Genomic DNA, 56,680 nt, shown 5'->3' on the forward strand with positions numbered 1-56,680 from the left:
GGACGTCGCCCGGCAGCTAGGCGAGCGGGTTGCGCTGTGGGCGCCGTTGTTCGGGGATCTGCTCACCGTCCGGGTGGACGTCGACACCGCCCCGGCGTTCCTGGAGGAGGACCTCGTCCCCACGGTCCTCGACGTCCTGCTGGACAACGCGCTGAAGTACGCGGAGGGTCGGTCCGTCGACGTGGCGCTGGAGCAGGCCGACGACGCGTGGCGAGTGACGGTGCGCGATCACGGTGACGGCGTCAGTGCCGCCGAAGCCGCCGAGCTGGGGCGGCGCTTTCACCGACTCGACCGGCACGCCGGCGTCGAGGGCACCGGACTGGGTCTCGCGATCGTCGTCCTCCGCATCCGAGACGCCGACGGGGACGTGGTCTTCGAACCCGCCGATCCCGGCCTGCGGACGGTCATCTCACTTCCCGCGCGTCTCGATCGCGGAACCACCGCAGCGCCCCCGGATGCAGCGGGACCGGCTGTGTGAACATCCCGGCGGCGACGGTCGGCTGCCGGACGTCGGGCACGGTTCGTGCGATCGCGTCCTGACGGTCGAAGACGACGGACGTGAATCCGTAGGCCGTGTCCTCCCGGAGCGTCGGCGTCGCGATGAGGTACGTCTTCACGCTGACAGTCTGGACGGCGGCGGGCAGACGGTACGGCCCGGCCGGCAGCGGACCGGTGACGTACTGCGGACCCCACGTCGACACGAGTCCCTCGACCAGTCCACCGAGATCCAGCGCGCGGACCGGTGTGCGCGCGCCCAGCTCGACCAGTGCCCGCACCGGGAACCCGCTGACGAAGGCCAGGGCGTCGACGCGTCCGGAGCTCAGCGCCGCCGTCGCCTCGCCGAGCGGCTGCGCGACGAAGTCGACGTCCGCCGTGTCCACTCCCGCTGCGGCCAGGCACCTCTCGGTCACCGACCGGGTGCCCGAGTCGGTCTGGCCCGCGCTCAGGCGCACGCCCGCCAGATCCTGGATTCCCGTGACCGGGGAATCCACCGGGACGAGGATCTGCAGGAAGCTGTCGTAGAGCCGGGCCAGCGCGGTCAGGGGGACCGGGGAGTCGAAGGCTCCCTCGCCGCGCACCGCATCGAGCGCCGTGTCGCCGAGGCAGAACGCGACGTCCGCGGTGCCCGATGAGAGGTCGCGCACGTTTCCCACGGAGCCGCCGGTCACGACGACCTCCGAGCGCACACCCGGCAGCACCTGCGAGGCTTCTGTGCGCAGAGCCGCGCCGTACTCGTCGAACACCGCACCCACGTTGCCGGTGGCGATGCGCAGTCGGCCGGAAGCGTCGTGCCACCACGTATCTCGGGAACACCCGGCCAGGGCGGCGGCGGCCGCAGCCACGCCGGCCCCGCGGAGGAACTGCCGTCGGCCGAGCACGCGTTCAGCATAGGCCGGGGCCGGTCCGTCATGCGGCGGGTTACTTTCCGCTTGCCGCGTGCTCGGCCACCCTCTCGTCGAGCAGGCTCGTGAATGATGGATACAGCGGGTGCTGTCGGGACGTCGGGTACGGGTGGCTGTCCTCGATCTTCGCCGCGATCAGGTGCGGTGCGTAGTAGCGGAACTGCACTGGCTTCTCCGCCCACATCAGGTTGGTCAGAGCGTCCGCTTCCTTGTCCGGGTCCGCGCAGTTCAGCGGATTCCGCCACCTCTCCGGGTCGCTCCTGTGTACCTGGATCCGGGCTCGGTCCCGCTCCGCTTCCGCGCTCTCCTGGTCCGGCGGGTACGACTCCATGTCCTCCGGGAGCTGGTTGTAGATCTCCTCGTTGATCACGAAGTCCGTCGCCTGCGCCCACGCCTGATTGATCAGACCCACCTGCTCCAGGTGCGGAGCCGGGTGCCCGTTCTCCCGCACGTACCGGGTCAACACCTGCTCCTGCATGTGGACCTTCATGTTGTCGATCCGCTCCGCGATCCGCTCGCCCTCCCGCTCGAGGAACTCCTGCTGGTCCTCCGGGCTCAGCTCCGTCGGCAATCCCACGTGCTCCAGGTAGAGCTTCATCACGTCCTGCGTTGTCGGGTCGATCATAGGTGTCACTGTCCAATCCGTCGGCGAACAAATCGAGCTGGTTGTCATCTAAGTTCTTGGCCACGAGATCGCGCTCCTAGTCGGCGGTACGTCACCGGCCGCGGCCACCGCGCACGGTGGGGGCCGTTATCGTCGTCGTCGGCCGGAGCGCGATCTCCGGTCCGCTAAAGCCCTGGTGGGTCTAGCCGGGCCCACCAGGGCCCATGTGGTGCTTGTGTCAGGTATCGGGAACGGTCAGTCGAGACCGTCGAACCACCCCGGCGGCGGCGGGAGAAAGCTCGCCCGCAGCGTCCGGGTGTCGGTGTGTTTGTCCTTGCTGCACTGGTACATCGGCCCGTTCTCCGGATCGAGCAGCACCCGCAGGTGCGGGTCGGCGTCGTGCACCCACCACGCGGACGGCGCACCCGGGTTGTCGCTCGCCTCCGCCACTTCCCATGCCAGCCACAGATCGCGCAGTCGTCGGACGACCTCGTCGTGCCGCCACCACTGCGGGCAGAAGACGCGCCCACTCTTGCCGGCCGTCCCGGACAGGCGGCGGGCGATGGTGGGGGAGTACCAGCGGTCGAACCACTCGAACATGGACGCATACTTGCGTTCCGGCGCTTCCTCGGCGGGTGCGGCCTCGGCGGCGGCGGCGCCGACGCTCACAGGAACGCCTCCACACCGTCGGTCTTCTCGGTGCCCGCAGTCGCGGCGACGGCGTCGACGCTCACAGGAACGCCTCCACACCGTCGGTCTTCTCGGTGCCCGCAGTCGCGGCGACGGCGTCGGACTCGTCGTCCGCGTCGTCCAGGTCGGTGTCGGTGACGCCGTAGGTGGCCAGCGATACCCGGATGCCGTCGGCGTTGGGTCCGTCGGACCAGTAGACCTTCTCCACCAGCACCGGCCGGTTGCCCGAGATCTGTACCAGTGCACGCGTCTTGGGGATCGCGGCGAGGTCGTCGACGGTGAGGATCGGTTCCTTCGACCAGGACTGCGACCGGGAGGTCGATCCGGAGGCGAACATGCCGCCGTTGCGCGAGTTCGACCACCGTTCGACGTCGTGGTCACCGACCAGCGCGGACAGCTCGGAGAGAGTGTTCTTGTCCTTGAGGCCACCTCCGTACCAGAGGAAGTTGGCGGCATCGAGGAGCTGCTTGACGCCGTCCTGTCCCCACACCCGCTGCGCCTGGGAGAGGTTCTGCACCACCGTCATCACGCAGATGCCCTGCGATCCGAGGTGCGAGTACCAGGCGGGCAGCTCCGGGAGGCGGCACACGTTCGCGGCCTCGTCGAGGACGGCGAGCATCGGCACCCGCAGCCGCCCGAACGGGCTCAGTCGTGCGGTGCGTTGGGCGGCGTCGATGATCGACCCGATCAGCGCGGTCGTCAGCGCGGAGGACGAGTCGGGGCCTTCCTTCGACAGTGCGTAGAGGGTGTCGGTGCCGGCGACGAAGTCCTCGACGACGAACTCGTCGAGGCTGTGCGGGTAGCGCACGGTGCGGCCGATGGCGGTGTCGATGTAGCCCTCGTGGGAGAGGTCGACGCGGCTCGGTGGGAGCACGCTCATCGCGTAGGACTGCTCTTCCAGCAGTCCGATGAAGCGCCGGGCCATGTCGTACAGGCCGTCACGCTGGCGCGGGTTCAGCCCGCGGACCGATTCCAGGCGCATCGCCACGATCTGATGCCCGTGCCGCTCCAGCAGTCGTTGGGGGAGTTCGTTCTCCTCGTCGGAGAGCCACCCATAGACGTGCAGCAGGTCTCCGCCGCCCGAGGCGGCTGCGAACATCATCTGCGCGAGCAGCTCCTGTGCGCCGCCGTCGAAGTAGGCGTCGACCCGTGCGGAGTCGTCGCGGGACGCGGCGGCGAAGTAGGAGGCGAGCTTGCGGGCCTTGACGGTCGAGTCGACCGAGCGCAACGGATTCCACCAGAACCCGTCGTCGCCGGTGGCCGGCCCCTCGGCGATTGCCTGGAGGTCGTAACGCCACACCCGGCCCAGTTCCTCCCGGACTCCGCGGGTGTGGTCGTGGCCGTCGCGCTTGTTCGAGGTGAACAGTGCCGCCCCCGGTGCCCCGCAGAGCGCGTCGATCGCCAACGCTGCCGTCTTTCCCATACGAGGACCGGCGAGGGCGAACAGCATGTCCTCCCAGGACATGAACAACTTCTCCCGGCCGCGCACGGTGCGCCCCACCACCGCGCCGGTGTCCCTGTCGGACAGGGTCTTCACCGATGCGAGGTCGGGGCGGAGCTGTCGGGCGCGGGTGCGGGCCTGATTGCCGGTGACGCCGGTCAGCTCCGACGGTGACGCCATCAGCTTGGCCTTAGCGTCGACCGCTGTGGTCCCACGCCCGCGGCGCAGGACCGCGACACCCGTCAACGCTGCAACGGCAAGCATCGCGGCGGGGACCAGGACGACGGTGGACAGAGTCGGCCACGTCAGGGAACCGGCCGCGACCTCGATCAACGCCTGGACCGGATTGCCCGGCACAAGGGTGCCGGTGCCGGCGGCGGCGTGACCGGCCCACAGTGCCCCGTAGGACACCAGCAGCAGCGCAATCAAGGCCAGGATTCCGACCAGCGGGAGCATCGACGACTGTGTGCCTGCGCCGCGGGCGGTCGCGGCGTTCTTGGCCATCACAGGTCCACCCCGTCATCCAGGTTCCGAGACCAGGTGCGGTTCAGTTCCATGATCTCGGCGACGTCATCGCTGTTGTCGAGGTACTGACCCGTCGCGGCGAAACCTGTCGGCGGAGCCGCCAGCTCGGCGCGGGTCACCGGCTCCCAGGACGGTTCGACGACGGCGTCGAGAGCGTCCTCGGCGACGGTCTCGAGCTCCGCGGCGAGCAGCATCTCGAGTGCCTCGCTGCCCGCCTGCTCAGGTGCAGGGGCTGCGGTGCCGGAGTCGAAGTCCGCGCGCAGGTCGTCGACGTCGACACCGGAGTCGGCCAGGCGCTCGTACCAGGCCGATTCGTAGGCGTCGGCGCGCATCGACGCCATCAGCGCGTCCTCTGAGGGCGCGGTGTCCATCTCGGCGCGGGCGGTCGCGGCGACCACTGCGGCGCCGGCGTACGCGGCAAGCCTGCCGATCGAGGCGTCATTAGCCGCCGGGGCCAGCGCAGACGCACCCGTCCACTCGCGCCGCTGTGAGCGTTCGGTGCGGGTGGTGCGTTCGTCGAGACTGCGGCGGGTCACGGCCTGGACGGCGGCGGCGCGGGCACGGACGTACGCCTCGCGGGCGATCCGATTGTGGTCCGAGTTGCTACTGCGAATGTTCGACATGAGGGGCCTCACTGGGAGCGTCGGCCAGCTCACGACCCGGTCGTTCCGCGCGACGCGAACGCGCAGAAACCACGGTCGTGCTGGATGGACGCTCGACCGTGACCCTCATCGACGGTCGAACAGGGATAAGCATAGGGCACTCGACCCGGTGACGTGAAGTGTCGGTGCCCCGACACGTCAAGATGTGCGTTAGGTCAGTAGGAACCATCGAGGTTCGGGCAGCATCGCGCTATGCGCTGTCAGGACTCGTTACTTCTACCGCTTTCATCAACGTTGGATGTCAGGTCCTTGTAGATGTAACCATCCTCGTCCTCGGTGAATCCATACATTGCGCTGCGCTCTACGCGCAACGCTCTACCTTCTGGATCGGTGTCCAGCATCGCTTTGAGGCGGGTGGCGCCGCCCGCGCGCGCTAGATCGACGAAGCCGTCAAGAAGAGCCTTCCCCACACCGCGTCCTTTTGCCGACAACAGGCGTCCGAGGATTGCAACGACCGCGTTGTTTCCTAGCGGTCGTCCCGCGAGAAAACCAACGTACTTGCCGTTGTCGACCGCTACGAGCAGCTCATAGACATTGCTATTAACGCTGGGCACTGGCGTTTTTCTGGGATCGAGGAGCCGCCGATTCCGGTCGATAACTGCCTCGACGTTCTTCCAGGTTTTGTCTGTGAACTTGAGGTCTTCGAGCTCCAGATCAGCGTCGAGTGCAACGAGCAGCTCGGTGAGTGCATCTTGATCGATGTTGTCCATACCGATGACCGTCACGGGTTTGTCGGTTGTCATGGGGTCAAGGCGCGGGAACTCTTCTGATTGCGTGTCGTCTTCGTCCGACGTGGGGTGTTGGTTCTGCACAGAACGACGGTGCCACGCTAACTCTCGAAGAGGAAGTGGGAGCCCTACGACACGTTGGTCGGTGGGCCGGCCTGGCGTCGGTTCACGGTTGCTGTTCGTGTTGGTGCGTTCCGTCGTCGAGTTCGTCGATCAGCAACGGAAGACTCTCGTGGGATAGGCCGTGAGGGGTGAAACGGAGGAGGTGGGGCTTCGCGTTTCGGCCGTCGTATTCGGCTACGCGGCCGTCCGGGTACCTCAGGGTGTCGTCGACCACTTCCACGATCTGCAAGCGGGACAACAGGCGGTGGGCCTCGTATGTGTGCGGTCCGATTCCGTAGAGCTGGACGCGTCGAGCCCCCGTAATGCGGAACTGCGTCGCAGGGTCCGTAGGTTGCTCACGGAGTGTCATGAGAAGGAAAACAATCTCGGTGTCTTCGAGGGTGTGAATCCAGCCGTTTGTGAAGAGTTCGACTGGCACCGTGAAGTAGTCACCGTCGTCGCTCGGCACGGTATACGGGGCAGGTTTGGTGCCGTGCAGTCCGACGCCCCCTTCGTGGTTCAGCTTGAATCCCTCGTAGCTACCCGTGCTCTTGTGGCCGTTGGGGAGAAAGACCAGCCTGTTGTCGTCAGCAGCAAGGATCTTGACCGTCTCCCGCACCTGCCGCGCCCTCTTTTCTCGTTCTGTGTGGGTGGTGCGTCCCGACCCTGACGGTCCAGCGGTGGAGGCCAGGAGGTCGATCCAGGACGCTCCGAAGCGGCCCACCTCGCCGGAGATCGGACGCTTGTTGCTCGGTCGCTCACCTGGAGGTGTTCGCATCTGAGCTTCGAACAGCGCAATCAGCTCGAATCTCAGTGACGCTCCACGAGGGCTGATGAGGCGTGAGGCCGGGGGGCGGTCCTTCGAGTTCGGAAGTTTGCGATCCGACCCCACCAGCGGAGTGTCCTGGAAAACGAAGTCATGTCGTAACCGGATGTGGTCTGGTCCGATCTTGCTCTGCGTGTGCAGCTGTCGAAGCCACGAGGTAGCGGTATCAACACTTGATTGCATCGCCCGCAAGCGCGCCAACCGGCGTCCGAGTGCTACTTCCACCTTCGTTGCCGACGCCGGATCAGGCGACTTTGCGACAAATTTCGACCACTTGTTCTGAACGTCTTGACCCGTCATAAGCAAACTTTCCAAGTGTCCGTATCAGAGTTTCGCGATGACGGGTTAAGCCGTCGACCGAGTCTAGCAAACGCGGCTAGAAAACGGCGGATCGGTAGTGCACTCTGGTTGCAGAGCGGCTGGTCAGGCGCTCGGCAGTGCCGGTTAGGAAGCCGGCCAAAAACGCGACGACGGCCCCCGGTTGCCCCCGGAGGCCGTCATGTGTCGCACTCGAAATGGATGAATCGGAGGAACGACATGTTCAGAATACGTCGAAGGAAGCACGGAGCGGCAGCAGTATCCGCGACGCGAAGCGCCGATCAGGCGCTGCTGCCCCTGCGATGGGCCGTGATTGCAATCGTGACGGCCTTGGGGGCGGCAGCGGCAGCTTCTGCGGGAGGGCCGGTCGCGGCGCTACTGGTCGGATCCGCTTTTGCGGGTACCGCACATCGGCTGATCGGCTGACGTTTTGTTCATTCCGGTGCGTCAGGTCTCGGACGCACCGGAATGAACGTCAGGGTTCCGTACGCCTCATGCTTGTGATCCGCGAGGCCGGTTCGGCGTCGCAACCGGACATAATCTCAATTATCGGCAATGGTTATCAGTGTCAAGAGCGGGCCTGCGGCGCTCACACCCGAACAAATCCCGCAGAGTTGCCTGGCGCTTCCGGCGCCGCCGGTCGGCCGCAGTTGCTGGAGGTAGTCCTCGACCAGCGTGTCGAACATCGCTCCGTCGTAGTAATTGTTCCGTCCTCGCGCGTAGATTCGAACTCGGTATCGGTGTTCACCTGGCGGGGCCGGCGTTCCCCGTCAATGGTCAGCGAGAACTTAAAGGTGACTCGACCTTGTGGCGGCCGCGATCTGATAGTCGGTCTGAACCCCGTAACTCAACGCCCGGACTCACGTTTGTGCACGATGGTGCCCCGTTTCTCGGTGCTCGGGCACACCTGGATCAGGTATCGCTCGACTGGTGGTTCGTCGAAGAATGTCCCGTCGTAGTGAACAGCTCTACCCGTCGCGCTCACGCGCACGCGGTACAGCGCATCCACCCGTTCGGGGGTATCCGGTGGCCCGAGTGGGCAGACGGTCTCGAGATACATGCCTGCGGCCACCCGTAACCCCTCGTGTGGCGCTTCCAGATCCCCCTCGTCGATGTCCTCCCAGGTGTCGTCCACGTCTGGTAGTTGATCGAGGAACTGCACCTCGAGGTCGACGAGCCCGCTGGCGATCCCCGTGGCCACCATCCCTCCGGGGCCACCGAAATGAACGAACCCTGGTACCCCGGTTGGGGGCCATATCGCCTCGTCCTCGAGGAAGCGCGTGATCAACCACAGTTGGTGATCTGTGACCCGGACGTTGGCTTTGAACGGTTCCATCATCGAGTGCTGCTTTCGCTGACCGGGGTTGGATCGACCACTTCCACGCGCCACACACTCCATTGCGTGACGATATCGACGTCGCGGTCGTCGTTGTCGGTCCGTCGGAACTCGAGTGGCCCGTGCGGTTCGGGGACGGTCCACCCGGGGTGCGCTGTAGCGAGCCGTGTGACCTGCTGCACTACGTGGCCCGCGAGGTCGAGGACACGGACCCGTCCGGTCGGTGGTGTGCGGTAGTCCATCCACAGGTAGCGGTCCCACACCAGGCATCCCGTCAGAACTGTGGCCCCGGTTGGTGCATCCCCTGTGCCGACCAGAGTGGTGAATCCGTCCCCGAGGTGAGCGATGCGCTCGACACCCCGATCGGTGCCAACCGCGACGATCGAGGCGTCGATCTCGGACGCCACCTCCGGTGGCAGTCCGAATTCCGGTGGGCTCGCCCAATAGGTGGTGGGAGTGCACAGCACGCCCGGCGCCGGGTTGTCCGGCCACGGTTCCATGTCGTGCAGCATGAACAGTGCCGTCATCGCCAGGGCCCCTTCTTTCGTGTGATGACTCCGATGTCTTACGACAACACGACTTATGTGGGGTCGTGGTTCTCTCTTGATCGTGGGAACTCCCGCACCAGCTCGGGGTGCCGCCCTCGCATGTAGATCGACGCGAAGGTGTACCGGTTGTCGGCGTGCCAGTACCAGGACTCTCGGTCCTGACTGTGGGCTTCCACGATTGCGTCCCCGACTGTGACAACCGGGTTTCCGGGTCGACTGATGATCGCGGAGGAGTCGTCCCAGTCGATCGCGGCGGCCTCCTGATCGAGTGGCGCGTGCCGGGCGATGATGTCGAGGTCACCTGATTCGTCGAAGTCTCGGTATAGCACCCTGCGCTGGAAGTCGAAGTCGCTGATGCGTTCGTGGGTCAGCGCCGCGACGAACCAGTGTCGGCCGGTCGCGGACTGCACCTGCAGAGCGGTGACCGGAACCGGCGCCGGTACATGGGTGCCGGCGACCGTTCCGATGACCAGTGCCATCCCGTCGTCCATCATGACGACGGGTGCGGGGCCTGTGAGACCGGTGGACTCACCGATGCCGAGTGGGCCACCGAACAGGTCGTCGTGGACCCCGGACAAGAGGTCGTCGAGCAGGTCGCCGGTGGCCCGTCTCGCGATCGCCCACTTGTCACGGCGGGCGATCGCATCAACCAGAATGCTGACCAGTACGGCGATGCCTCCGCGTCCGGACGGCGCCGCCAACCGGTTCTTATCTGCACCGGATGCGGCCGCGGGGGGTGTCACTGCGACCACCCGAGTGTCTGAGCGGTGGAGACGATGCGGCGCTCGAGACTCGGTCGCTCCGCCGGCGTAGAGACCCATGCGGCACTCGCGTCGGCGATCGAGTCGAGGACGGTGATGTCGGGGCCGCTGTCGGAATGGCGGCGAGGAGCGGCTGGTGTATCGCTCCAGATGTGCGCACCGATTGCCGGGTGCACGAACCCGTCGGCGATCCGTGCCGCCAGCATTCTGCTGTGAATCCGAGCGCCCGCGGCGGAGAGGCCGTCTCCGAGATCGTCGCCAAGGCTGTAGTAAAGCTGTTCGGTCAGGTCCATCTGAGCCTTGTTGATACGACCTCGACCGGTGACGCGCTCGTCGTCCGCGCGGAACGGTTCGAATTCGGAGACCACGGACACGACCACTGCTGCGACGTCCGGCGGGATTAGGTGTGGAGTGCGGTGAAGGTCGTCGCCGACAGCAGACCGGTAGCCCAAGCAGGCGCGCCCGAACGCGGCGCCGTCCGCCTCTCCGACGGCCATCGCGGTGGCGGTGAAAATAAAATCGTCGAAGTACTCGCGGTGCATCGGCGGCAGCCGTCGCATCCCGTCAGCCTCGGCAAGGGAAACCCCGGCACGGATCAAGTAACCGTCGAGGACGTTGCGCTCGACGTCTTGTAGCCACATACACATTCCCGCGCAATAGGGGTACCGGCAGACGACGCCGCCGGGCGCGAGATCACCTGGGTACCAGTGGACCGCGTTCGCCGTCGGAACGCAAGACGCATGGTGGACTGAGTCAAGGTGCTGCAGCGGCGACGCAGGCTGCTATCAGCACGCCGAGAACGGCGCGTTGCGGCGCACTACGAGGCATGAATCGCATGTGAGCAACTTACGCCCTAGGCGGTGACGGCGATCGTGGACCGGACCCCGCTGATTTGTTAGCGTCGCCATCATGACCACACCGAAAGGCGCATGAGCGCCGCTGACCGCATCGGGGCCCGGCCCCGTAGGCGTCCGAGACCACCCGAGCCTGTCCGTTCGAAGTGCGTGCAATGACGGATGCACAGCAACCCCCGGTACACGGACCTGTCGAGGCCCTGGCGCAGGTCCGCGACTATGTCGCGGCGATTGTTGCGTCGACGGCATCGCCCGGATCGAGACAGAACCGCAGCAATTCTGCCGAGGTGCCCAGTGCGACTGTCGACGGCGCAACTGTCTGGTTGTCAGTCCGAGACGATGACCCTTCGTTTCTGGGCACGTTCGACCGAACATCCGACACCCGTCTGATCACCGTCACCCTCATGACGATGCTGGGTACCTCACCCGGTCACGACGACGGGTCGTCCCGTCAGATCGACATCCCCTACGACGAGCAGATCCACTGGGTGCGCGCCGTTCTGGGCGAGCTCACCGACTACGCCTACAAGGTCGTGTCCGACTCCGGGCGGTTCCGAGTCCGCCCGGCAATCTTCGTCGTGCTCGTTCAGGGTGATGGTCGACCCGCGCTGGCGCCGAGTGACTTCGAGTGGTTGATCGTCGTCGGCGGACGCAGGGCATACCCCGAAAAGGTCATCCCTCGTGACCCTGAGTTGCTCCGATACCTGCGATACAACGGCGATCTGGTGGCCGCGTCCTCGATTCAGCACCCGGATGCTGCTGCGCCCGCGACGTGGGCGCAGCAGTTCGTCTCTGCGCTCACCTCCGCCATGGCCGACGAACTCGGACGACTGGGCAATGATCGAGGGTTCACCGTCGAGGAGGTCAGCCTCCACGGCATAGACCGCGTCGTCGTGCGCTACATCTGGCATATGATCGCCGGCGACAAGTACTACGGATTCGACATCGACCTCGCCGGTGTTCGGGAGCAGCGACTGTCTGCCCTCGACGACCCACGTGCCTCGACAGCAGGCTTCCGCTTCGGGGCGCTGCCGTTCGGCCAACCCATCTTCCAGTCGGAACGAGTCGTCGACGGTCGCCATTGGATCGACTTTCCCACCTGAGCGTGTCGGTGGCCGTAAGCGGACCGCTCATTCGTCCGCTGTCCTCGACGACGACGACGACGCGGCCGCCGCCACCTAAGGTCGTCACGAAAGAGCGCACTCGATGACCTGGGGTGCCCGTTGAACTGAGACTCAGCTAATTGTTCACCGTCAGATACGTCGCGTTACCGGTAATTGTCAGTGTAGAAACCCGGTTCGACGACTCGCTGTCGCCGACCGATCTGTTGAGGGCCGAGCCGGACTCACGTGAAGTGACAGTCGACTGGCTACAGCGGTCGTTCCACTCCCTGCTCGTTGACCTGCCATCTTTTACATTTGCAGCAACGGTTGTCATTGGGCGTAGGTGCCCGCTGCGCTCTGAGAGACTTCACCGATGACGACACCAACTCCCGGCTGGTACTCGGATCCGGACCCCTCCAACGTTGGTGGGCAACGATTCTGGGACGGTGGCCAGTGGACCAATAAATCCGCTCCCGGAAAGCCGACGCCGACGCCGTCCGAGCCGACACCGGATTCGCCGGAAGGGCAGAACGGCGGCAATCGCGGACTCAAGGTTTTCCTGGCGATCGCCGCTGCGGTATTGCTCGTGGTCGGAGTCGGATCGGTATTCGGGTTGGGCGACGAGGAAAGGGATGAGAGCGACCAGGCGTCGGCCACATCGTCCGAGTCGCCGCCAAGTACCACGACGACGCGAGCTCGGGCTGCAGTCCCGTCTGCGGCCCCGCGCACGACCGCACCGTCCGTAACCACTAGCGCCGCGGCCGAGCCTCCACCCGCAGCGTTCGTTTCCGATCCCCGCTGCGCTCCGGCGAATCAGTCGCTGGTGGATCAGGTCGCGTCCGGCTTCTCCGAGTCGGGACTGACTCTGACGAACGGAACCGTGATCGACGCCGGCGACTACACGTACGTCGGCGGAACCACGATCGACTCCACCGGCCGGGTCGAGAACCGTTCGGACGTGTGGGTCGTCTCGGGCGGCACCGTGTACGCCTCCACAGGAGGGGCAAGGAATATGACGACATGGCCGAAGGCCACTTCATTGGGTGTTTCACCCGGCGATCCCGACGTCCAGGCCGTCGATACCTGCGTCGTCAACCTCACTCGCTGATCGTCTACCGACGACTCTGTTCGCAGCCTCCAATCGTTCTCGGCGAGCAACCTGCGCACCCCGTTGCCGAACGGCCACCCACAGCCAAGCTGCCCGCTTACGCTTGCTCGATGCTCGGTAAGCGATGGGAACTCGCAGTCGCCGCCGTCGCGGTTGTGGTCGTGTCAATCGTTCCAGCGTGCAGCTCCACGACCGACCAAGGCGGGGTCCGTCCCGAGTCCGTAACAGATCAAGTCGTCCCCACAACCGACCCAACCGGACAGCCGCCTTCGGTTGATCCGCCGACCACCGCCACCGCTCAGCCACACGCGACACAGCTGACTGCGAACGAAGAGTGCGCGGCGAGATCGACACCGTTCCCGATGCCGGACGTCCGCGGGATGATCCTCGACGACGTCTTCTTCGGTTCTCTGACATGCTTCGACGCACTGAGTGCCACAACGCCCGACGGGCTCGACATCTTGGACAAGCTCGGCGGTAGCGGAGGGGTCTACCGGGTCGTGTCGCAGTCACCCGACCCGGAACTTCCGGTCGATTTGTCGTCTCGGGTTTCACTTCAGGTGACCGAGCTGGAATACACAGAGTTGAGCGCGTCGGACCGGCTACCGTGCACATGGGTGTCGGATGCCGAAGTCGCCGCTGTAGTCGGGCGTCCGGTCACCAGCCAGGCGCTCGACTACCCCGGCACAGTGAACCCCCAGTGCACCTATACCTACGACGCCGGCCAGATCACCCTCGGCCTTCAGTCCGCGGGAAGTTTCGTCGTCGACGCACCCACAGACTTCGACGCCGCGCGGTCGAACGATGCAGTGGCAGTCGATCTTGGCGACGACGCATTGTGTACGAGAAGCGGGTACTTGGTTGCGCTCCTCGGTGATCGGCTCCTCAGGGTCAGTCCTATCGCGAGCGGCTTCGGCTGTGATCAGGCGAAAGCAATCGCAATGACCGCCCTCCCCCGCCTCAGCTCCTGAGGCTTCGGCGAACGTGAATTCCGTCGCCGGGAACCGCGGACACTAGGCTCCTGTCGTGGCGAAACGCGAGATCGTGGAATTGACCGACGACATCGACGGCAGCGGCATCGCCGACGGGGCCGGGGAGACGATCGACTTCTCCGTCAACGGAGTCGACTACCGGATCGACCTGAAAGACAAGAACGCCAAGGAGTTTCACCGCAAGCTCGACTACTACATCGAGCATGGCGAGCGGATCGGTGGCCGCAAGCGGAGCGCGCACACGTCTGCTGTCCTCGACGCCGCCGCGGCCGCGGGGAAGCCTACGAAGCGTGATCCGGAACGGACGCGGGCGATCCGGGAGTGGGCGAACGCGAACGGGTACGAGGTCAGTGACCGCGGCCGGATCCCCGCGGCAGTGGTGGAGGCGTTCGACGCCGCCCACTAGCCGTCACAGGCTGCTGCTGGTGACTCGGTAGTCGCTGACCTTCCACTGCCCCTCGGCGTTCTTCAGGGTGACCGTGGCGGTGTAGGTGGTGTACGGCGTGGCCTGCCCGGACTGGTGCTGCACCGTTTGGAAGATGGTGATCGGCACGGTGGCAGTGTCGCCGGCGACGGTGGTGTCGCCGTCGGGCCGTACGACGGCGGTGAGGGTGTCGCCGCTGCGCGCCCACGCCGCCCACTCCGAGATGGGTTTCGGGGCCGGTGACGGCGCCTGTGCGGCGGCGGTGGCCATCGGGCCGGTGAGATGACCGGCCTGGGTGTGCAGGGCGTTCCAGGTGGAGTCCTGCACTGCTGGTTGCCAGGTGAACACGCCGGCCATGACAACGGTGGCGACGTCGACCGGGTCGGTTCCGACGGGGTCGATGGTGAATCCGGCGTCGGTTCCCCCGGCGGCGGGGGTGTCGTCGCTGTCGCCGGTGACCCACAGCGCGACGGCGGTGCCGACGGCGACGATCAGGACGACGGCCAGTGCGGCGAGCACGGTGGCGGTGGTGGGGCGTCGGCGGTGGGTGTCGAACACGGTGGCTCCTTGTCGGGTCATCGGGCGAGGTCGTAGTCGCCGGCGGTGGCGGTGATGGTGGTGACGTAGTTCTGCGTCTCCGCGTACGGGGGGATGCCGCCGAACTGTTGGACGGCTCCGGGTCCGGCGTTGTATCCGGCGAGCATCAGCTCCACCGGATCACCGGTGATGGCACCGGATTCCATACCAGGGCGCAGGTCGTCGAGGACGGCGCAGTTGTAGCGTCCTTGCGCCATGACCGCATCCCCGACGTCGTCCGGGTCTCCGGCTCCGGCGGGTCCGGTGACCTCGCCGGTCTCGTCGTCGACGGGGAATCCGTAGGACGCCCAGGTGCCGGGTAGGAACTGGGTGTAGCCGCGTGCCCCGGCAGGACTGGTCAGGCCGGGACGAAACCCGGACTCCTGCTTGAGTTGTGCGGCGAGGATGGCCGGGGAGAGTTCGCGGCACTGCGCCGCGGAGAGCGGCAGCCACTTCTCGAACTCCGGTGGGATCTGACCGGCCGCGAGGTCGGCGTGGTCGCCGATACCCGCGCCGGGTGCGGTGGTGCAGGTGCCGTTCGCTTTCGGGGCAGATCCCGCTCCACCCGGTGCGGAACCGTACCTCTGTCCGGGTGCGGGCGGTCCGTGGCCGATGGTGGTGACGTGGACGTGGTCGAAGTGGTTCTGCGTCGGTGATCCCCTGTCCTCCATGATGTTCGGTTCACCGCCCGTGGGGATGTACTGCTGTCGCCAGATCATGTACTCGATCTGCAACACCTCGCGGTTGGCCCACAGATAGTCCTTCACCTGATCGCCGAGGGCTTTGCCTTCCTCGGAAGACCAGTTGTCGATCATGATGTCCGCAGCCCGGCCGGACGGGTGGTCGTCGAAGCCGCCGCCGTCGGCGCGCCACCCCCCGATGGTCGTGATCTGCGGGAACTTGGCGTGGACGGCGCGGGCGACGCGGACGGTGTCGACCTGGAAGTGCTCCTCCGACCCGACCGAGGCGGGGAGTGCTGCCATCTCCGCGCCGCTCGCCGACACGGCGACGTCCGGTGCCGCCGGGGTGGTCGGCGTTGCGGAACCGGCTGCACCGGAACCGGGTTCGGCGGCTGCGGCGTAGAACGGTGCCGGGTCGACGGCGTTGCCGGGTGCCCACCCGCCTGGGTGGTATTCGAAGTGCAGGTGCGCTCCGGTGGTGTCGCCGTTGTTGCCCTCGTTCGCGATGTGCTGTCCGGCGGTGACCCGGTCCCCCACCTTGACGAGGACGCCGTCGGGGAACATGTGCCCGTAGACGGTGGAGACGACTTGGCCGCCGATGTTGTGGTCGAGGACGATCCACTGCCCGAATCCCTGCGCCTCACCGGCTTTGGAGACGACGCCGTCGGCGTAGGCGTAGATGGGTGTGCCGATCGGTCCGGCGAGGTCGATGCCGTTGTGCTGCGTTCCCCACCTGGGGCCGAAGCCGCTGGTGAGCTGCGCTTCGCCGGTCTTCATGGGTTTGGCGAACGATCCTGCCGGGACGCCTCCGGCCGACGGCACGGAGGTGCCCGAGGGCAGGCAGTCCTCGTCGCCCGAGGGGCTGAGGGTGGTGACGAACAGGACCACGAACAGTGCCGCCGCGAGGACCGCGATGAGGGCGACGATCCCGCCCTTCTTCACCGCCGCGCCCCGCTCATGACCGACTCGGCGGTCACCGAACGCGGTGAGACCGCGGCGAGCCGGTCGGTGAGTCGGCGGTTGACCGCGAGCAGCCGCTCGATCTCGGCTTCGGCGGCCCGCAGCTTCGCGACGACCTCGTCGGCGGCCGGGGCGCGGGAGGGCCCGAACTCGGTCTTGATCCACCGGTTCACGGTGTTGACGTGCGCGCCGATCTGCTCGGCGATGGCGGTGACGCACTGGTCGCGGGAGGCGTAGTTGGGCCGCGATGACCGGTAGGTGCTCAGCGCCCAGTTCCGGACGTCCGCCTCGTATCGGGGCCGCATCAGAAGTCCCCGGTGCCGGTGTGGGCGGCGACGAGGTCGCCGCGGCCACCCTGGAAGTACTCCGCGAAGCGGGCGTTGGTGTCGTGGACTCCGGTGTCGAGCTCGACGTCGGTGAACACCGTCTGGATCGGTATGCCGGGGGTGTTGTCCTTGGCGACCTTGATCAGGAACTTCCCCCGCCCGATGGGTGCTCGTGCGGTGCGCCGTTCCGCCGAGCGCAGCGCCGCCCCGCGGGACCAGGAGGTCACCATGCTCGCTTCGGCGGGGGTGAACTTGAGCTCGCCGGAGAGTCGTTCGACCTCACCGATGGGCAGCCCCCCGCATACGACCATGCCGGCGCGGTCGATGAACCCTTTGGCGGTCTTGATGTCGGCCTCGGTGGGCAGGGTTTCGAGGTCGCGGCCGGTGTGGGTGATCATCAGCAGCCCGGCGCCGTCGGTCCGGTTGAGGCGGGAGATCTCGTTGACGCGGGCGACCATGCCGGGGCCGGCGCCGATGACCTGCCACAGCTCGTCGAGGGCGAGCAGGAACAGCCGTTGCCGGTCCAGTCCGGCGTCGGCGAGCAGGTGCGCCGCTTCCACGGTGCCGTAGGCGTCGGCCCAGCAGGAGAGCATCACGGCCGCTTTGAGGGTGGTGTCGCCGCGGTCGAGGGAGGAGACGTCGATGACGATCATGGGGGCGTCGAGGTCGAGCGGTTCGGAGGTGTGGTCGGCGAAGATGTCACCGAGCGGGCCGGAGATGAGCGCGCCGAGCGCCTGCATCAGCTCGGTGATCTGCTCCCGGTATCCGCCCCGCGTCGTCTGGTAGGCCGCGCGTTGCATCGCCGAGGATCCGGCGTCGATGCGCTCGTACAGGTCCACCAGCAGTGGGGGCCGGTCGTAGCTGAAACCGCCGTCGGAGTAGAGCTCGTCGAGGGCGGTGCCGATCAGGGAGTTCTCGAACGCCTTCACCGAGTGCGTGTCGTAGCGGATCAGCTCCACCAGGGCGCACACGGCGTTGACCTGTCGGGTCCGCACGGTCAGCTCGGCCGTGCCGATCAGCTCGTCGAGCTGGGCGACCCTGGCGCGGCCCCCGGCGGCCGCGGCGTCGACGCGGGCGCGGCGGATGCGGGCGACGGCTTGGCCGAGGGTGCCGGCGGCGAGCGGGTTGAGGTGCCCGCCGCCGTAGCCGAGGGTGACGACCTGGCCACCGACGAGGCGCGCGAGCTTGACGTATTCGGCCTTGATGTCGCCGGCGACGATGGGCGTCTGCCCCCACGCGATCGCACCGAGCAGGATCTTGCGGATCAGCGACGACTTCCCGAGTCCGGGGAGGGAGAGGACGAACATCGACGGGTTGGCGATGTGGTTGTCGCGGAAGTAGGCGAACGGGTCGCACGAGACGGCCTCGCCGGTGATGGCGTGCTGGCCGACGATGGTGCCCGAGGCCGGTGCTGCGGCGCCGACGGACCACGGGTTGAACCCGCACACCTGCACCGACGACGCCTCGTACTCGATGGGCGCGGGGACGGCGAGCATCCGGCCTCCGCCCGGGCCGGTGTAGCCGCGGGAAGTGGCGCGCTTGGCTCCGCGCCACCAGGGATCGCCCGTCAGTTCCTCGGTCACCTCACCGTGAGCGTTGCGCCACCGGGCCAGCCCGAGGCCGGTGCGGGTCCACCAGGCCGGTTCGTCGTCGTCGTCGCCGTCGGCGATGCGCTGCGCCAACTGCTCGTAGTCGACGTCGGCGATCAACCAGCGCACCCCGCGAGGGAGCATCTGCAGTCGAACCTCCGCGCCGTCGTCCGTATCGAGATCGTCGCGGGTGCTGGTGGTGATGCTCATGGGGAACCTTCCGGTGGGAACGGCGGGCGGAGAGGACGTGGGCGGCGCTGGTGCAGCTCAGCTGTGCCGCACCAGCGCCGAGGTGGTGACGTGGTCGGGCAGCAGGAACCCGACGCCCAGGCCGGCGGCGAACGCGGCGTCCTGGAAGCCGTGGGCGCGGCGCAGCCCGAGGCGAGCGCGGGCGGCGAGCGATTCGATGACCGCGGCGGCGTTCGCGACGTCGGCGGGATCGGCCACGGTGATCGTCACCAGCGCCGAGTAACGCAGTTGCCCGGCCCCGGCGACCATCTCCTTGCGGGTCTGCGAGGTGATCTCGAGGCGCTTCTCCGCCTCGGCGGAGCTGATCTTCGCTCCGCGGGAATTGATGGCGTGCAGCGCGTCTCGGTGCTGCTTCTCGACCTTCTTGGCCGCGTCACCGGCGGAGAACGGCCGGTAGATCAGGGTGAGGCGCTTACGCAGCAGGTCGTCGTGCGGCTGGAGCAGCGGCTTGAGGACGGTGTCGGTGAACACCGATTCCGGCGGCGCGGCCATCTCGTAGACGACGGAGACGACTCCGTCGTGCCGGTACTGCCCCCACACCGAGGAGGCGCGGCCGGGACCGGCGTCCTCCCACGCCACCCCGTGATCGAGGCCGGCGATGTCGAGTTCCTCGAAGTCGTTCTCCGTGGACGGGTTGTACGAGCGGTGCACTGCGGCGGTGATCTCCGCCGCGGTCATCGGTTGCGCGTCGATCCCCGCCCCGGCGAGGTTGCCGTAGAGGTCCGGAAGTCGCCGCGCCAGCTCGGCCGCCATCTCCTCCGGATCGTTCTGCCGTTCTTTGGTGGTGGCGCGGAGGGTGATCGACAACCGGGCCAGGGTGCGGTGACGGCCCGACGGCATCCGCACCGACGATTGCCGCACGAACGCCGTAGACAGCTCCGGTGCGTACGGGACGACCTCACGCTCGACCAGACGAGACAGGCGCAGCCCGGTCGCGGGGATGTTCTCCACGACCACCTCGGCGCCGACGATGTCGCCCGGCAGTCCGAGGTCGGCGAGGTAGACACCCCACTCGGCGGTGTAGAGGTCCTTCTCCCCGCGGGCGACCGCCTCGTCGCCGCCGGGGAGGCAGTCGATGACGACGGTGTACCGCTGCTTCTTGGGGTGGTGGATCATCCCGAACTCGTTGCCGTGCCGGTCGATTCCGACGTAGAGCGTGGTGTGCGCCAACCACCCGGGCAGTCGGTAGCGGCCACCGGGGATCCGTGAGTGCGGTCCGGCGTGGTACTCGGCGGAGCGGCTGACGCGGCTGCGGAAGAACTGCATTCTGAGGTGGCCTTTCTCGTAGAGGGAGCGCCCGCCCGGCGCGATCGCCAGCGGCACGAGGAGCACCGCGCCGAGCGCCATGAGGGCCAGGCCGGCGGGGACGTTTCCCCAGATCAGGACCGCGAACGCGAGGGCGAAGAACCCGCCCGCGTAGGCGATGACCTTGTTGGAGAGCCCGAACGCGAAGGTGCTCTTGGGGCGCGTTCCGGCGGAGTAGATCGCCGGTTCGTCGTGGACGGCCGCAGATGAGGAGAACGTGGGTGCGGTCATCGCTGAACCCGTCCGTGGTAGTTGCCGACTGCGCCATCGGCGGCGGCGCCGAGGCTCTCGGCTACCTGTGCGGCACCTCGGACGCCGGACCCGGCGGTGCGCATCGCACCCGCGGCCCCGGATATGACACCGCCCGTCGCCCGTCGGCCGCCGGAGGCCGCTCTCGACAGCGCGCCAGTGGGCCCGGACCGTCCCGACGAGCCGGCCGAGGCCGACCCGCCCGTGTAGCGGCCCTGCATCCCGGCGACCCGTTTCGCGCCGGTACCCGCAGCGCCCATCCCGCCGCCACCGCCGCCGGACGACGCCGGTGAGACGGTCCGGGCCATACCGCCCAGGGCGCGAGCACCGGTCGCGGCCGCTCCACCCGCCAGCGCCCCACCGGCGGCAGCGAGGCCCGCGGCCTGCGATCCCCCGGCGGCGATGGTCTCCGCGGCCGGGGAGATGATCCGCACCAGCGTGGGCAGGGCGAACCCGACAATTGCCAGCAGCACCGACCCGATGATCACGGAGGACACCGGATCACCGGACGCCGCGGACTGCGCCCAGAACGCGAACAGGTACAGCAGCGTCGCGACCGGCTTGAACAGCAACGCACCGATGGTGAAGGCGATCATCGACTTGTAGGACGAGCGCCCAGTAGCGGTTGCCGAGGATGCCGCGGCGAGCGGGATGACGGCGACGACGACGCAGAGCACCGCCTCGCGGATGAGCAGCGCGATGAGTTGGGCGACAGAGCCGAGGAAGGCGAATCCGGCGCACGCGAGGGCGAACACCGGTCCCAGGCCGGTCTTGTCGTCGAACGCGGTGATGGCGGTGATCTTCTCGTTCAGGTCCGCCCCGACGAACTCCTTCAGGGCGAACGCCGATGCGGCATCCCCGCCTTGATGGAGCATGAGCACCAGCACCGGCAGTAGCGAGACGGTGAACACGGTGCGCACCAGCATGTTCGCGGTCTCCGTCGCCCCTTCCATCACGGCCTGTTTGCGGGCGATGGCGAGTTTGGTCATGGCGATGACGATGGAGGCGAACAGCGCCGCGATGGTGAACCCGGAGACGATGTTGCGTAGCCCCGACATTGCGGTTTCGGCTCCGAGTCCCGGTATGCCGGTGGTCATCCAGAACGTCATCACGGTGCGGAAGGCTTGGGCGTTGCCTTCCATGACGGCTTTGGCGAAGTCGCCGACGGAGTCGCCCCAGAACGCGGAGGCGGCGGACGATGCTGCGGTGGACACGGCCGCGCCGGGGTTGTCCTCGAATGCGTTGATCAGGCAGAAGGTCTCCGGTACGAGGTTTCCGGTTGCACCGTTGATCACGTCGCCGATCCACGGTGCGTCGGTCTCGGCGAGGCATTCGCGCCGATCCTGTTGGAAGGCGTTGCCGTCGTCGGTGATCCCGGTCACCGGGGCTACCGGGGGCGGGGTTGGTTCCTGGGCGGCTGAGGTGCCGGCGCCGAGGCCGAGCAGGGCGAGGAGGACGACGACGGCCGCGGTGAGCCGAGCTAGGCGCGTCACGAGAGCGTCCAGGGGGTGAACCCGGCGATGCTCGTGACGTCGGGTGTCGCGGAGACGGATCGGCCGTCGAGTCGAGCGCGCCACTCGCCGCTGTCGTGGAACAGTGCCGCTCGCATCACGGTCCAGGCGGGGGTGGTGCGCCGCTGGCCGTTGTCGTCGATGGGGATGTTGATCGCGTACTCGACGGAGGCGAAGTCGTCGGTGCAACTGACGATCCGGAACGCCTCGGGGGCTGGGAAGGAGGAACCGCTGAGTCCTTCACCGTCCCAGGACTGGCCGGCCGATTTTTGCGCCAGCTCGTCGGTGGCGACGGTCAGTTTCTCGTAAGCGTCCTTGGCCACCGGGCCGGGTCCGTAGACGCGGCCGATCCAGTTCCACCCGGCGAGCGCCGCGCCCTGGGGGGTGCGGGCGTACCCGGTTAGGACGTTGCCGTCGACGCGGGTGGGGCCGTCGCTGGTGGAGACCAGCGTGGGCAGTCCGACGGTCTGCTGGATCTGCACGCCGGTGGGAGAGGAGACAGGTCCGGCGGTGGCGCATCCGCTGCGCTCGCCTGCCGGTTCCTGCGTGAGCGGTGCTCCGACAGGGTTGTTCGGGACGGTGACCTTACGGCCGAGGATGTCCACGACGGGGGTTCCGAACCCTGTGCGGCCGTTGTTGACCGAACCGGGGACGGACGGGGCCGGTGCCGGCGCGGACGTCGTCGACGGGTCGGCAGTATCTGCGGACGCGTCGTCGTCCCCGAGGTTCGGGACGACGAAGATCAGGCCACCGATGACGGCCAGGACGACGAGGGCGGCTGCCGCGATCAGCAACCGGCGGACGAGGGTGCTCATGAGGCAGCTTTCAGTTCGGTGTAGCCGGCGAGGTCGTCGAGCTCGGCGGCGTCGATGTTCTCCTCGGGAGTGGGGAGCACGATCCGCCAGTCGTCGCCGACCCATTGCAGAGCGACGGGGTAGCCGTAGAGCTGCGAGTCCTCGCCGATGGTTTGTGCCACCGACACTGCGGCGGTCGACGCATCGGGTTCGTAGGCGGTGACGTCGAAGCCGACGAACCGCGGCGCGGAGTCCTGCGGTACGGTCCCGGCGACGGTGACGGCGGCGCGGGCGACCGCGAACGCGTCGCGTCCCGGGCCCGGCGCAGTGACGGTATTGACCACTCCGGGCCAGGTGCGATCGTCGGCAACAGCGAGTGCGGTCTGCCCGTTGATCGCGGCCAGAACCGCTCCCTGCGGGGTCTTGTCGTATCCGTGGCGGGTCACTCCGGTTCCCGTCGACGGTCCGGCACTGGGCGAGCTGGGCACGTCGACGCCCCCGACGGTGCGCCACTCGAGGTCGGCCGGCGCAGAGGCGGTGTCTATCTGCATCTCCGCAGGTGCGGCACTGTCGCTCGACTCCGACCCGCACGCTGCGGTTATCAGAACGACGCTGACGACGGCCATGAGGTGGTCGGTGCGGGACAGTGTCACGGGCGGTGAACCTTTCGGGGATCGATGCAGCCCCGGGGATTCATGCCAGGACCGCTTTGGCTATTCCGGCGGCGGATCCGATGACGGCGGCGCAGAGGAGGATGCGGGCAAGGGTGCCGTCTTCGACGACCTGCGTGCCGGTCGACTTGCGCTGGTTGACGAAGACCGCTCCGCACACGAAAAGCGCTGCGACGCAGACAACGACGGCAAACCCCATCAGCCATGAGAGAGCACTCATCAGCGGATCCCATACCTCTGCGGGGAACGTCACCACGTTGGTCGGTGGCTGCGCGAGGACCTCAACGACCGATACTGCAGGTGTCACGGTGCGGTGCTGCCGTCCGGGGAGGTGGCGACGGCGGTCGTCTGGGCGCTGTCGATCATCCAGTCGGTGCCGCCGCCGAGGGCGACAGCGGAGATCGCGAAGCCGCAGATGCCGCCGAGCAGGATGCCCATGGCGCGAGAACTACCGGATGCCAACAGAATCATTCCGAAGGCGATGGCGATACCGGACGCGATCAGGGTGCCGCGGGCGAGCGTGTCGAGCAGACCCGGCGCCGAGTCGAGGACACCGGTGACGGTGCCTTCGAGTTCGGCCACGCCCGTGCAGACGATCGCGGCGGGGGCGCTCACAGGACGAGGCCGTTGATCAGGCCGGAGGCGGAACCGAGAACGACTGCCCCGACAAGGATGTACCCGAGCGCGCCGGTTGCGTCGCCACCTCTGCCGGTCAATTTGTCGTAGCCGAGCTTGACGCTGCAGATGGAGGCGGCGGCAATGGAACCGAAGATGCAGCCCATCATCAGCCAGCCCATGAGCATGTTGATCTTGTCGCCGAATTCCCCACTGGGCATGATGGGTTCGACGTCGCCGATGTTCTGAGCGAGGAACACGGTGACGTCGGTGCGAAGCTTGGAGAGCATGGTGGGTCCTTTCGGAAACGGGGTAGGTCGATTCGACCTAGGGTCAATGCTGAGCAGCGCGGCGGGCGGCGTCGAAGGCGGTGTGACCGGCGGCGACGATGCCGAGGTGTGGGGCGGCCGCGGAGGTCACCGATCGCATCCGGCCGGGCCGCGGTGGGTCCGGTTCGGCCGGTGACCACACCGCGAGGTCGGAGTGGGTGTGTACGCGCAGGTCCGGCACCCACGGCAGGTGCCACACCGCGGGTGCGGCGGACGCCACGACGTCGGCGCTGCGGCGCAGCGTCTTCGGCAACTTGCCCGGTGCATCCGGAACCAGCGCCAGACCGAGGACGGTGCACCCGCCGGTGAGACCGGCGGCCGACTGGAGCAGCAGGTCGTGGGCGGCGGCGAGTCCGGTGCGGTGGGTGCGGGCGACGACGATGACCGACCGGTACCGGTCGTGGGCCGGCCACCCGCCGTGCGCGTCGGCGGCGGGTGCCCAGACGCGCGCGAGAGTGGACACTCCCGCGCCGCCGTGTGCGCCGAGCAACCACATCACCGGCGGTCGCCCGACACCGGCGACCGGTTCGGTGTGCACCAGTGCCTGGCGGTCGATCGGTGGGATCCGCAGACCGGCGGGGACGACGGGGGCTGACCCCGAGGTGTCGTCGCTGTAGAGCTCGTGATCGTTGATCGGCTGTGCGGCCATGTCGACGTCTCCTTCCGCGGGTGAGTCGGTCACCTGGCGGCGGTCGGGGTGGACCCGGCCGTCGTCGGTGCAGGCGAGCCAGTGGTCGTCGGTGCAGGCGTGGTCGTGGTGCCGCTGGTGGTCGCGGACCGGCCGCTGGTCGGTGCGGCGCCGACGGCGGACCTTGCACCGGCGGTGAGGATCTGGCCTGCGCTGCGGACGGTGTCGGGGGTGGCGAGGAGCTGGGCGCTGCGGCCGAGGACGGCCCCTACTTTGTCGGCGAGGGTGCTGTCACCGGTGAGGTCTGCGGCGAGCGCGACGATCCACCGCACCGTCAACTGCACCGGGGTCTCGCCGCGGGTGCCGACCGGGACGCTGTCGTAGGAGCCATGTTTGACGGCGGTGTTCCAGTACGAGGTGTCGGTGACGAGCTGCGCGAGGCCGGCGTTGTCGTCGATGGTGCGGGTGACTTCCTCGAACGCGACGTTCACGGCGGAGTCGATCGTTGCCGGGGGCACCAGCTTGACCGCGGCGGTGCCGACCTTTGCGGCGAGGATGCCCAGTGCGGCAGGGGGGTTGGTCAGGCCGACGGTGGCGAGCTGGCCGATGGTCTCCGGGGTGACGACGTCCTTGGCGACGGTGATGGCAGCGCCGATCGCCATGCCCGCGATCTTGGTGACCGCGCTGACTGCCTCGTCGATGGCTTCGTCGTCGCCGACGGCTGTCGGGTCGGAGTATTTGGCCATCTTCCCGAGCACTGTGTCGGGGGCGCTGGTGACCTCGAACTTTCCACGCTTGCTGTCAAAGTCGAGGTTGTCGTTGACGATCGAGGCCCCGGTGAGCAGTGCGGAGCGTCCGACGGCGGTGGAGACGTCGGTGAGGATGCGCACCGGGTCGCGGGTGTCCATCGAGGACTGTCCGGCGATGTTGGCGACCATCTTCGCCGCGGGAGTGTTCGCGGGGGTGTCGCACGCGAGATCGCCTGCGGTGCAGTACGAGGCGACACGGTCGGCGACGGCGCCGAAGTCTGCCTCGGCAGGATCAGGGGCTATGCCGCCCCCGGCGGGTGGTGTCGCGGCGACGGCCGGTGCGAGCTGCACGGACTGCACCGCTGCCCCGTCGGTACCGGGGGCGGGCGCGGGACTGGCGTCACCTCCTCCGAGGACCGGTTCGCCCTGTCCGCGTGTGGGGTCGGAGAACAGTGCGCCGCCGGCGAACCGGTCGGCGTCGATGGGTCCGGTCCCGGCTCCGATCTCGCGGATGACCTCGGAGGCGATCTGACCACCCTGGGAGTACCCGGAGACGAACACTCTGGTGCCGGGGCACTTCTCGGCGATGTCTCCGATCATGGTGGTGGCGTTGTCGATGCCGGTCTGCACGGACGTCGCGTAGGTGTCGGAGGACCGATCACCGGGCTTGCCGCCGAACGACGCCGGATACGGGACGTAGCTGCGGTCCAGTGCGGGTTCGGCGCCGGAGTTGGCGTCGCGCATGGCCGGGACGGTGAGCCGGGAGAAGAACCCGGAATCAGCGTCGGGTGAGCTGTTCTCGTCGATCTCGGTGGTACCGGGGACGACGACCAGGTGCAGCGGTGCGCACCCGTCGGCGGCGGCTGCCGTCGTGGTCGGTGTGGCGTGCGCGGTCGCGGCGGCGAGCAGGGTCGCGGCGACTGCGGTGGCCGCGACGGCGGCGCGAGCCGTTCTGCGGTGCAGGGCGGGGGTCATGGGTGGTGCCTCTCGTCGAGCTCGGATCAGCGGCGGGTGATGGCGGTGATGGAGGTGGAGCCGCCGGACTCGGCGGTGGTGAAGCGTTGAGAGGAGGTGCGCGGGTCGACGCCGGGTCCGCGTTCGACCACGGTCACGTCGTAGACGCCGGATGCAACGGGGTCGGCGAGCACGCAGAACTCGACCGCCGGTTCGAGGGCGTCGATGCCCATGCGCAGGCGTTCGGCCGATGCCATGACGGCTTCCGGTGCACCGACGGCGCGGGCCGCGACCGGGTCACGGTCGTAGTAGAACGCCTTCTCGAAGCGCCAGATCGCGCTCAGGCCGGGATCGGCGGTGCCCTCGGTGACCGGCTCACCGGCACCTTGGCCGGCGCACCAGGTGAAGTCCGCAGCGGCAGCGGCGCCCGCTGCCGGCTGCGCCGCGACAACAGGAGCGGCCTGCGTGCTCGGAAGAAGTCGTGCCGGATCCGCGGTGAGGGTGTCCTCGGTGGCTCCGGTGAGGAACACGGCGGTGACGCCCACCGCACCCACCAGGACCAGGAGTGACGCGGTGACCGCCACGGCGGACCGTTGACGACGCCACCACGAGGGCCTGGCAGCGGGGCCGGCGGCTCCGCTGCGCAGGGTCTCGGTCGCCGCGTCGAACGTCGATGTCGGAGCGTCTGCGAGCCAACCGTCGTCGTCCGTCTTGACGTCTCGGTCGGCGAGGACGGTGAGGCGTCGGTTCGGTGGCGTGTCGGTGGACGCGGCGGGACTGTCGGTCGGAACGGGCGACCGTTCGCCTGTGGCGGGCGGTGCGGCGAACCAGTCGTCGGCTGCTGTGTCGTCGGGATGAGCCACAGCGGGACCTCCTCGGTCGGGTCGGGCGAACGTCGGGTGCGGACGAGCGGTGTCGGCCGCACCCGGCATCGGTCAGTCCCCGATGTTCAGCGCGGACAGTGCGCCGGTCAGGGCTGCTGCGCCCTGATCGAGCGCGGGGGCGTTGTCGGCGATCACGGTGTCGACCGCCGCCAGGACGTCCGCGCCGCCGGGCACGTCGGTGACCGCTTGGTGGGCCTGCTCGACGTAGGCCGGGGCCGTGTCGGGCACCTGCTGGACGTCCTGCGGCGGCGTCCACACCGGCGCGGCCGGGGCGGGAGCCGGTGCTTCGTGTACAAGGACCGGCTCCTCGATGATCTGCTGTTCTCCACCCGTGACGGTGGCACCGAGGAGGCCGCCGAGTGCGGCACCGGTGACGGTCAGGCCGAGGACGATCGGCACGGACAGTGCTGCTCCCGCGGCCCCACCGGCCAGTGCGGCTGCGCCGGGGATGAACACCCACCCGACGGGCCCGCCCCACACGATCGCCCCGCTACCGGTGGTCGCGGCGACACCGAGCGCTCCGCCGAGTGCTGCCCCAGTAGCGGTGATGACGGCCGCGGGGACGAGCGAGGCGAGTAATCCTGCGGTGCCGCCGCCGACAATGCCGGTGGCGACTCCCGCGGAGATGCGGTCGGCGCGGGGTGCGTCGGCGAGTCCGGCGTCGACGAGAAAGTTCCCGCCGTCTGCCTGCAGGGCTTGACTGGTGTTGTTGAACTGCTCCACCAGATTCGGGTCGACTACCGTCGCGTCATACGGCACGATTTCACCGCCGACGCCGATGTACCCGTTGGGAATGTCAATGGGCGCAATGGCTGTGCGACGCAATGTGGGTGCGGGCGGTGGCGATGGTGTCGCCGCCGCCGGCCCGAGTGCCTGCTTGCCGTAGGACGACTGTTGACTGCCGGATCGATAGTCGTCGTAGCTACGCCAGTCGCTCTGCTGCACGCGAGGTGACGCCTGGAAGCCCGGTAGAAAATCCCGTTCCGCGGTGGGCTCGGGCGGCTGAGCGAGGGGAGTGGTGTCCGTTGTTCCAGACTGGGCAGAGTCGGGTGCGGTGACGAAGTCCTGCGGCGCACCTTCCGCTATTCCCTGACCGACCGTGAGTGCGATCAAGAGCGGCATCGCAGTGCACGCTCCTGCTCGGTATCGATGAGGGTTGTGTCTGCCGACATTGTGCATTGCAGAGTTCCTTAGCTAGTTGGTTGTGGCGCAACCACATCGAGGTCATGAGTGCCCGCCCGGGTCTGAGGGTCGAACTCGGGATGACACGGTGGCGTGCCGTTGCGCTTAATGTTCGGTTCGTCCGGTCGCGACTCTCATCTCGCCGCGAAGTCCGGCTCGCACAGGGTCAGCGGTCTCGGTGCGACCCAGCGCGCGACGACGAGTCCGTCGTCCGACCACGATTCGTGCTCGCGGTCGAGATGTTCGACCAACGAGCAGCGGAAACGGTCGCCCGTGACCACGTCGACGACAGTCTCCGCACACCCATGCCTGGTAGCTGTATCGCTCTCTGATGCCATGTCGCTTACCCCCGTCGTCGCCGCACAGCAACGATAGCAATAAAAACATAAATAAAGCTAGAAAAACGACAACATCCGATGGACCAAGAAAATGTTGTGAGATCTCCCGGCAGTCGAGTTGGTCTTGGGCTTTTCTTGCCGGTCCTGGTTCGGACCCCTACTGTTCCGAGCGTGGACGGTTATGGACGTTTGGCCGAGTACGCGTGGAAGCGCCGTACGCAGCTGGGTCTGTCGCGTCCGCAGGTCCGCGAGCGGGGCGGGCCATCGGTGCCGACTCTCAAGGACATCGAGGAGGGTAGTGGGCGGACCGTGTCGGCCGGGACGCTCGGCAAGCTGGACACCGGTCTCGAGTGGCAGCCAGGGAGCGCCGCCGATGTCCTCCGAGGTGGCGAACCGCGGAGTAAGTCGTCGACCGACGTGGACGCCGTTCTAGGCCCCGACACGGTCGTCGTGTCCGTGCGAGTCGTTCTCGACCTGTTGTCCATCTCCCGAGAACTGGACGCGATGGCGCGCGACCGCCAAGATCTCGCCGAGCTGAGTGCTCTGTCGCGACGTATGGGAGTTGCCCTGCGTCCGATCTACGGCGAGTACGTCACGCGGCTGTTCGAGGAGAACAGGCGACAGAACGGTTCGCTGTCGCCGATCTACGCGATGTTCGGGCAACTACTCGACGAGCCGAGTGAGTCCACCGACGAGGTGGAGCGGGAGGAGCGTCTTTACCGACGCTGGCTCGCCGGCCGTGACGTCGATGTGCCGACGGAGACGGTGGCCCGGTTCGAAGCGCGACTACACAAGGGGCAGAAGTGACGGGAACTGCAGCGCAGGAGGTAGTGCCAGTCAACGTGCGACTGGATCTACTCTTCAAGATCTGGCGCACCGAGGATGGCTCGGAACGAAGCCCTGAGTCTGTGGCATCGGACGTCAGTGAGGCCCTGGGCAGGGTCGTTACCGCACGCGACATCTCCGCTCTCCGTGAGGGGACGCGTATTGCCGCACGAGACATGCTCGAGGCGATCGCGACCGTGTTCCCGTCGAGCAGCAGCTACTTGCTCGACGATTCGGCAGCTCCGAGCATCCATAGTCAGCTCAGTTTGATCGAAGAGGTGCTCCATGGAGGAATCACCGGCATGAGGCTCCGAACAGGTGACGAACAAATGCGCATCGAGCATCTGACGGATCTCTTGGGCGACTTGCGCCGCGCGCGCGAGGCCGGTTCGTAACAGCTTCTGCTTTGCAATTCCTGGGGGGGAAATGACATTTTCAGCACATGATGTGATCGCGGCTGCCCGCGCCATCGAACTCTTGGTTCCGAGCCCGTGGGACAGAACGGCCTTCCTCGAAAGCCTGTCAGCCCACAGAGGTCGGCCGATCGCGCTGGTTCCCATCGACGCGGTGACGCTGCAGGGCTTGCCATGCGGACTGTGGTTGCAGTTCCACGATCACGATGAAATCGTCTGTCACGCGGACTCATCGAGTTACCACGTCGACCAGACGATCATGCACGAAGTCGGACACATGGTGCTGGGTCACGGGGGATCGACAGTTGCAGACGCCACGCTCCGCGAGCTCTGCCCCGACATCGACTTGGATGCGCTCGAATCGGTCATGAAAAGATCGAACTTCGATGACGATCAGGAAGGCGAAGCCGAGACCTTCGCTGATCTGCTCATGTCGGCGGCAGTGTCGCGCTACCGGCGTTCCTCCGCGATGCACGACTTCTTGGGTCTGACGTGACGTCTTCGGTGCCGATGCTGGTGTCATACCCACTGTTGCTGTGGAGCGTCGGCATCCTCCTCGCCAGGCTTGTGCTTGCGAGCCGGACTGCCACCTCCCGTCTCGTCAATATGGCTCTGGCGCTCGGTATTTCGTCTGGTCTCGCTCGCGAAGGGGCGATTCAATCGGCGGTGGCATCAGCGACCGGCACCATGATCGACGTGCCGCTGATGCAGCAACTCGGTACCGTGGCACTACTTTTGGCGCTTGCACCGCTGATCGCTATCGCCCTCCGCTGGCGACGACCTGAGGAACACGCCTCGACGACCACAGTGGTGATGATGCTTGCACTTGCCAGCGGAGCGCTGATGATCGTCGTCGGTTCCTCGGCGCGGGTCTCTGGCGAGTACATCGATGTGCAACCGGGTTGGCGAACGGCGGTGTACTTCGCGCTGTTCTCTGCGTGGGCAGCGTCCATGCCGTACCTGTACCTGCGTGTTTCTGTCGAGGAGCTGCGCCGCGGTCAGCTGCCGGCACAAGTGTCGATGGTGTTCTGGCTGTTCGCGATTGTGGCCGTGTGGGGTTTGGAGGAGGCGGTCTCGATCTTGCTGATGGGAGCGTTCGCAGCAACCGGAATCGCTCGGGACTTCGTGGCGTTGCGGGTGACGCTGAACGAGGTCAGCTTCATCTACATGCTGGCCTTGGCGACGCTGTGCGCAGCCTTACCCCTGTGGCGAGCGGTTACCGAGTCGCTGGGCGTCGACCGCTGGACCCGGTCGATCCGCTCTCTGACGCCGATGTGGTCGGAGCTCATTCGGACCTGTCCGGAGGTCGTCCTCCGCCATCCGTTACCGCAGTCGTCCCCCAAGCACAGAGCCCATCGCATGTGCGTGGAGATCAGGGATTCGCTCAGTTTGCTGGGCCGTTACGTGGAAGACCTCCCTGAGGAGGGTGCGGTCGACGACAGGTCGGCCGCAGAGGTCTTCTACCTCGCAGCACACAGACGACGAGCCGACGAGCCGCCAGGAGCGTTCACAAAAGTGCCGATCGAGCCGTCGGTCGACTTGAAGCAAGAAGTGCGAGTGCTGGCCGCCATCGGCCGTCACTGGCCGACCGAGCCGAGACTCATCGCAACAACGCAGGGGGAGCAGCAATGAACGACAACACCGTGAGACCTGTACGAGCGTCCGACCGCGTGCTGCCGCATCCACCGCGGCGGTTACCGGTGGTCGGCGACATTCTGGACCTCCACGTCACCGAGTCCAGTCAATGGGCGATGCGGGATGCGCAAAAGTACGGATCGATCTACGAACGCAACGTGTTCGGGACCCGCGTGACATACGTGTCGGGGCCCGTCGAGGTCGCGGCGGTGAACGACGAGACGACGTGGGCCAAGTTCCTCGGTGTGCCCATGGGCAACCTTCGACAAGTAGCCGGTGACGGGCTGTTCACTGCGTACAACTCCGAACCGTCCTGGGCGACAGCCCACGCGATTCTGGCACCGGCGTTCTCCCAGTCGTCGATGCGCAAGTATCACGACACGATGGTGGGCAAGACGGAGCACCTGCTGTCCTCCTGGACCGCCCGAGGTCCAGGAGCGTGGATCGACGTACCGGCGGATATGAACAAGCTCGCTCTTGGTGTGATCGGCGAGGTGGCCTTCGGCTACGACTTCAGATCCTTCGACAATGCGGCGCCGCACGAATTGGTGGTGCGGATCTCTCGTGCACTGAAATACATCAACCGGGCCGCCTACTCCCACCCCGCTCTCGAGGCGACGATGTACAGGCGTGAACGTAACCAACACCGAGACGACATCGAGGTAGCTCAACGACTCGTGGACGACATCGTCGCGACGCGGCGCGAGCGAGACGCCCCGGGGAGTGGCGATCTTCTGGATCTGATGTTGAGCACCGCAGATCCGGCAACGGGGGAGCGGCTGTCCGATCAGAACATTCGCAATCAGATACTCACGTTTCTGGTTGCCGGCCAGGAGACGTCGGCCGGTGTGATGGCGTTCGCTCTGCACTTCTTGTCGACTCATCCGGACGTGGTCGCGCGGATCCGGGCGGAGCTCTCGGCGGTGTGCCCCGATGGCGATCTCCAGTTCGATCACGTGGGCAAGCTGCGGTACCTGCGGCGCGTGGTCGACGAGACGTTGCGCCTGTGGCCGGTGGCGCCCGGGTACTACCGGAAGGCTCGTCGAGACACGATGGTGGGCGAGCACCCCTTCGAGAAGGGGGAGTGGGTGTTCGTGGTGTTGTTGCAACTGCACCGTGATGCTGCGTGGGGTGCTGATCCGGAACAATTCGACCCGGATCGGTTCGAGCGCAGTCGCGTTCCGGTGAACCTCGCTGATCTGTACAAGCCGTTCGGGACCGGACTGCGCGGCTGTATAGGCCGACAATTCGCCTATCACGAGGTGCTCGTTGCACTAGCTCTCATAGTCGGGCGAGTCGACCTCGTCGGGAAACCGAACTACTCGCTCGAAGTCGACGAGACAGTCACCCTGAAGCCTCGCGATCTATTTGTGCAAGTTCGTGATCGGCCTGAACACGCCGATTGGATACTGGGCGCGGTGCCACATCATCCCACCTGACCCAGGGATGCCAATCAGGACTGAAGTGGACGGCGGTGAAAGCGATGAGCGCTTCGCTCCTCGCGACCTCGCACGCATCGTGATACTTACGAGACTACGACTCACATGCTGTTGATCTGCAGTTCTGCCGCACGTTGTGCCGCCATCACCACGGTAGCGTGCGGACCTCGTGACACCGGTGACGGGAACATCGATGCGTCGACGACCGACAGGCCGGACACCCCGCGCATTACCCCGGCCGAATCGACGACGGCCAGCGGGTCCTCTTCAGATCCCATGCGAGCGCTACACATCGTGTGCAGCGATCCTCCCAGTGGTGTCGACCACGTGGACACGGCATTCCAGGAGGGCTCGAATACCTTCGACGACAGGGAAGCCTGCGTCAGAAGTTGTTCGGCCAGTCCGATGCCGGTGCGCAGCGCTCTGCGGTCCGCTTCGGTCTCCACGTACCTGTGCTCGACCCTCGGTGTCGAATACGGATCGTTCGAGGTGATGCTGATGGCCCCTCGTGCGTCGGGGTACATGTGCGCGACTCCGATGGCCGGCGACATCGGCGGTAGCCCGGGTATCAAGTGGTCGAACGACGCTGTGTACGGGCGTATCTCGATCGGACCGGAGTGCAGCACGACCTGCAGCGGTGTCCCGCGGTCGGAGTTCTCGGGTGCCGTTCTCGGTCGGTAGGTGATCGTGATCTCGGGGTGGTCGGCCATGCCGACCCCGACTCCCGGGAGATGCTGCACCACCGGTATTCTCGCCCGTCGGAGCATGTCGGCGTCACCGATCCCGGAGTGCAGCAGGAGGTTCGGCGTGCGAACAGCTCCAGCGGCGAGCACCACCCGGTCTGCGTGGACGACGAAGGTGCCGTCGTCGTCGCGGCCGGTGACGCCAATGACCGTGTCGCCGTCGAACAGCAGGCGCGCCACCTGCGAGTGTCCCCGAACGGTGATCCTGTCTGCGACGGGCGAGAGGTAGGCCTCGGCCATGGAGATCCTGCGCCCGTGAAGCACGTTCGACGGGACCGCGCCGATGCCGTCGCCGGCTGTGGGTGCGTTGAGGTCGTCGAGGTGTCGATGCCCTGATGCGATACCTGCCTGCAGGAATGCCTGTGCGACAGGCGAGGTGACAGTGCGTGTCACCGGTACCGGGCCGGTCGAGCCGTGATGATCGACGTCTCCGAAGTCGTGGTCGGTCTCGATGCGGTTGTAGTACCGAGCGACGGTGTCCCGGTTCCACAGGTCCTGGGGCCAGGTGTCGAAGTCGGAGAGGGGTGCGCGCACGAAGTAGGCCCCGTTGACGGCGCCGGATCCGCCGAGCACACGTCCTCGCGTGGCAACCAGATGCTGATCACCGGTCGTCCGCGCCGAGACCGGGTCGATGTACGGCGACTCGGGTCCGATCGGCATGCGGCGGACGTCCGCCAGGTCGGGTGGCCACGAGTCGGTGTCGGCCGAGGGGAGGAATGCGGGGCCGGCTTCGATGATCGTCACCGAGGCGCCTGCTCGCGCATACGTCGCTGCGGCGACGCAGCCGGCGCTGCCGCCGCCGACGACGATGACGTCAACCACGGTCGGGACTGGTCGTCATCGGAGGATTCCGCGGTCGTCGGGTGCCCATCGCTGGACAGCCGAAACGAAGCGTTGCCGGAGTCCCGCGAGCAGGTGGGCACCCTCGACGTGTGTCGCTCCGCTGGGATCACCGAGTACACCCGACGGGGACACACTCGCCACGCCCGACGCTGTCAGTCGCTCCATCAGTGTGGCGATGGGGTCGGTGTTTCCGATGACCGCAGCCTCGATGACGACCTGCTCCGGTGCGATGTGCAGCATCAACGACGTCTCGGTACGTCCGGCGTGGGCGTCGGCCCCGGGTACCCAGCAGGGAAACCAGGCCACGTCGCGTCCCTCGTATCGCAGGAGCGTGACCGCGTCGGCCAAGGCGGATCCGTTGCCGCCGTGACCGTTGACGAACACCACGCGGTCGGCCCACCGGCAGATCGAGCGGCCGTACTCGACGATCACCCGGCTCAGGGTGGTGCGACCGAGCGAGACGGTGCCGGGGAAACCTTCGTGTTCTCCGCTCGCCCCGTAGGCGAGAGCAGGGGCGATCCACGCATCCGACATGCCGGAGGCGACCGCCTCGGCGATGACGGTGTCGGTGGCCAGGGGGAGGTGGGGTCCGTGCTGTTCCACGGACCCCACCGGCACGACGACGAGTCCGCCGTCGATGTGCGGCCACCGCGTCGACCCGAGATCAGCCATGTCAGAGAGTGCGCAGTGCCTGATCGCCGGTGGCTCCCAGGGCTCTGACGAAGCCTTCGGGTACGACGATGTCGTCGGGACCCAGATCGGCGATCGAACTCTTACCCATGCCGAGCAGGGCGCTGTCGACGCCCATGCGCAGCACGTCGAAGACGTTCTCCACGCCGGCCTGGCCGTTGGCGGCGAGGCCCCACAGGTAGGCGCGGCCGATCATGACCGCGCGGGCGCCGAGGGCGACGGCTTTGACGACATCGCTGCCGCGGCGGATTCCGCCGTCGAGCAGCACTTCGATCTGATCGCCGACCGCGTCTGCGACGGCGGGCAGCATGCGGATCGTGGCCGGTGTGCCGTCGAGGTTGTTGCCGCCGTGGTTGGAGACGGAGATGGCGGAGAAGCCGGCGTCGACGGCGCGGCGGGCGTCGTCGACGCGGGAGATGCCCTTGAGCATGAACGGGCCGTCCCACTGCGCACGCAGCCAGGCGATGTCCTCCCACGACGGCGGCGGGGTGCGTTGCCACATGCCGTAGGCGCCGAAGAACGTCGGCGGCTGCGGTGCGCCGGCGGGCAGGATGTTCGGCGTCGTGAGGTCCGGGATGCGTCCCGATTTGGCGAACTTGTAGAGCCACGCCGGGCGGATCAGGCCCTCGGGGGCGAACTTCGCCATGGCGGCGAGGTTCATCGTCTCGGGGATGGCGGGGCTGCCCCAGTCGCGGCCGTAGGAGAACGACCAGTCCAGGGTGAGGATGATGCCCACCGCGCCGGCTGCTTTCGCTCGGTCCATGCGGGCGACCATCTCTTCGCGGGTGCCGAGCCAGTAGACCTGGAACAGTGTCTGCGAGTTGACTGCGGCGACGTCCTCGACGGACTTGGAGGCGAACGAGGACAGTCCCATGATGGTGCCGCGGGCGGCGGCGGCGCGCGCGACCGCGACCTCCCCGTCGGGGTCGACGGCCTGCACGCCGGTGGGTGAGATGATGACGGGCATCGAAATGTGTTGCCCCATCACCGTCGTCGACTGGTCCCGCACGTGCGCGTGGCCGGCGACCCGTGGTGCGAAGCCGAGTTCGCCGAAGGCTGCCATGTTGTCGTCGTAGGTGCTGCCGCGTTCGGAGCCGGCGATCAGTGCCGAGTACACCGACGGGGGAAGACGTTTCTTGGCTCGTCGCTGCATTTCGGCGACGGTTTCCATCCACGGGTTTCGCGCCCACGGGTTGTGGGCTTGGATGTCGCGGAGTTTCACTGGTGGTCCTTGCCGATAGTCATGCCTGCAAGCGGATTCTCGTCACAGAGTTTCCCTGCCGGCGGCCGGCCTCCGGTCTTCCCGAGTGCCGGCCGGCCTCCGGCCTTCCCGAGGGCGGGCGCGCCGTCTCGGCGGGTGAGCAGAGTCAGCGGGATCGACGCTTTCGGGGTGGATCGTTTTCCGGTGCGGGAGTGGTCGACGCTCGACTTCGGGACGGTGCCGCGGTCGGCGGCGAGCGCGGATTCGCCGTAGCCCTGGACGCATTCGGGGTCGGGGCCGTCCATGGGCAGTCCGGTGAAGAATTTCGCGGCCATGCATCCGCCGCGGCAGGCGTCGAAGTGCGCGCATTTCGTGCAGGCGCCGCTCGTCTGCGGTGAGCGCAGTTCCTGGAACAGCTCGGAGGTCTGCCAGACGGCTTGGAAGCCGCCCATGTCGGGGGTGGCGTCGCGGACGGTGTTGCCGGCGAGGAATTGTTCGTGGATGGCGAAGGGGCAGGCGTAGACGTCGCCGATCGGGTCGATCAGGCACACCACTCGTCCTGCGCCGCACAGGTTGAGCCCCGGCAGGGCGTCGCCGAAGGCGGAGAGGTGGAAGAAGGAGTCGCCGGTGAGCACACCGTCGCCGTTGGCGACGAGCCAGTCGTAGAGTTCGCGTTGTTGTCCGGCGGTGGGGTGCAGGTCGTCCCAGACGTCGGCGCCGCGGCCGGAGGGACGCAGGCGGGTGATGCGGAGGGTGGCGTCGTAGGCGTCGGCGAGGGCCTTGAAGTCGTCGAGCTGGGAGACGTTGTGCCGGGTGACGACGACGGAGATCTTCGCGTCCCGGAACCCGGCGTCCTTCAGGTTCTTCAGGGCGCGGACGGCCATGTCGAACGAGCCGGGGCCGCGGACGGCGTCGTTGACCTCGGCGGTGGCGCCGTCGATGGAGATCTGTACGTCGACGTAGTCGGACGCGGCGAGTCGGGCGGCGACCTTCTCGTCGATCTTGACGCCGTTGGTGGAGAACTTGACGCCCACCTGGTGGGCGGTGGCGTAGTCGACGAGTTCCCAGAAGTCGGACCGCACGGTGGGTTCGCCGCCGCCGATGTTGACGTAGAAAACCTGCATCTTCTGCAGTTCGTCGATGATCGACTTGCACTGCTCGGTGGACAGTTCCCGGGGGTCGCGTCGCCCGGAGGAGGACAGGCAGTGCACGCAGGAGAGGTTGCAGGCGTAGGTGAGCTCCCACGTCAGGCAGATGGGGGCGTCGAGCCCGAGTTCGAATTGGTCGACCAGGCGGCCTACCGGTTGCTCGGGGCGGGCGAGAGTGGAGGTCATGCCGGGCCTTCCTTCACGTGAGTGGGAACGATCATGTTCGAGCGCGCGAGTACTGCGAGCGCGTCGGTGTACCGGGGCATCGCCTCGTCCGACACGCCCGCCGCCGTCAACGCCGAACGAGCGTCGTCGTGGTCGGGCAGCGAGCGAACGATGTCGACGATCGCCGTGTTCTTGAGGAACGAGAGCTTGCGGGTCCCGAAGTGATACAGCAACGCGCCGAACGGTTCCGGACGCAGCGCCACCTGTGGGTGCAGCTGCCAGCGATCGTCGATGTTCATCGGTCGGCTCAGTAGACGCCGCACATGCCGTCGATGGAGACTTCCTCCACCAGCGACTCCTGCACCAACGGCTCCTCGGACTGAGATGCTTCGGACGTGGAGTTCGACAGATCGGACACGCGAGAACCTCCGTGGTATGTGATGTGGGTCGCGCGAACACCGACTGGTGTCGCACACCACAAACTATAATGGCATCGAGTGCACAAAGTAAACAGACTGCGGAGAAATGGGGGATCACGTGGTGGAGCAGGAACCGTCCGGCACGGTGGGGCGACCGCCGGCGACGACGAGAGGCGGCATCAGCGACGTGGCCATCGCGCTGTTCGCTGAGAACGGTTTCGACGAGACCAGCATCGACGACATCGCAGAAGCGGCCGGCATCGCTCGGCGGACATTTTTCCGCTATTTCCCGTCCAAGAACGCCACCCCATGGGGAGACTTCGAGGCCGGGCTGGACGTACTTCGTCGGCTGTTCGCAGACACCGCGGCCGATACTTCGGTCCCTGACGCAGTGCTTGCTGCGCTGCTCCGGTTCAATTCGTTCCCTGCCGAGGAGAACGCGATCCATCGGAGGAGGATGCGATTGATCCTGGAGGTCCCGCAGCTGCAGTCGTACTCGATGGTGATGTACCGGGGGTGGAGGCGTGTCGTTGCCGAATTCGTCGCAGATCGTGAAGCGCTCGACCCCGACGATCTCTACCCAAGGACAGCAGGGTGGTTGGCGCTCGGTGTTGCGATCTCCGCTTACGAGCAGTGGCTGACTTGTGCGGACGCTGACCTCGCCGAACTACTTGTCGACGCGTCGGGGCCGCTCTACTCCGGATTGGATAGACCGGGCCGGAGACGCGGCATCCCGACTACGTAGGCGTGTGGGCCACCCAGACCGACGACACGCGCTTGTGGGCCATGGAGTGCGCAGCCACCGCCGCCCAACTGCGGAGATGTCCGCTTACCGTGGAACTCCGCGATGTCGAGCCCCTATTTCCGCGTTGATGCTTCAAAACTGAGCCCGTAGTCGAATAGATGAACTACTGTTCAGGCAGACCGTGACGTGCGGCATTGGCGCTGTGACGAGTCGAAACATGTTGTCCAGGGTCGGGGTCTGCACTGGCAGGGTCTGAGTTCGACGAAGTGGAGTGTGAGTGTGAGTCGTTTCGATTACGTGATCGTAGGAGCGGGTTCGTCGGGGTGCGTCCTGGCCAACAAGCTGAGCGAAGACCCCAAAGTCTCCGTCCTGCTGTTGGAGGCCGGAGGATCGGACCGTCATGTGATGGTCGGGATTCCCAAGGGGATTTCGTTCACCCTGAGCAACCCGAAATACGCATACTTCCATCCGACGGCACCTTTCGGCCCGTTCAATCAGGTCGAGTACTGGTCCCGCGGCAAGATGCTCGGCGGATCGAGCTCGGTGAACGGGATGGTTTACAACCGAGGATCCAGGGCCGACTTCGACGCCTTCGAGGCGATGGGCAACAAGGGATGGGGTTGGGATCACATCCTGAGGGCTTACCGGTCCATCGAAGACCACTCCCTCGGCGGCTCGGACATGCGCGGCGCAGGTGGCCCACTGAAAGTGGGTGTGCGGAAGGACTCCGACGAGGTCGACGAACTGCTGATGCAGTCGGCAGGCAAAATCGGCATGAAGACACTCGTGGATGTCAATTCGAGTGACGAGGAGAGGATCGGTTACGCCCCCGCAACGATTCGGAACGGAGTGCGTGTCAGCGCGGCCAGAGCGTTCCTGCACCCCGCGATGAAGCGCGACAATCTGACCGTCCTCACCAACACGACCGCGACAGGACTGATCTTCGAGGGTGACGACGTCGTCGGGGTCGAAGCACTGAAAGGTGAGTCCCCGGTGTCGTTTCGCGCCGACCGGGAAGTGATAGTCAGCGCCGGCTCGATCGCGACGCCACAGCTTCTCGAACTATCGGGAATTGGTCCGAAGGAAGTTCTCGACGCAGCTGGCATCGACGTCCGGGTGGACAGCCCCAACGTCGGCGAAAACGTACTGGAGCACCGTTGCCTGCCGCTGCAGCTACGCATGAACAAGAATCTCGGCTACAACAAGTTGCTGAGTTCCATTCCCCGGCAGGGTCTGGCAGGGGCCCGCTACCTGCTGACGCGGACCGGTCCCATCTCGACCCCGGCTTACGACATGCTGTCGTTCTTCAAGACGGAGGAGGGCCTCGACAGGCCTGATGCGCAGGCGCTACTGACCCCGTACTCGATGGGTGTCGGCGTCACCAGTTCGGGTGTGGAGAACCGACCCGGTTTCTCCCTGCTCGGCTTTGCTCTCAGGCCGACGAGCAAAGGCTCGATTCATGTGACCTCCAGCGATCCTCGGGTCCCGATGCGCATCATCCCCAACTATCTGTCGACCGAACACGACCGGACGAAGTCGATCGGTCTGTTCCGCAAGATGCGCGAACTGGTGGAGCAGTTGCCCATCGCCGATCTCGTTGCCATGGAGACCGTTCCGGGTCCACTCGTCCAGGACGACGAATCGATCATCAACTCGGGCTTCGTCAACGGCGGAACCGGTTATCACGCCTGTGGAGCGGCGGCGATGGGTCCGAACGAAACAGACGCGGTCGACTCGAAGCTGCGTGTGCGGGGCGTCAACAGGCTACGCGTGGTGGATGTGTCCGTGATGCCCGCCATGGCATCGGGCAACTTGAACGGTCCCGCCATGGCAATGGCACACCGCGCCGCCGAGCTCATTCTGGAGCAAGTCTGACCCGCGGAATCGAACAGGTGTAGTACGTCCTTTTCACCGAACAGGTGAGAAGGGACGACGAGACCACCGGCGCTTCGTGCCGGCGGTCTCGTCGTCTACCCGACGGCACGAGTCTTCGAAAGATCAGTGCACTGGATGGACCGAGTTGCGGTTTCTCACCGAGCGCCGCGAAAGCGCCATCGACTGCGGCTGGGAAATTCGTACAGTCAGAAAACGACACATCTCAACGCGCAATGATGGGCAGTACCAAGCGACTGGGATGCTTCGGTCCGTGCACGACACGATTGAGCGCAGTCACGGAGTCTCCGAACGTTCCTCATTGATTTTGCCACCCATGTTCGTATTCCGGTAGTAGCGTGGGTAAGCGCTGCTGGAGACCTCGAGGCGAATCCGGATGCCGGGCAGGGAGACGTTCGAGGTCACCGACAGCTCGAGAGTCAACTCGTATTCTCTCTCGGGTTCGAGATTCTCCGCCTTGTCCAACGAGTTCCGGTAGCGGGCTCGAACCATACCGTCGGTCAAATAGATTGCACGACCGTCGGGATGCACATCGACCAGCTTTCCTGTGAAGTCGGTATCCAGCGCCGATGAGACTACGTGCAGGATCAGCGAAGTGTGCCCGGTGACCTCGACCGATTCATCCAGGACGGGTAAGGAGCAGCAGACGACACGGCGGTGCCGTCCGCCGGGGGTGCGCAGGACATCTTCACGAGTTTCGACTTCCCGTTGATCCGCTGGGCCGACAGCATTGAGCGCCACCGGTTGGCACACCCGTCCACCGATACTGGGGACAGGTTGCGTGGGGTCGTAGACGTAGGAGTCTATGGCCTCTGCTGTCGGGCATGTCCAGCTCAACACACCGTCACCGTCGACTGTGTTCGCTCCGCCTGCACTGTCGAGAAAGTAATCCACGTACATCGTGTCAGGCAGCGGCCAGTCCTGCTCGTCACGCCATTGATCGATGCCCACGACAAAAATTCGTACGGGCGCCCGACTCTGATCCCAGATGCGGCCACGAAGCCAGCGATCGAAGAATTGCATGTAGATCCCGGTGATGTTCATACGGCACCCGCACGAGCAGGGATTCTAGTGAGATGCCTTCACGCAAGATCGAGTACCGCTGTACGGGCAATGAGATGTGGGCGCATTTTCATCACCGCGGCTGGCTTGCCCAAGCCAACAACAGCAGTCAGCCTTCCATCGCGGCTGTAGAGCGCCACGAACTTGCCACCCTCGTCGGAAAGGATGTTAACGTCATCTCCGGCCGCGGGATGTCCCAGTGCTTGGAGTTTGAGGTGGAACTGGTCACTCCAGAAGTAAGGGACCACCGGTCGATCGTCCCCTGCAAGGTTGAGGATCGCGTTGGCCACCGTCGTCGCCTGTCCGACGACGCTGTTCCAATGTTCGACTCGGGACGGCACACCGCGCGTATCGAGCCAGTTTGCAACATCCCCGAGGGCATAGACGTCGGGGACACTTGTCAGACCGTTGGCGTCACACGCGACTCCACCTCCGATGTCAGGAGCTGCGATGTCGATTCCGGAACCGCCGAGATAGTCGACCGCCGGACTTGAACCGATCCCCATGACAACGAGATCAGCTGGGAGCTCCGTGCCGTCGGACAGCGTCACACCCGTGACACGCTCGTCACCGGTGATGCCGATGAGGCTCACACCCGTGCGAATATCGACACCCTTGAGTGCGTGCAGCCGCCCGACCATTGCGCCTACCTCCTCACCGAGAGCCATCGAGAGCGGGGCCGCGGACTTTTCCAGCACCGTGACGGTCAATCCGCGTGTTCTCAGACTCGCAGCTACCTCACAGCCGATGAAGCCGGCTCCCACGACGACGACGCGCTCAGCAGATTCACTTGCAGCGCGCACCGCACGCGCATCGTCGATCGTGCGCAGTACGTGCACACCGACCCGATCGACCGCGAACGGTAACGTCCGGGGACTCAAGCCAGTGGCGAGTACCAGTGCGGAATACTCCACTGATTCCGCGAATCCGCCGTCGACGGCTTCGACAGACACGCATTTCGCTGCCGTGTCGATCGACGTGACCTTCTTTCCAGCCCGCAATTCGATCCGGTTCTCGGTGTAGAACTGGTCCGTATTCAGTTCCACTCGATCCACGGCCCCGAGCAGTAGACCCTTGGACAGAGGGGGGCGGTCGTACGGCGCGTGCAATTCCTCTCCGAACAGCACGAGGCGGCCCTCGAAACCGCTGTCCCTCAACCCCGATGCCACACGCGCACCGCCGAGCCCTGCTCCCACTACAACTATCGGCGACATCATCGTCGGCCCTTCCGGACGTCGGGTCGGTTCATCTGGATCGGACGACATTCAACATGGAGGCAACGTCGACGAACTTTGTTCTCGGGCGATTCTCCGCTTTGCCCGCGTCGCGCTCAGCCCGGTCGATCAGCGACCAGTCAGCGAACGTCAGAACATCTGGATTGCGTTCGAGCACCAAGGCCGTCATGACGGCAGGATGGTGTTCTGCGGCAGTCAGGACACCTGCGGAGTAATCGCGCAACAGTGCGTCCACGGTTTCGGTGGCGCACATCTTGTTGGTACCGATCACTCCTGTAGGACCTCGTTTGATCCAGCCCGCAACGTAGACACCGGCCATCGGCTGACCGGTATCGGGGTCGACGACGCGTCCGTCGACGTTGGGAACAATCCCTCGCGTGTTGTCGAACGGCAGGTCCTCGACCGGCAGACCGCGATACCCGATGGATCGAAAAACGATGTCCGCCGGCAGAATGTGGGTCTCGTCGGTGGGAACCGCTACGACGGACCCGTCCGCTTCGAGTTCGAGTCGGTTGCGCACGAAATGGACCTCTTCCACACGACTGGAACCCTTCACAGCTGTCGGCGACGACTTGTACTGCAACACGAGACGCTTCGCCCCGTCACGACGGGGACGCCGCGCTGCCGCTTGCGCATAGCGGACCTTCGCACGCACGCTGGAATCCGTCTCCGGACGCTCGAGTACAGCGCGAGTGACCTCGTCTGTGGCAACGTCCTCGGACTCGACGATGACTTCGACGCCGTCCATGGCCATCAATGACAGCATCTCGGGATTCGTGTAAGCAGCCTGTGCGGCCCCGCGTCGTCCGACCAACGTCACCTCGCGAACGTTGCTGGTACGCAGAGATTCCAACGCGTGCGTCGCAATGTCCGTCTGTGCCAGCTTGTCGGGATCGGACAACAGCATCCGAGCAACGTCGAGGGCGACATTACCGTTGCCGATGATCACAGCACGCGGACCGGACAGGTCGAAAGGCCGATCTGCGTAGTCCGGATGGCCGTTGTACCACGCGACGAACTCGGTGGCCGCGTGGATGCCGGGAAGGTCCTCGCCGTTGACGTTCAAACGGCGATCCGACGAGGCTCCGACTGCGTACAGCACCGCGTCGTGATGCTCGAGCAACTCGTCATGGGTCACATGCTTGCCGACCTCGACACCGAGACCGAGTTCGAAATTCTCCCGCTGTCCGAGTGAGCGAAAGACGTCGGTCACCGCTTTCGTCGTTTGATGGTCGGGAGCGACCCCGAACCGAGCGAGGCCGTAGGGAGACGACAAGCGGTCGAACATGCGAATCTTCGCGACCTTCATGCTGTGCAGGTCCAAGGCCGCGTAGAACGCTGCAGGCCCGGACCCGACGATCGCGACCCGCAGATCCGCGTAGTTCGACTTCCTCCAAGGCTTCGGTCCGACAGCGCTCGACTGTTGCTTGCGCGGTATTTCGAAGTACTCGGCATTCAGGTCGAGATAGTCGTCTTGTTCCTCGGTGAGATCGTCCTCCGCGCGGATGGCGTCGACCGGGCATTCGTCGACACAGGCTCCACAATCGATACATACGTCGGGGTCGATATGCAGCATCTCGGCGCGCATGAAATCCGGTTCGTCCGGTCTCGGATGAATGCAGTCGACAGGACACACTGCTACGCACGATGCGTCGTTGCAGCACGACTGGAGGATGACGAAGGTCACCAGTCGTCCTCGCCCCGAGATCTGCGCTTGGTGACAGGCTCTCCGAGTCGTTGGTCGTCCACCAGTGTCTGCAGGCGGTCGATCGTTTCCGGCAGGCTTGGTCCGAGTCTCCGGCCGGGAGTGAATGTAGCCGGCAGTTTACGCATCCCGTTGATGACGCCGACCGTTTCGTAGTGGACGGCACCTGCGGGGTCGCACACGAAGTCGGGCATCCGGTCCAGAACCTGTGTGAGCATCCGCTTGAACAGGTTGCGCGCTACGTTCGACCCGATGCAACGGTGCTGGCCGAGGCCGAAGCTAGCATGCCGATTACCGCTGCGCTCCAAATCGACTTCATGGGGATTGGGGAAGATGTCGGCATTCCTGTTGGCCATCGCCCAGGACAACCACAAACGGTCGCCCTCCTTGAAATTGGCGCCACCGATCTCGACGTCTTCGGCAAACGTGCGGCCGTCACCGGGCGCGGGGGTATAGAAGCGCAGAAATTCTTCTGTCGCCGAATCCAGCATGGTGTCCAGATTCTCATGCAGCCGGGTTCGCTCGGTCGGGTTCTCGGACAACCACTCCAACGCGTGTGAAGTCAGTGCCGTCGTCGTGTCGAAACCGCCGCCGATGAGCAATCCCAGAGTTTCCATTACCGCTTTGTGGGGCAGTTCTTCACCGCCCACTTTCGCTTTCAGGAGTGCAAGAACAAGGCCCGGTCGAGGAGCTGGGTCGTCCTTCATTGCGAGTACCAGACCCGACATATGATGCATTGCCTTGTCGACGCGTTCGAAAACGCCTGCGCTCTCGGGCGACGTGTAGGGTGTGTAGACTGCGGCGTGTACGGGTTCGACGTATCGCTCGTAGTCATCGAGGGGCATGCCCAGGAGGCCCATCGTCGTGACCGCAGGGACGATGTTCGCGAGATCGTCGATGAAGTCGATCGAACCCGACTCGATGTGATCGTCGATGCAGGCGCGGGTGATCTCGTCGATCACGGGCACCCAACTCTGCACAGCGACAGGTGACAGGTATGGATTGAGCGCCTTGCGGTAGTCCTGTTGCTCCGGTGGATCCAGCTCGAGAAACCCGCCCCTGGAGTCCGGCCGCTCAGCGCAGGGAATATTCGTTCCCTTGTAGCCCTTTCGGATTCCCTCGTAGTCGTTGTCGGAGGAAAGAACGTCCGAGCGCCGAGCGATCTCGAACAATTCGGGCATGTCGCTGGCGACCCAGTGTCCACCGTAAGCCTCGGTCCAGGCGACCGGACACTGGGTGTGGAGCTGGTCGGTGATTTCGACGAAACGTTCGCGGTATCCCGGTGCGTGGCGATCGAAGTCGATCGGGCACTTCTTGTGATCGCTTGGTGCGCTGGTGTCTTCGGTGGTCATGAAGGTGCCTCTCAGAGTTCGACGATGGCTCGTTCAGGGCACGATTTGATGGCCTCGTGAACCTTGGTGACCTGATCGGCCTCGACTTCACCTGCAACGGCTGACGCATGGCCGTCCTCGTCGTCGAGGATGAACACCTCTGGGGCCGCCATCGAGCAGATGGTGTGGCCCTGACAGAGCTGGGGTTCGACGTGAACCTGCATGAGTCCAGTCCTTTCATGGTTACTCGGAAGTGGACGAGTGGTCGTTCACGACGCGGATCGGGCTGTGAAACTCCCGTCGTGTGCCTGCCGGTCGTTATGACGGCGATGGCGCAGAGGAGCAGCGTGGAGCCACCGTGGTGAGTGGCGCTTCTCTAGTCTCCTCGGGAGCGGAGTGAGGCGTGGATCACGACGGTAACGTGATTCAGTACACAAGACAAGCGAATCGGGCAGATGAATCGCCGTTCACATCGGCCCTGAATCGGTAGCCTTGGCTGCTGTCGCCATGCGCCCCGGGGGCGATTGTGGACCGAACGAGCCCCGGCCTCGCTCCTTCCCCGGTTCGCGTCCGAACGAAGCAAATAGTTGGTACGTTGCGATGCAGGCAGATGATGGCTTCGCGATCGCGGGCTGCTTCGCCGTCCGTCGATCGATCGAAGGAGAATCGTGGGGAATCTGGAAGGCAAAGTCGCTTTCATCACCGGTGCCGCCCGCGGCCAGGGGCGTTCGCATGCGCTCCGGCTGGCCCGCGAGGGTGCCGACATCATTGCCGTCGACATTGCGAAACCCTTGCCGACCGTGAAGTACGACGCGGCGACCGAGGCCGATCTGGCCGAGACGGCGCGTCTGGTGGAGCAGTTGGGCCGTCGCATCGTTGCCAAGGTCGCGGACGTCCGCGACTCCGACGCCTTGTCCACTGCAGTCGACGAGGGCGTCGCGCAACTCGGACGGCTCGATATCGTGGCTGCCAATGCGGGAATCTTCACCCTCGGAGCTTCCGACTCGATGAGTCCGGACGTCTGGCGCGAAACCATCGACGTGTGTTTGACAGGTGTGTGGTTCACCTGCCAGGCAGCGATACCCCATCTTCGTGCCGCCGGTGGCGGATCGATCGTCATCACGAGTTCAATGGCCGGCTTCAAAGGGATGCCAGGCTTCGCGCACTACGTTGCGGCCAAGCATGGTGTCATCGGGGTGATGCGTACGCTCGCGTACGAGCTCGCTCCGGACAATATCCGGGTGAACACGGTGCACCCCGGCAGTGTGGAGACCGTCATGGTGCACAACCCGGAGATCTACGCCCTTTTCGCTCCGGACCTGCCTGTCGAAGCCCGCACTAAAGCAGCCTTGACCGAGCGGTTCGCGACGCAAACCGCACTGGACACTCCATGGGTGGAACCGATCGACATCTCCAACGCGATTGCGTGGCTCGCTTCCGACGAGGCGCGGTTCGTCACTGGAATCACCTTGCCGATCGACGCCGGGACACTGCTCAAGTAATGGCGTGCACGTCGCACATCGAATGCACAGACATCGTCCGACCACGACGCGGTGAGCGCACACTCGAACGGGGATCGATATGGCCGAGGTGACAGTCAACAATGGACGGGTCGTCTACGAGTTCCTGGGCCCGGAAGACGGCGACGTGGTCGTGCTGACGCCGGGCGGGCGGTTCGGTAGGGATTTCGGCGGTGTTCGCGACCTCGCGGAGCGGTTGGCGTCGGGGGGCAAGCGAGTTCTGCTTTGGGACCGGCCGAACTGCGGGTCCTCCGATATTCAGCTCTTCGGAAAAACCGAAAGCCACATGCGAGCAGCAACCCTCGGTGCCGTCCTGGAGGAGTTGAACATCGGACCCGTCATCGCTGCGGGTGGATCGGGCGGAGCACGCGACATGATCGTGTTCGCGCACATGTACCCCCACCTGGCTACCAAGCTTGCCCTGTGGTCGATCGTCGGCGGGACGTTCAGCACGATCAATCTCGCCGCGGTATACGTGCTCGACGAGTTGCGCGCCGTTCAGATGCATGGGATCGAAGGCGTGCTGCAGTTGCCGGCATGGGCCGAACTCGTCCGCGCCAACCCGCGTAACCGTGCTCGCCTCGAAGAAGCAGGAGCGGACGGCTTTCGTCGAACGATGAACAGGTGGCTCGACGCCTACGTACCGAAGCCGAACGAAGTGATTCCGGGCGTCCGGGATTGGGAGGTCGAGCGGCTCACCGTCCCGACGCTGATCATCCGAGGCGGCGCGGACGACCACGACCACCCGGCGCGAACCTCCTACGAGATTCATGCCTTGATCGAGAACTCGACCCTGATCGATCCGCCGTGGCCGGAAGATGCGTGGGAACGAGCGCTGAAGGCGTCGATGGCCGGCACCGGACGGATATTCGATCCATGGAAGCAGGCCGCTCCTGTCTTGTTGGACTTCTTCGACGAGCGACCAGGTCCATCGAATTCGCCGACAGAGAGGACTGCGTGATGCCGGAAGCCCGAGAGGGGGCGTCGTAGTGGCTGAGGTAGTGGTCAACGGCGGAACTGTCGTGTACGACTTCGTCGGCCCCGAGGACGGCGATGTCGTCGTCCTCACGCCCGGTGGTCGTTTCGGCAAAGACTATCCAGGTGTCCGCCCGCTCGCGGAGGCGATCGCTGCGGGCGGAATGCGTGTGCTGTTGTGGGACCGGCCAAACTGTGGCAGTTCCGACATCCAGGTGTTCGGGCGATCCGAATCCCACATGCGGGCTGAGACTCTCGCAGGGGTGATCGACCAGCTCGTCGGTGGTCCGGTCGCGGTTCTCGGCGGCTCCGGTGGTGCGCGTGATTCCATCGTCTTCACCATCGAGTACCCCCACCTCGTGTCGAGCCTCGCCGTGTGGTCCATCGTGGGCGGCACCTTCAGCACGATGACTCTGGCGATGGTGTATGCGATGTCGGAGCTCCGGACGGTTCGAGCGGCCGGACTGGAGGGCGTTCTCGAGATGCCGGGTCTGGCGGGTAGTTGGCGCGAGCTCGTCCAAGCCAACCCTCGTAATCGCGAACGTTTGCTCGGCATCGGCGCGGCTGAGTTCGAGAAGGTGATGACACAGTGGTTCGACGCGTTCGTTCCGAAGCCGAACGAAGCAATCGCAGGTGTTGCGGACTGGGAATTCGAGGGTATCGATGTCCCGACACTCGTTATCCGGGGCGGCGAAGCCGATCGCGATCATCCCAAGCGCACGTCGTTCGTGGTCCACAGTCTGATTGCGAACTCGAGACTCATCGAACCACCGTGGGCTGAGGACGCCTGGGAGAAGGCGCAGGAGGCTGAGAGCGCGAACCAGGGCAGCATCTTCGATCCGTGGGTCCAAGCGGCCCCGGTACTTCTCGACCACATCGCCGGCGCCGCGCCGCGAAGCTGAGTTCTCAAGTTCGAACCGGCATTCACCTTGTGGTGTGACCCCACGCACAGTACGGTGTGCGTTAGCAAAGATTTGGTTCCACAGTGGCACTCTCGGGTGCCCGGTCCCGCAGCCAGTGAGAGGAACGAGTCAGATGTCGATCATCGATACACCCGAGCAGTATGAGGGTGCGATTTCACGCGATCCCGACAGTGCGGAAGGTCCCCTGCCCGAAGAGCAGCGGTCGGCAGTGCCTTTTGCCATGAAAGATTTCGACTTCGTCCCCCGAGAGCGTTATTACGACCGGAGCTTCTACGAGCTGGAGAAGAAGCACCTCTGGACGAAGACCTGGCAGATGGCCGCACGCTTGGAAGAAATGCCCTATGCGGGCGACTACGTCGAGTACGAGATCGTCGGCAATTCGATTCTGCTGGTTCGGCAGAAGGACGAGAGCGTCAAAGGCTTCCACAACGCCTGTCGCCACCGCGCCACCGAATTGGCCAAGGGATGCGGGCGGCTGCCCGGTGGCCAGCTCGTGTGCCCCTTTCACGGTTGGCGCTGGAACCTCGACGGTGAGGCTTCCTACGTCTTCATGGAGGACACGTTCACGCCGGCCACGAAGCAGGACAAAGACCTCCGCCTGAGCGAAGTGAAGGTCGAGATCTGGGCCGGCATGGTGTGGATCAACATGGACCTCGATGCAAAGCCGCTGGCAGAGCATCTGTCACCGGTCAAGAGCATCCTCGATGGGGCCGGGGTCGGGAACATGCGCGTCAAGTGGTGGAAAGAGACCGTCATCAATGCCAACTGGAAGATGGCCCAGGAGGCATTTTTCGAGGCGTACCACGTGATGCAGACCCACCCACAGATTCTCATGGGCGGCGGTCAGGAATCGGGTGAGCTCTTCAGCAAGATGGTGGAGTATACCGCTTTCAAGAACGGGCATGCACGGTTCCAGAGCGCGTATTCCGAGAACAGCGAATATCTGGAAACGACCGGGGAAGAAGCAGCGGTTGCTCGCGAGATGTTCATCGAGTCCAATCGGCTGCTCGTCAGCGGCCAGGATGCGATGGTCATGGACCGAGACGTTCAGATCATGGAAGGCCTGCGAAATAGAACCGACGCGGACCCCACAGCGAGCTTCTCGGATCGGGCGATCGACGCTATCTACGAGTACGCCGAAGGGGCGGGTATTCCGATGGCGGACAGGACACCCGAGAACCAGCAGTTGTGGGGCGGTGACATCTTCATGTACCCGAACTACCTGATGCTGCCGCAGTGGGGCAACTCGCTGGCGTACCGAGTTCGACCCCACAACGACAACCCCGAGTGGACGATGTTCGATATCTGGTCGCTCACGACATATCCCGTCGGTCAGGAGCCGGAGCGGGCCGAGTTGAAGGGCGTGTTCGACAAGGACGACGTCGACAACTGGGGCCTGATCCCGCGTCAGGACTTCAGCAACATCGAGCGTCAGCAGCGGGGTTTGCACTCACACTCCTACGAGGCGAGCCGGTTGTCCGCCGTCTTCGAGAAGTCCATCGCGAACATGCACCAGAATCTCGATCGCTATATCGCCGCGGGCGTCCAGGCGGAAGCCGAAGCCGCGGTCAACGAAAGCAAGAAGGGGAGTTTCAGTGCCAACGAGCGGTGACGAATATGACCTCGTAATCGTCGGAAGTGGCGGAGGGGGCCTGGTCGCTGCGCTGGCAGCGGCCGAGGCGGGCCTCCGCCCGATCATTCTCGAGAAGCAGAGCGTGATCGGCGGTTCGACGGCTATGTCCGGTGGAATCATCTGGATGCCGAACAACCCGCTGATGCGCAAGGAGGGCATTCCTGACTCGTTCGACCAGGGAATGAAGTACCTGCAGTCCGTCGTCGGAGACCCCGATGACGCATCGTCATTGGAACGTCGCCTTGCGTTCCTCGAGAACGGGCCCGAGATGATTTCGTTCATCCAGAAGCTCGGTGTCGAACTCGAACGGTGTGAGGGTTACTCCGACTACTACGACACCCACCCGGGTGGCAGCGCCCGTGGCCGGTCCGTAGAAGGGATCCCGTGGGACGGGAAACAGCTCGGCGACTGGCACACCAAGATCAATCCAGGCATGGGTCGCGGAATCGGACTGGCCATCAAGACGAACGAAGTCCGAAACATTGCGATGGTGTTCCGTTCCGTTCGCACCTTCTTGGCCACAGCACGGGTGGTGATGCGAACGTACGTGGGTCGCGCACGGGGCAAGGACTTGTTCACGAACGGGATGTCGCTGGTCGGGCAGTTGACCAAGATCATCGTCGAGAAGGGTATTCCGATTCGACTCGATACCGCAGTCGAGGAACTCATCGTCGAGAACGGCCGTGTAGTGGGAGTACGCGTTCGCGCAGAAGGCAAGACGAGCGAGATCCGGGGTTCGGGTGGAGTGTTGCTCGCTGCAGGCGGGTTCGAGCACAACAGCGAGTTTCGATCCAAGGCGACCGAGACGACGCAGCCGAACGACGGCCGGTGGAGTATCGGCAACGCGGGCAACACCGGCGAAGTACTGCAGGCTGCCATCGCGGTCGGCGCACAGACCGAATACATGGACGAAGCCGTGTGGTTCCTGACGCCGCGGATGGAAATGGCGGGATCCACCCTGACGCTGGCGCGGCAGCTCCCCCATACGATCTTCGTCAATCAGGACGGCAAGCGGTTCGTCAACGAATCCAACTCCTACATCGAGATCGGCCGAGCGATGTACGCCAACAACGGTGCTCCGTGCTGGCTGATATTCGACGAGGCCTACCGTCGTAAGGTGCCGTGGAACAACGGCATGCCGAAGTTGCGTCACCTGTTGTCGGCCCGACCGGGCAATATGCCCACGGAATGGCTCGACCAGGAATGGATAAAAAAGGCGGACACCATCGAGGAACTGGCGGCAAAGATCGACGTCGATCCCTCGACCCTCGCCGATACCGTCAGCACCTTCAATGTCAGCGCGGTTCGTGGCGAGGATCCGCAGTTCCACCGTGGTGAATCTCAGTACAACAAGGCCCTCGGAGATCCGGGTCGACAGGCCAATCCGGCGGTTGGGCCCATCGAGAAGGGTCCGTTCTACGCCACTCAGATCTTTCCGGGCGACGTCGGGACCATCGGCGGTGTGTTGTGCAACGAGAACGCCCAGGTCCTGGACGAGTCGCACAGTCCGATCCCCGGTCTGTATGCGACCGGCAACATGGCCGCGACCGTGACGGGTAGGACGTACCCCGGGGCCGGCGCGAGCATCGCGTACACCATGGCCTTCGGCTATATCGCGGGGAATCATGTTGCCGCAACCGACCACGCTGCTGCGGCCGGCGATCGATCGACGCCGCCGATAGTGCGAGCGAATTGAGGATGCGAAGATGACCAATTCGACTGGAACCGAATCCGGCCCCGAGCTGGGCCGGGAACTGTACACGAAGATGGCGCTGGCCTTTGCGGTCGACGAGCGTCTCCGCAAGGGGATAGCGCGCGGCGAATTCGCCACCGTCATCTGGCCCTCCCGGGGGCAGGAGGCCATTCCCGCCGGAATCGCAGCGGCTTTGAACGACGATGACCGACTCGTGACCACCTACCGTGGTCTCCACGATCATGTGTGCAAGGGCGTCCCGTTGACCGATGTCATCGGTGAGGTTCTCGGTCGCAAGATCGGTGCATCCGGCGGCAAGGGTGGCACCATGCACATCACTGCGCCCGAGCAGGGAGTCATGCTGACCACGGGAATCGTCGGTGCGGGGATTCCCGTCGGCGTCGGTCTCGCTCTGGCCGCGAAGCAGCAAGAAAGCGATCGCGTCGTGGTCGTGACATTCGGAGACGGTGCCACGAATACCGGCTCGTTTCACGAGGGCGTGAACCTGGCGGCGGTGTGGAAGCTTCCGGTCATCTTCGTGTGCCAGAACAACCTGTATGCGGAACTAACTCCCATTGCAGAAACCATGAACATCGACGAGGTGCGTAAGCGCGCGCTGGCGTTCGACATTCCGGGTATTCGCGTGGACGGCAACGATCCGGAAGCGATGTACCAGGCCACCGTCGACGCGGCTGCTCGTGCGCGTGCGGGGGAGGGCCCGACGCTCATCGAGGCCGTCACGTTCCGTTTCAACGGGCATTACGCCGGCGATGCGATGAAGTACATGCCGAAGGAAGAGTTGGCTGCCGCCAAACTGAAGGACCCGATGGTGACGTATCGGCTAAAGCTGGTCGAGAGCGGTCACTTCACCGAGGCCGACATCGATGAGATCGACGATGCAGCCAAGACAGAGGTCGAGGTGGCTGTCAAGGCTGTTGTCGACTCGGGATATCCCGATGTCGACGCCCTGGAAAACGATCTGTACGCCGATATGGAAGGAGTGCCCGCATGACCGCGGTCACGACCGAAAGCCTCACGGACACGAAAACGATGTCCAATCTGCAGGCGATCAAGGAAGCACTCGACGAGTCGCTCGCCGCGGACCCGCGGGTCTTCCTAATCGGCGAAGATCTGGCCGATCCGGGCGGCGGCGTCAATGGGGCTACCGCCGGGTTGTCGACAAAGCACGGGAAGAATCGCGTACTCGACACGCCGATCTCGGAGGCGGCTATCGTCGGAGCTGCCATCGGCGCGGCGATCGAGGGCCAGATCCCGGTCGCCGAGATCATGATCATGGACTTCATCGGTATCGCGGTCGACCAGATCGTCAACCACGCGGCGAAGGCCCGGTTCATGTCGAACGGTCGCACCACCGTGCCGTTGACCGTTCGAACAGCTACGTTCGGTGGCCTCGGAAGTGGTGCTACGCACTCGCAGTCGCTCGAAGCGTGGTTCATGCACGTACCGGGCCTGAAGGTCGTCATGCCAAGTACGCCCGCTGATATGAAGGGTCTGCTCAAGGCTGCGATCTTCGATCCCGACCCGGTGATCTTCATCGAGACGACCGCCTGCTACGGCGTCAAAGGCGAGGTTCCCGTGGGTGAACACGTCGTGCCGATCGGGAAGGCCGACATCAAGAGGCACGGATCGGACGTCACGATAGTGACGTACGGCCGCGGTGTGTTCGATTCGCTCCAAGCTGCGGAACTGCTTGCGGCCGAGGGCATCGATGCCGAGGTCCTCGACTTGCGAACACTGCTTCCCCTCGACATGGACGCGGTTCTGCAATCGGTCGGGCGCACCGGTCGCGCGGTGATCGCCCATTACGCGGTCGAGTTCGCGGGCCCGGGTGCCGAGGTGGCCACCCAGATCAACGCGCAGTTGTTCGGGAGGTTGCATGCCCCCGTGGAGCGCGTAGCCACACGTTTCCGTTCGATTCCGGCGAGCACTCTGGAAGCGCACGTTTCCCCGTCACCAGCCAAGATTGCAGCTGCTGCAAAGAAGTCGATGGAGTTTCAGAAGTGAGTGACACCGTATCCGTCCAGATCCCGAAGTTGAGCATGGCCGCAGTCGAGGCGACGTTCGTCGAATGGCTGGTCGAGGATGGACAGCACGTGGACGAGGAGCAAGCGATCTACACGGCCGCCACGGACAAGGTCGAGGTGGAAGTGGAGGCGCCCGCAACGGGAATTCTGCGGCACGGAACGGTCGAAGCCGACGGCGAGTATGCGGTGGGCACCGAGGTAGGAGTCATCGAGGTCGGGTGAGCAGACTGCGGTAGCGGACGGACGAGAGGAGACCGCGATGAAGATAGCGAACTCGGTCGGTGACGTGACTGTGTCACCGGGAGCAGCGCTTTCGGCGGAAGTCATCGAGATCTTGAAAGATCTGGATGCGCAGCGAATTGCCAAGAGCGACGACATAGTGATCCGAAAAGGTGTCCTGGCCTTGCTCGATGTGGTGGGTCGTCTGGAGCAGCGCATTGTCGATCTCGAGCAGAGCTCGTCCGCTGTCCTCTCGACAGGACAGGACCGGTCCGCGTGACCGTCGTGAGGATCGACGGATCCGACGTCGAAATCGATGTGCGCGAGGGAGAATCGGTTGCAGAAGCGGCATGGAGACTCGGATTCGACTGGCCGACCAAATGCTGGGGCCAGTTGGAATGTATGCAGTGCTTCGTGCGGATCAAGGACGGCGAGGAGAACATTGTTCCACCGCAAGAAGAAGAGATCTTCGCGATGCGGACGTTGTTCCCGCCCCGTCTTCGCAGCCGAATGGTGCGTTTGGGCTGCCGGACCCTCGTCTGCGGCGACGGTGTCGTCCTGGAGAAGAAGGGGGTGCGAGCCCCGGCTCCTGCTTCCGAGCCCGCTGCGAACGAGCACGTCGATCGAGAGCGGTCCGGATAGATCGCGGGGGAGTACAGCCCCGATTCGGCGGAGCCCCGGCGCCGCCGCAGAACATTGCTCGAACAAGAGAGGACTTCCCAATTGAATGCGACTACCGGCTTACGGGTCGACGCCAGCGCCCACGTGTTTTTCGAAGACGACCGAGATTTGCGCACGTACTTGACCGAACCGATCAAGAGCCGAGGCTGGCCGGCGGTCGACACGACTGTAGCGTCGCCTATCCGACCGAAATACGCAGAAGGCACTCAGTGTGCAAACGGTGCGCACCCGGGGTCGGACCCCGAACTCGCGGGGCGTCACCTCTTCGAGGACCGCGGTTTCGATCTGGCTGTGCTGCACCCGATGTCCACAGCGACGAACCTCCCCGACTGGCACGTGGGAACGGCGATGCTGAGTGCCACCAACCGCATGCTGGCGGAACGTTGGTTGGAGTCGGGCACGTATGCGGATCGTTTTCGCGGAACGATCAGGGTCAACCCGAACGACATCGACGGTGCGGTTCGTGAGATCGCACTGTGGAAGAA

At 65.4% G+C, this 56,680-nt stretch carries 61 protein-coding genes (2 of these 61 only partly in view); 23 read left to right on the forward strand and 38 right to left on the reverse strand.

What is annotated here, in order from left to right; all coding sequences use genetic code 11:
• Positions 1-478, forward strand: partial view of a sensor histidine kinase gene (locus AC0IX4_RS03235; RefSeq protein ID WP_471828010.1) — the 3' end only. It extends 908 nt beyond the left edge of the window; the window shows 478 of its 1,386 coding nt (coding positions 909-1,386); the start codon falls outside the window, past its left edge; the stop codon is at positions 476-478.
• On the opposite strand, the gene AC0IX4_RS03240 is transcribed toward AC0IX4_RS03235, so the two are convergent.
• From AC0IX4_RS03240 to AC0IX4_RS03290, 11 genes are all read right to left on the reverse strand, one after another.
• Positions 405-1,379 (reverse strand): TAXI family TRAP transporter solute-binding subunit, encoded by a 975-nt coding sequence (locus tag AC0IX4_RS03240; RefSeq protein WP_471828011.1) that lies wholly within the window; start codon positions 1,377-1,379, stop codon positions 405-407. The genes AC0IX4_RS03235 and AC0IX4_RS03240 overlap by 74 nt on opposite strands.
• A 40-nt stretch (positions 1,380-1,419) precedes the next feature.
• Positions 1,420-2,028 (reverse strand): hypothetical protein, encoded by a 609-nt coding sequence (locus tag AC0IX4_RS03245; protein ID WP_471828012.1) that lies wholly within the window; start codon positions 2,026-2,028, stop codon positions 1,420-1,422.
• 234 nt (positions 2,029-2,262) lie between these two features.
• A complete protein-coding gene (locus AC0IX4_RS03250; protein ID WP_471828013.1) occupies positions 2,263-2,676 on the reverse strand; it encodes a DUF4913 domain-containing protein in 414 nt (137 codons plus the stop codon).
• Positions 2,677-2,737: 61 nt separating this feature from the next.
• Positions 2,738-4,642, reverse strand: coding sequence for a type IV secretory system conjugative DNA transfer family protein (locus AC0IX4_RS03255; protein WP_471828014.1), 1,905 nt, complete (start codon positions 4,640-4,642; stop codon positions 2,738-2,740).
• Positions 4,642-5,286 (reverse strand): hypothetical protein, encoded by a 645-nt coding sequence (locus tag AC0IX4_RS03260; protein ID WP_471828015.1) that lies wholly within the window; start codon positions 5,284-5,286, stop codon positions 4,642-4,644. The genes AC0IX4_RS03255 and AC0IX4_RS03260 overlap by 1 nt, the downstream gene beginning before the upstream one ends.
• Before the next feature lie 239 nt (positions 5,287-5,525).
• The gene (locus AC0IX4_RS03265) at positions 5,526-6,137 is read right to left on the reverse strand and encodes a GNAT family N-acetyltransferase (RefSeq protein ID WP_471828016.1); all 612 of its coding nucleotides are present in this window, start codon (positions 6,135-6,137) and stop codon (positions 5,526-5,528) included.
• An 82-nt stretch (positions 6,138-6,219) separates the two neighbouring features.
• On the reverse strand, positions 6,220-6,774 hold the full coding sequence (locus tag AC0IX4_RS03270) for a hypothetical protein (RefSeq protein WP_471828018.1): 555 nt from the start codon (positions 6,772-6,774) through the stop codon (positions 6,220-6,222).
• Between the two features lie 1,372 nt (positions 6,775-8,146).
• Complete coding sequence (locus AC0IX4_RS03275; RefSeq protein ID WP_471828019.1) at positions 8,147-8,638, reverse strand: hypothetical protein; 492 nt, start codon at positions 8,636-8,638, stop codon at positions 8,147-8,149.
• Positions 8,635-9,162, reverse strand: coding sequence for a hypothetical protein (locus AC0IX4_RS03280; protein WP_471828020.1), 528 nt, complete (start codon positions 9,160-9,162; stop codon positions 8,635-8,637). The genes AC0IX4_RS03275 and AC0IX4_RS03280 overlap by 4 nt, the downstream gene beginning before the upstream one ends.
• A 53-nt stretch (positions 9,163-9,215) precedes the next feature.
• The gene (locus AC0IX4_RS03285) at positions 9,216-9,926 is read right to left on the reverse strand and encodes a hypothetical protein (protein ID WP_471828021.1); all 711 of its coding nucleotides are present in this window, start codon (positions 9,924-9,926) and stop codon (positions 9,216-9,218) included.
• Positions 9,923-10,585, reverse strand: a complete 663-nt coding sequence (locus AC0IX4_RS03290; RefSeq protein ID WP_471828022.1) for a hypothetical protein — start codon at positions 10,583-10,585, stop codon at positions 9,923-9,925. The genes AC0IX4_RS03285 and AC0IX4_RS03290 overlap by 4 nt, the downstream gene beginning before the upstream one ends.
• A 617-nt stretch (positions 10,586-11,202) precedes the next feature.
• Between AC0IX4_RS03290 and AC0IX4_RS03295 the strand changes: the two genes are divergently transcribed.
• The 4 genes from AC0IX4_RS03295 to AC0IX4_RS03310 all read left to right on the forward strand — a co-directional run bounded on the left by AC0IX4_RS03295 (position 11,203) and on the right by AC0IX4_RS03310 (position 14,407).
• A complete protein-coding gene (locus tag AC0IX4_RS03295) occupies positions 11,203-11,901 on the forward strand; it encodes a hypothetical protein (protein ID WP_471828023.1) in 699 nt (232 codons plus the stop codon).
• Positions 11,902-12,274: 373 nt separating this feature from the next.
• The gene (locus AC0IX4_RS03300) at positions 12,275-13,009 is read left to right on the forward strand and encodes a DUF2510 domain-containing protein (RefSeq protein WP_471828024.1); all 735 of its coding nucleotides are present in this window, start codon (positions 12,275-12,277) and stop codon (positions 13,007-13,009) included.
• Between the two features lie 110 nt (positions 13,010-13,119).
• The gene (locus tag AC0IX4_RS03305) at positions 13,120-13,980 is read left to right on the forward strand and encodes a hypothetical protein (RefSeq protein ID WP_471828025.1); all 861 of its coding nucleotides are present in this window, start codon (positions 13,120-13,122) and stop codon (positions 13,978-13,980) included.
• Between the two features lie 55 nt (positions 13,981-14,035).
• Positions 14,036-14,407, forward strand: coding sequence for a histone-like nucleoid-structuring protein Lsr2 (locus AC0IX4_RS03310; protein ID WP_471828026.1), 372 nt, complete (start codon positions 14,036-14,038; stop codon positions 14,405-14,407).
• A 3-nt stretch (positions 14,408-14,410) separates the two neighbouring features.
• On the opposite strand, the gene AC0IX4_RS03315 is transcribed toward AC0IX4_RS03310, so the two are convergent.
• The 16 genes from AC0IX4_RS03315 to AC0IX4_RS03390 form a co-directional block, all read right to left on the reverse strand.
• Entirely contained in the window at positions 14,411-14,983 is a 573-nt protein-coding gene (locus tag AC0IX4_RS03315) for a hypothetical protein (protein WP_471828027.1), read from the reverse strand.
• 17 nt (positions 14,984-15,000) lie between these two features.
• Positions 15,001-16,623 carry a VldE C-terminal domain-containing protein gene (locus AC0IX4_RS03320; RefSeq protein WP_471828028.1) on the reverse strand — a complete coding sequence of 541 codons (1,623 nt, stop codon included), beginning with the start codon at positions 16,621-16,623 and terminating at the stop codon, positions 15,001-15,003.
• Positions 16,620-16,946, reverse strand: a complete 327-nt coding sequence (locus AC0IX4_RS03325) for a transposase (RefSeq protein ID WP_471828029.1) — start codon at positions 16,944-16,946, stop codon at positions 16,620-16,622. The genes AC0IX4_RS03320 and AC0IX4_RS03325 overlap by 4 nt, the downstream gene beginning before the upstream one ends.
• Positions 16,946-18,766, reverse strand: coding sequence for an ATP/GTP-binding protein (locus AC0IX4_RS03330; protein ID WP_471828030.1), 1,821 nt, complete (start codon positions 18,764-18,766; stop codon positions 16,946-16,948). Before AC0IX4_RS03330 ends, AC0IX4_RS03325 begins: the two co-directional genes overlap by 1 nt.
• Before the next feature lie 57 nt (positions 18,767-18,823).
• The gene (locus tag AC0IX4_RS03335; protein ID WP_471828031.1) at positions 18,824-20,341 is read right to left on the reverse strand and encodes an SCO6880 family protein; all 1,518 of its coding nucleotides are present in this window, start codon (positions 20,339-20,341) and stop codon (positions 18,824-18,826) included.
• Positions 20,338-21,852, reverse strand: coding sequence for a hypothetical protein (locus tag AC0IX4_RS03340; RefSeq protein WP_471828032.1), 1,515 nt, complete (start codon positions 21,850-21,852; stop codon positions 20,338-20,340). The genes AC0IX4_RS03335 and AC0IX4_RS03340 overlap by 4 nt, the downstream gene beginning before the upstream one ends.
• Positions 21,849-22,685 (reverse strand): DUF8175 domain-containg protein, encoded by an 837-nt coding sequence (locus AC0IX4_RS03345; RefSeq protein WP_056444159.1) that lies wholly within the window; start codon positions 22,683-22,685, stop codon positions 21,849-21,851. The genes AC0IX4_RS03340 and AC0IX4_RS03345 overlap by 4 nt, the downstream gene beginning before the upstream one ends.
• The gene (locus tag AC0IX4_RS03350; RefSeq protein WP_471828033.1) at positions 22,682-23,317 is read right to left on the reverse strand and encodes a DUF8175 domain-containg protein; all 636 of its coding nucleotides are present in this window, start codon (positions 23,315-23,317) and stop codon (positions 22,682-22,684) included. The genes AC0IX4_RS03345 and AC0IX4_RS03350 overlap by 4 nt, the downstream gene beginning before the upstream one ends.
• A 40-nt stretch (positions 23,318-23,357) precedes the next feature.
• Positions 23,358-23,555 carry a hypothetical protein gene (locus tag AC0IX4_RS03355; RefSeq protein ID WP_471828034.1) on the reverse strand — a complete coding sequence of 66 codons (198 nt, stop codon included), beginning with the start codon at positions 23,553-23,555 and terminating at the stop codon, positions 23,358-23,360.
• An 83-nt stretch (positions 23,556-23,638) separates the two neighbouring features.
• Positions 23,639-23,950: a hypothetical protein gene (locus AC0IX4_RS03360; protein ID WP_471828035.1), complete on the reverse strand. Its 312-nt coding sequence runs from the start codon at positions 23,948-23,950 to the stop codon at positions 23,639-23,641.
• A complete protein-coding gene (locus AC0IX4_RS03365) occupies positions 23,947-24,240 on the reverse strand; it encodes a hypothetical protein (RefSeq protein WP_471828036.1) in 294 nt (97 codons plus the stop codon). Before AC0IX4_RS03365 ends, AC0IX4_RS03360 begins: the two co-directional genes overlap by 4 nt.
• 43 nt (positions 24,241-24,283) lie before the next feature.
• The gene (locus AC0IX4_RS03370) at positions 24,284-24,928 is read right to left on the reverse strand and encodes a DUF6668 family protein (protein WP_471828037.1); all 645 of its coding nucleotides are present in this window, start codon (positions 24,926-24,928) and stop codon (positions 24,284-24,286) included.
• Between the two features lie 29 nt (positions 24,929-24,957).
• On the reverse strand, positions 24,958-26,631 hold the full coding sequence (locus tag AC0IX4_RS03375) for a cutinase family protein (protein ID WP_471828038.1): 1,674 nt from the start codon (positions 26,629-26,631) through the stop codon (positions 24,958-24,960).
• 26 nt (positions 26,632-26,657) lie between these two features.
• Positions 26,658-27,473, reverse strand: coding sequence for a DUF8176 domain-containing protein (locus AC0IX4_RS03380; RefSeq protein WP_471828039.1), 816 nt, complete (start codon positions 27,471-27,473; stop codon positions 26,658-26,660).
• 72 nt (positions 27,474-27,545) lie between these two features.
• The gene (locus AC0IX4_RS03385; RefSeq protein ID WP_471828040.1) at positions 27,546-28,616 is read right to left on the reverse strand and encodes a hypothetical protein; all 1,071 of its coding nucleotides are present in this window, start codon (positions 28,614-28,616) and stop codon (positions 27,546-27,548) included.
• A 194-nt stretch (positions 28,617-28,810) separates the two neighbouring features.
• Positions 28,811-28,957, reverse strand: coding sequence for a hypothetical protein (locus tag AC0IX4_RS03390; RefSeq protein ID WP_222626677.1), 147 nt, complete (start codon positions 28,955-28,957; stop codon positions 28,811-28,813).
• A 228-nt stretch (positions 28,958-29,185) separates the two neighbouring features.
• Between AC0IX4_RS03390 and AC0IX4_RS03395 the strand changes: the two genes are divergently transcribed.
• The 5 genes from AC0IX4_RS03395 to AC0IX4_RS03415 all read left to right on the forward strand — a co-directional run bounded on the left by AC0IX4_RS03395 (position 29,186) and on the right by AC0IX4_RS03415 (position 33,326).
• Positions 29,186-29,821, forward strand: coding sequence for a helix-turn-helix domain-containing protein (locus AC0IX4_RS03395; RefSeq protein WP_471828041.1), 636 nt, complete (start codon positions 29,186-29,188; stop codon positions 29,819-29,821).
• Positions 29,822-29,844: 23 nt separating this feature from the next.
• Positions 29,845-30,234, forward strand: coding sequence for a hypothetical protein (locus tag AC0IX4_RS03400; RefSeq protein WP_471828042.1), 390 nt, complete (start codon positions 29,845-29,847; stop codon positions 30,232-30,234).
• A gap of 172 nt (positions 30,235-30,406) precedes the next feature.
• Positions 30,407-30,748, forward strand: coding sequence for a hypothetical protein (locus tag AC0IX4_RS03405; RefSeq protein WP_471828043.1), 342 nt, complete (start codon positions 30,407-30,409; stop codon positions 30,746-30,748).
• Entirely contained in the window at positions 30,745-31,884 is a 1,140-nt protein-coding gene (locus AC0IX4_RS03410; RefSeq protein ID WP_471828044.1) for a DUF6545 domain-containing protein, read from the forward strand. The genes AC0IX4_RS03405 and AC0IX4_RS03410 overlap by 4 nt, the downstream gene beginning before the upstream one ends.
• Positions 31,881-33,326: a cytochrome P450 gene (locus tag AC0IX4_RS03415; protein WP_471828045.1), complete on the forward strand. Its 1,446-nt coding sequence runs from the start codon at positions 31,881-31,883 to the stop codon at positions 33,324-33,326. The genes AC0IX4_RS03410 and AC0IX4_RS03415 overlap by 4 nt, the downstream gene beginning before the upstream one ends.
• A gap of 101 nt (positions 33,327-33,427) precedes the next feature.
• Here AC0IX4_RS03415 and mftG read toward each other — a convergent pair whose 3' ends face one another.
• Genes mftG through mftA form a run of 6 tightly spaced genes read right to left on the reverse strand, consistent with a single transcriptional unit; the run spans position 33,428 to position 38,534 of the window.
• The gene (gene mftG / locus AC0IX4_RS03420; RefSeq protein WP_471828046.1) at positions 33,428-34,891 is read right to left on the reverse strand and encodes a mycofactocin dehydrogenase MftG; all 1,464 of its coding nucleotides are present in this window, start codon (positions 34,889-34,891) and stop codon (positions 33,428-33,430) included.
• 15 nt (positions 34,892-34,906) lie between these two features.
• Entirely contained in the window at positions 34,907-35,584 is a 678-nt protein-coding gene (mftE, locus tag AC0IX4_RS03425) for a mycofactocin biosynthesis peptidyl-dipeptidase MftE (RefSeq protein WP_471828047.1), read from the reverse strand.
• Position 35,585: 1 nt separating this feature from the next.
• Positions 35,586-36,773: a pre-mycofactocin synthase MftD gene (gene mftD / locus AC0IX4_RS03430; RefSeq protein ID WP_471828334.1), complete on the reverse strand. Its 1,188-nt coding sequence runs from the start codon at positions 36,771-36,773 to the stop codon at positions 35,586-35,588.
• A 47-nt stretch (positions 36,774-36,820) separates the two neighbouring features.
• Positions 36,821-38,137, reverse strand: a complete 1,317-nt coding sequence (gene mftC, locus AC0IX4_RS03435; protein WP_471828048.1) for a mycofactocin radical SAM maturase — start codon at positions 38,135-38,137, stop codon at positions 36,821-36,823.
• On the reverse strand, positions 38,134-38,415 hold the full coding sequence (mftB, locus tag AC0IX4_RS03440; protein WP_471828049.1) for a mycofactocin biosynthesis chaperone MftB: 282 nt from the start codon (positions 38,413-38,415) through the stop codon (positions 38,134-38,136). Before mftB ends, mftC begins: the two co-directional genes overlap by 4 nt.
• 8 nt (positions 38,416-38,423) lie before the next feature.
• The gene (gene mftA / locus AC0IX4_RS03445; protein ID WP_471828050.1) at positions 38,424-38,534 is read right to left on the reverse strand and encodes a mycofactocin precursor MftA; all 111 of its coding nucleotides are present in this window, start codon (positions 38,532-38,534) and stop codon (positions 38,424-38,426) included.
• A gap of 107 nt (positions 38,535-38,641) precedes the next feature.
• On the opposite strand from mftA, the gene mftR reads away from it, so the two are divergent.
• Positions 38,642-39,280, forward strand: coding sequence for a mycofactocin system transcriptional regulator (gene mftR, locus AC0IX4_RS03450; protein ID WP_471828051.1), 639 nt, complete (start codon positions 38,642-38,644; stop codon positions 39,278-39,280).
• Between the two features lie 279 nt (positions 39,281-39,559).
• On the forward strand, positions 39,560-41,155 hold the full coding sequence (locus AC0IX4_RS03455; protein WP_471828052.1) for a GMC family oxidoreductase: 1,596 nt from the start codon (positions 39,560-39,562) through the stop codon (positions 41,153-41,155).
• Positions 41,156-41,449: 294 nt separating this feature from the next.
• On the opposite strand, the gene AC0IX4_RS03460 is transcribed toward AC0IX4_RS03455, so the two are convergent.
• Genes AC0IX4_RS03460 through AC0IX4_RS03480 form a run of 5 tightly spaced genes read right to left on the reverse strand, consistent with a single transcriptional unit; the run spans position 41,450 to position 46,730 of the window.
• Entirely contained in the window at positions 41,450-42,217 is a 768-nt protein-coding gene (locus AC0IX4_RS03460; protein WP_471828053.1) for a CocE/NonD family hydrolase, read from the reverse strand.
• A 38-nt stretch (positions 42,218-42,255) separates the two neighbouring features.
• Positions 42,256-43,500, reverse strand: a complete 1,245-nt coding sequence (locus AC0IX4_RS03465; RefSeq protein ID WP_471828054.1) for an NAD(P)/FAD-dependent oxidoreductase — start codon at positions 43,498-43,500, stop codon at positions 42,256-42,258.
• The gene (locus tag AC0IX4_RS03470; protein ID WP_471828055.1) at positions 43,481-45,157 is read right to left on the reverse strand and encodes an FAD-dependent oxidoreductase; all 1,677 of its coding nucleotides are present in this window, start codon (positions 45,155-45,157) and stop codon (positions 43,481-43,483) included. Before AC0IX4_RS03470 ends, AC0IX4_RS03465 begins: the two co-directional genes overlap by 20 nt.
• The gene (locus tag AC0IX4_RS03475; RefSeq protein ID WP_471828056.1) at positions 45,154-46,527 is read right to left on the reverse strand and encodes a cytochrome P450; all 1,374 of its coding nucleotides are present in this window, start codon (positions 46,525-46,527) and stop codon (positions 45,154-45,156) included. The genes AC0IX4_RS03470 and AC0IX4_RS03475 overlap by 4 nt, the downstream gene beginning before the upstream one ends.
• 11 nt (positions 46,528-46,538) lie before the next feature.
• Positions 46,539-46,730 (reverse strand): ferredoxin, encoded by a 192-nt coding sequence (locus AC0IX4_RS03480; protein ID WP_471828057.1) that lies wholly within the window; start codon positions 46,728-46,730, stop codon positions 46,539-46,541.
• 441 nt (positions 46,731-47,171) lie between these two features.
• Between AC0IX4_RS03480 and AC0IX4_RS03485 the strand changes: the two genes are divergently transcribed.
• The 11 genes from AC0IX4_RS03485 to AC0IX4_RS03535 form a co-directional block, all read left to right on the forward strand.
• Positions 47,172-48,008 (forward strand): mycofactocin-coupled SDR family oxidoreductase, encoded by an 837-nt coding sequence (locus AC0IX4_RS03485; protein ID WP_471828335.1) that lies wholly within the window; start codon positions 47,172-47,174, stop codon positions 48,006-48,008.
• A gap of 79 nt (positions 48,009-48,087) precedes the next feature.
• Complete coding sequence (locus tag AC0IX4_RS03490) at positions 48,088-48,987, forward strand: alpha/beta fold hydrolase (protein ID WP_471828058.1); 900 nt, start codon at positions 48,088-48,090, stop codon at positions 48,985-48,987.
• Between the two features lie 28 nt (positions 48,988-49,015).
• Positions 49,016-49,903, forward strand: coding sequence for an alpha/beta fold hydrolase (locus tag AC0IX4_RS03495; protein WP_471828059.1), 888 nt, complete (start codon positions 49,016-49,018; stop codon positions 49,901-49,903).
• A gap of 133 nt (positions 49,904-50,036) precedes the next feature.
• Positions 50,037-51,536, forward strand: a complete 1,500-nt coding sequence (locus AC0IX4_RS03500; protein ID WP_471828060.1) for an aromatic ring-hydroxylating oxygenase subunit alpha — start codon at positions 50,037-50,039, stop codon at positions 51,534-51,536.
• Positions 51,520-53,253, forward strand: a complete 1,734-nt coding sequence (locus AC0IX4_RS03505; protein ID WP_471828061.1) for an FAD-binding protein — start codon at positions 51,520-51,522, stop codon at positions 53,251-53,253. The genes AC0IX4_RS03500 and AC0IX4_RS03505 overlap by 17 nt, the downstream gene beginning before the upstream one ends.
• Before the next feature lie 10 nt (positions 53,254-53,263).
• A complete protein-coding gene (locus AC0IX4_RS03510) occupies positions 53,264-54,262 on the forward strand; it encodes a thiamine pyrophosphate-dependent dehydrogenase E1 component subunit alpha (protein ID WP_471828062.1) in 999 nt (332 codons plus the stop codon).
• Positions 54,263-54,300: 38 nt separating this feature from the next.
• Entirely contained in the window at positions 54,301-55,275 is a 975-nt protein-coding gene (locus AC0IX4_RS03515) for an alpha-ketoacid dehydrogenase subunit beta (protein WP_471828336.1), read from the forward strand.
• Positions 55,272-55,517, forward strand: a complete 246-nt coding sequence (locus AC0IX4_RS03520) for a lipoyl domain-containing protein (RefSeq protein ID WP_471828063.1) — start codon at positions 55,272-55,274, stop codon at positions 55,515-55,517. The genes AC0IX4_RS03515 and AC0IX4_RS03520 overlap by 4 nt, the downstream gene beginning before the upstream one ends.
• Before the next feature lie 37 nt (positions 55,518-55,554).
• Positions 55,555-55,794, forward strand: a complete 240-nt coding sequence (locus AC0IX4_RS03525; protein WP_471828064.1) for a hypothetical protein — start codon at positions 55,555-55,557, stop codon at positions 55,792-55,794.
• Positions 55,791-56,156: a 2Fe-2S iron-sulfur cluster-binding protein gene (locus tag AC0IX4_RS03530; protein ID WP_471828065.1), complete on the forward strand. Its 366-nt coding sequence runs from the start codon at positions 55,791-55,793 to the stop codon at positions 56,154-56,156. Before AC0IX4_RS03525 ends, AC0IX4_RS03530 begins: the two co-directional genes overlap by 4 nt.
• Before the next feature lie 123 nt (positions 56,157-56,279).
• Positions 56,280-56,680, forward strand: the 5' end (the start) of a protein-coding gene (locus AC0IX4_RS03535; protein ID WP_471828337.1) for an amidohydrolase family protein. Its footprint extends 631 nt past the window's final position; only the first 401 of its 1,032 coding nucleotides appear in the window; the start codon lies at positions 56,280-56,282; the stop codon falls past the right edge of the window.

This window comes from Rhodococcus sp. AC861 (assembly GCF_979256035.1).

Coding starts and splice junctions, on each gene's coding strand:
- AC0IX4_RS03260 (WP_471828015.1), bottom strand. CDS start 5,286: ATGTCGAACATTCGCAGTAGCAACTCGGACCACAATCGGATCGCCCGC.
- AC0IX4_RS03465 (WP_471828054.1), bottom strand. CDS start 43,500: ATGTCGTCCGATCCAGATGAACCGACCCGACGTCCGGAAGGGCCGACG.
- AC0IX4_RS03255 (WP_471828014.1), bottom strand. CDS start 4,642: ATGGCCAAGAACGCCGCGACCGCCCGCGGCGCAGGCACACAGTCGTCG.
- AC0IX4_RS03295 (WP_471828023.1), top strand. CDS start 11,203: ATGACGATGCTGGGTACCTCACCCGGTCACGACGACGGGTCGTCCCGT.
- AC0IX4_RS03280 (WP_471828020.1), bottom strand. CDS start 9,162: ATGACGGCACTGTTCATGCTGCACGACATGGAACCGTGGCCGGACAAC.
- AC0IX4_RS03525 (WP_471828064.1), top strand. CDS start 55,555: ATGAAGATAGCGAACTCGGTCGGTGACGTGACTGTGTCACCGGGAGCA.
- mftE (WP_471828047.1), bottom strand. CDS start 35,584: ATGGCTGATCTCGGGTCGACGCGGTGGCCGCACATCGACGGCGGACTC.
- mftB (WP_471828049.1), bottom strand. CDS start 38,415: ATGAACATCGACGATCGCTGGCAGCTGCACCCACAGGTGGCGCTGCGT.
- AC0IX4_RS03290 (WP_471828022.1), bottom strand. CDS start 10,585: ATGTGGCTACAAGACGTCGAGCGCAACGTCCTCGACGGTTACTTGATC.
- AC0IX4_RS03415 (WP_471828045.1), top strand. CDS start 31,881: ATGAACGACAACACCGTGAGACCTGTACGAGCGTCCGACCGCGTGCTG.
- mftD (WP_471828334.1), bottom strand. CDS start 36,773: ATGGAAACCGTCGCCGAAATGCAGCGACGAGCCAAGAAACGTCTTCCC.
- AC0IX4_RS03305 (WP_471828025.1), top strand. CDS start 13,120: ATGCTCGGTAAGCGATGGGAACTCGCAGTCGCCGCCGTCGCGGTTGTG.
- AC0IX4_RS03490 (WP_471828058.1), top strand. CDS start 48,088: ATGGCCGAGGTGACAGTCAACAATGGACGGGTCGTCTACGAGTTCCTG.
- AC0IX4_RS03275 (WP_471828019.1), bottom strand. CDS start 8,638: ATGATGGAACCGTTCAAAGCCAACGTCCGGGTCACAGATCACCAACTG.
- AC0IX4_RS03370 (WP_471828037.1), bottom strand. CDS start 24,928: ATGGCCGCACAGCCGATCAACGATCACGAGCTCTACAGCGACGACACC.
- AC0IX4_RS03345 (WP_056444159.1), bottom strand. CDS start 22,685: ATGAGCACCCTCGTCCGCCGGTTGCTGATCGCGGCAGCCGCCCTCGTC.
- AC0IX4_RS03335 (WP_471828031.1), bottom strand. CDS start 20,341: ATGACCGCACCCACGTTCTCCTCATCTGCGGCCGTCCACGACGAACCG.
- AC0IX4_RS03330 (WP_471828030.1), bottom strand. CDS start 18,766: ATGAGCATCACCACCAGCACCCGCGACGATCTCGATACGGACGACGGC.
- AC0IX4_RS03300 (WP_471828024.1), top strand. CDS start 12,275: ATGACGACACCAACTCCCGGCTGGTACTCGGATCCGGACCCCTCCAAC.
- AC0IX4_RS03460 (WP_471828053.1), bottom strand. CDS start 42,217: ATGAACATCACCGGGATCTACATGCAATTCTTCGATCGCTGGCTTCGT.
- AC0IX4_RS03500 (WP_471828060.1), top strand. CDS start 50,037: ATGTCGATCATCGATACACCCGAGCAGTATGAGGGTGCGATTTCACGC.
- mftR (WP_471828051.1), top strand. CDS start 38,642: ATGGGGGATCACGTGGTGGAGCAGGAACCGTCCGGCACGGTGGGGCGA.
- AC0IX4_RS03475 (WP_471828056.1), bottom strand. CDS start 46,527: ATGACCACCGAAGACACCAGCGCACCAAGCGATCACAAGAAGTGCCCG.
- AC0IX4_RS03480 (WP_471828057.1), bottom strand. CDS start 46,730: ATGCAGGTTCACGTCGAACCCCAGCTCTGTCAGGGCCACACCATCTGC.
- AC0IX4_RS03325 (WP_471828029.1), bottom strand. CDS start 16,946: ATGCGGCCCCGATACGAGGCGGACGTCCGGAACTGGGCGCTGAGCACC.
- AC0IX4_RS03375 (WP_471828038.1), bottom strand. CDS start 26,631: ATGACCCCCGCCCTGCACCGCAGAACGGCTCGCGCCGCCGTCGCGGCC.
- AC0IX4_RS03385 (WP_471828040.1), bottom strand. CDS start 28,616: ATGCCGCTCTTGATCGCACTCACGGTCGGTCAGGGAATAGCGGAAGGT.
- mftC (WP_471828048.1), bottom strand. CDS start 38,137: ATGACCTCCACTCTCGCCCGCCCCGAGCAACCGGTAGGCCGCCTGGTC.
- AC0IX4_RS03515 (WP_471828336.1), top strand. CDS start 54,301: ATGTCCAATCTGCAGGCGATCAAGGAAGCACTCGACGAGTCGCTCGCC.
- AC0IX4_RS03245 (WP_471828012.1), bottom strand. CDS start 2,028: ATGATCGACCCGACAACGCAGGACGTGATGAAGCTCTACCTGGAGCAC.
- AC0IX4_RS03510 (WP_471828062.1), top strand. CDS start 53,264: ATGACCAATTCGACTGGAACCGAATCCGGCCCCGAGCTGGGCCGGGAA.
- AC0IX4_RS03365 (WP_471828036.1), bottom strand. CDS start 24,240: ATGCTCTCCAAGCTTCGCACCGACGTCACCGTGTTCCTCGCTCAGAAC.
- AC0IX4_RS03355 (WP_471828034.1), bottom strand. CDS start 23,555: ATGAGTGCTCTCTCATGGCTGATGGGGTTTGCCGTCGTTGTCTGCGTC.